Source organism: Desulfovibrio sp. TomC (assembly GCF_000801335.2).
Taxonomy (GTDB): domain Bacteria; phylum Desulfobacterota; class Desulfovibrionia; order Desulfovibrionales; family Desulfovibrionaceae; genus Solidesulfovibrio.
On record NZ_JSEH01000001.1, the window covers coordinates 1 to 54,693 of the forward strand.

Consider the following 54,693-nt stretch of genomic DNA (forward strand, 5'->3'; position numbering starts at 1 on the left):
ATGATCCCCCCGGACCCCTCAACGGGAGAAGTTTTTAAGGGGTGCTTGGGGCGGGCTGCTCAGTTCAATCGGCTCGCCACAACGTCTGCACCGGGGTAAAGGCCGCATCCAGCTCCGGGCTTATTTCCACAGCCACTTCGCCGTCCTGGCGAGAAATCCGCACATGGCTCTCTCCGTCCAACCCAGCCTCCCGGGCGGCCTCATGCCAGCGGTCCACGTCGGCCGCCACGATGGCCTCGAAATCCGCTTCCGTCTGGAGCGGCGCGATAAAGCTTGAAACCGTCACCCACGCACTGGTCACAATACTTCTCCTTGCTGTTTCTTCCAGCCCGGTCTGAGCCGGCGTGGACTCCCAGGCAGGGGGGGCACGCCCGGCAGCCCCAGGACATGTTTATTGGGCTCTGTTAAAGGGCAGGCCCGGCGGCGGCAGAAGCCGGCAACCGCCTGTCGTGTCGTCAGCTTGCTTCTTCGGCAGGTGGTGCAGGACACCTCATTGCGGATTCCTGTCGCCAAGGATGCAGGCCATGGCGAAATCGTTCCAGGCCGGAGTATGGGGCTCAAGCCGGCCGTCGCCCCGGATATGCACCACCCTGGCTCCTCGGGCAAGCAACTCTGGTGCGATGCGCCCGGCCCGGTGGCAGCGTCTGGGGTCTTCCTCGGCGCACAGCAGAACCAGCCGCCAGGCTTGACGCCAGCAGTCCATGACCCGGTCGATACCCCGGGAAAACGAGACGGCGGCGGCAATGGGCTCCCCCCGGCCCAGCCCGCCAAGCTCCCGCCCCAGATACAGGTAGGAAACGCCCCACAACCCGAGGGATGCAGCCAGCGCGTCCTTGGAAAACTGCGGCATATAGCGGGAAACCGGGTGGGAGCGCACGTCGATGACCATATTGACGCCTTGGCGGGCCAGCAGGCTTAAAAACGTGGCCCGTTCATGGCCGCTGTGCCCGATGGTATAGATGGGCGGCCGGGAAAGTGGCCCCGACTGCATCAGGCCTCTCCGGCCAGCTCCCGGAACCGGAAGCAGTCGCGCAGGTGGTCGTTGACGAGTCCGGCGGCCTGCAGGAAGGCGTACACGATGGTGGGGCCGACAAAGCCGAAGCCCCGGGCCTTGAGGTCGCGGCTGACGGTTTCGGCCAGCGGCGTGACCGCCGGAACCTGCCCGATGGCGTCCCAGCCGCCGACCACGGGCGTTCCGTCCACAAAGCGCCACAGATAGGCGTCAAAGGAGCCAAAGGCGTCTTTGACGGCCAGAAAGGCCTGGGCATTTTTGACCGAGGCCGCAACTTTGGCCCGGTTGCGGATAATGCGGGCGTCAGCGACCAGTTCGGCCATTTTGGCGTCGTCATAGGCGGCCACGCAGGCCGGATCAAAGCCGTCGTAGGCAAGGCGGTAGCCCTCGCGGCGCTTGAGCACTGTGAGCCACGACAATCCGGCCTGCGCCCCTTCAAGGAGGAGCAGTTCAAAAAGCGCCCGGTCGTCATGGAGCGGTACGCCCCATTCCTCATCATGATAGCGCATATAGAGCGGCAACTCGCCGCACCACGGACACCGAGGCTTTTCACTCTCCATGCCCATCCCCATCTCCCCCTGTCAGGAGTATCCGGGAGAGGGTCCCCCCTCCCGGACGTCAAAGTATTGATGGCTCCCGTCAAGCGTGAGCACCCACTGTCAGGGCCTCGGTCCCTTTCCGTCTTTTTTTGCGTAACTTCCGCCCGTCGACTTGGCAGTGTCCCCGGTTCAATCAGACGAAACTCCAGGTGGGTTTCCAAAGGGCACTGCCCTTTGGCCGCCGGAGGCATTCTTAACAAATACAATTACACCTACAACCCCAACTCGCCCCACAGAGCGTCGATGCGGGCCTTGGTGGTCTCGTCCATGGCGAGCGAATCCGGCCAGCCGCGCATGTGGCCTTCCTCCGGCCCCTTCTTGGTGGCGTCGATGCCCATCTTGCCGCCGAAGCAGGGCATGGGCGCGGCATGGTCCAGGGCGTCGAGCGGTCCGTCCACGATGATGACGTCGCGCCGGGGGTCGACGTTATTGCCGACGCGCCACAGCACCTCGGCCGTGTTTTGCACGTTGACCCCGGCATCCACCACCACGATGATCTTGGTGAACATCATCTGGCCCAGGCCCCAGATAGCGTACATGATCTTGCGCGTCTGGCCCGGGTAGCGCTTGTCAATGGAGACAAAACAGAAGTTGTGGAACACGCCTTCGACCGGCAGGCTCAGGTCCACGATTTCCGGCAACTGCTTTTTGATAAGCGGCAAAAACAGGCGTTCAGTGGCCTTGCCCATGTAGGTGTCTTCCATGGGCGGCGGGCCGACCAGGGTGGCCGGATAGACGGCGTCCTTGCGGTGGGTGATGGCGGTCACGTGAAAGACCGGGTAATCGTCGGCCAGGGAATAATAGCCGGTGTGGTCGCCAAAGGGGCCTTCGCGGCGGCGCTCGCCCGGCTCGACATACCCTTCCAGGACGAACTGGCTGTTAGCCGGCACCTGTAAATCCACGGTCTTGCACTGCACCAGCTCCACGGCCTTCTGGCGCAGGAACCCGGCGAACAGAAATTCATCGATGTCGTCGGGCAGCGGGGCGGTGGCGGCATAGGTGCAGGCCGGGTCAGGGCCGATGGCCACGGCCACGGGCAGGCGTTCGCCACGCTTTTCGGCCAGATAGTAGTGGGCGGCGCTGCCTTTGTGGCGATGCCAGTGCATGCCGGTGGTGTTTTTATCAAAGACCTGCATCCGGTACATGCCGACGTTGCGTTTGCCGGACTCCGGGTCTTTGGTCACCACCACGGGGAAGGTGATAAACGGTCCGGCGTCGCCGGGCCAGGTGGTCAGCACCGGCAGGATGGACAGATCCACGTCGTCGCCGGTCAGGACCACATCCTGGCAAGGGGCGCTGTCCACTGTTTTGGGAAAAATACCGGCCATCTTGGCCAGTTTCGGCAACAGCTTGAGCTTTTCGATGAGCCCGTGGGGCTTTTCCATCTCCAGGATGTCGTCGATGCGTTGGCCCAGGGCGTCCAGGTCGGCGCACTCCAGGGCCAGATGGATGCGGTCAAAGGACCCGAAGGCGTTGGTCACTACCGGAAACCGCGATCCTTTGGGATTTTCAAAGAAAAGGGCCGGTCCCACGGCCTTGGAGACGCGGTCGGTGACCTCGGCGATCTCCAGATACGGGTCAAGCGTCGGCTTGATGCGTTTGAGTTCGCCTTTCTTCTCCAGAAGCCGCAAAAATTCCTGCAAATCCTTGTACGCCATGAGGGAACGCTCCGGGTGTGGTCGATCCGGCCAAGAGCGCCGGTCCCCATATTTATACCCGAAGCCGCAGCCCCGTAAAGGGCCGGGCCGCGCCGGCCAAAATCCTGGCCCAGAATCCCGAGGCCGCCTCGGCCGGGAGCCCGCCGGCAAAGAGGCAGACCGGGGCCAGCTCCCGTCGGCCAAATCGCACCTGGGCAAGCGTAGCGATAACGGCATCGGCCATGCCTGGATTTTCCAGCATGAGGCGATAGCCGGCTTTGGAGCCGTCCAGGGTCAGCACTGCGGCAATGCGCCCGGCGTTTGGCAACCGGCCAAATAGGCGAAGGGACCAAGTTTTGCTGCCGGTGCGCAGGGTCAGGACTTCAGACTGGCTAAGGCCCGGATACATCCAGGGCGTGTACAGTGGCCGGCCCTGGGTCCGGGGAATGACCAGTCCGGCGAGGCGGACCAGCTCCCGGACCCGGGCCAGAGCCTGCCCGGCCTCGGCGTCGTTCTGGCAAAAGGCTGTAAAGCGCGTCCGGGCCAGGGTCAGGTCCAGGACCGGGCCGGAGGCAGGGCCGGCAAGGGGGCCGGCTGACGCGCCGGCAGGTGCGGCGGGAGTTGTCCCGTCAGGGACGCCGGCCGGCTGACAGGTAAATGCCGCATCAGACACGCCGGCAACCTGTCCGGAAGAAAGGTTGGGAGAAGCCTCGGGTTGAAAGACGAAGAGGGGCGCATCGGCTGGCGGCAAGCGATGGAGCAGGGCTTCGAATTTTGACCGGGCCTCGGTCAGGGCGGCCAGCAACAACACCGGATCGTCGGCCGCCGACGGCGGCGGGGTGATGTCGCGCAGGATGAGATCTGGGTCCAGGCCTTCGATGCGAAAGACCAGTTCCCGGCCCGGGACAGGCTCGTGGTCCAAGGCGGCCAGCAGTTTGTGCCCGGCCACCACCACCCAAAACAGTCCGCGCGGCCCTGGCGAGACGAGCCGGCCGCGAACGATTTGCCCCACCCGCCGGCCGCGCCGGAAAGCCTGGGGATCGGAGCGGTCCTTGCCGCCGTCTGAAGGCTGGCCGCTGCCGCCGTATCCGCCTGTGACCCGCATAAGGCCTCCCTTGCCGGCGACGACGCTCGCGTTGCATTTGGGACTGCCGGACAGGGTAAGCCCTGCAGCAGCGAGGGGTATCGTAACGCGGAACGGGCTATTTTAACAATTTAAACAAAAAAGTGGACGGCCACACTCCATGGCTTCTTCTTGTTTTTTGGCGCTCCTTGCGCTTGTCGCTGCGGTAACGCACCCTGTCAAATCCAACCTCCCATAGATGGGATTCCAAAGGGTGTCAGTCTCTTTGGCCGCCGGAGCATCTTCACGCTATTTTCGCCCTACCATCTACCGGCCGGTCAGCTCGAAATAGTCGGTGAGGTCGATGCCGGGAAAGACGTGGACCACGGGCGTACAGGTTCCCTGGCGGATGATGTGGAGTTGGCAGGGCACGACGTTGCCTGGAGCGATGCCGTATTTGGCGATGAATTTCGGCCCGGGCGGCATACTGTTGATCAGGGTCAGGGTAAAAAGCTTGTCGGGCGTATAGAGTGGTTCGCCGACGATGGGGGCATCGGGGGTGAACCGGTAGGTGACGGTCAGGGGCGGATAGGGGGTGGGAATGCCTTCGGTCGGCGAGGCCGGCTGCCAGGGGGCCACGGAAATGATGGCGGCGGCGCCGGGAAAGACGTCGTAGCGGCAGGGTCCGCCGCGCAGCGGGGATTCGGCAGCAATCCCCAAGGTTGGCAACAGGCAGGCGGCCAAGGCGCAGACCAGTATGATGCGGATGGCAATGGAGCACATGGGGAGCCTCCTTGGAGTGGTGGTGACGGCTATTTGGCCAGGAGGCGCAGGTACAAATCCCCGCGCATGGGGCCGATACGCCGGCCCATGCCTTTGAGCCGGATGGGGCGTCCCACGACGAAATCCGGGGGCAGGGTCACTTCCACCATGGTAGGTTTGGCGTTGCCCAGGCCATGGCGGATGCCCACGCGGATGCGCGTTCCTGGGAGCAGGCTGCTGCTTGGCAGGCGGACGGTCTGTTCATCGTCGAGCTGTTTTCTAAAGTAGTCCTTGAGAGATCCAATGAATCCCTTGGACATATCGAGAGATACAGCTTTATCGCCCCAGCTGAACGAGACGTTGCGCGCCCCTTTGGCCGCCACCTTCTGCTGTCGCTTCGGACCATTTTTCACCTGCCGGTAGATGTCTTCGAAGACCTGCCGGGCAAAGGGGTCCTTGAGCAGATCCTGGAGCACCTCCTCGCGGCGGAAATAGAACCCGGCGTCGGCATTATCCTTGGAGGCCTTGTTATAGGCCTGCTTGGCTTTTTGCTGGGTGTGGGCCGCGCCGGGTTCGGGACCCGGAGGAGGTGGCGGCGGGCCGGGGCGGCTGGTCCGGGCCTTGGCCTGCTCGTCAGGACCCTGGGGCTGCCTGGGGCCGGTGGTCCGGGATTGCTCTCCCTCCGCCGGACCGGGGCCGCGGTCGTCCCGGTCGGCAAGATAATGGCGCAGGAGGAGATAGGCTTCGTTTAACCGCTGGAACTTGCGTTTGGCGGCGGGATCATCAGGATGCAGGTCCGGGTGGAGCTTGAAGGCGAGCTTACGATAGGCGGATTTGACGGCCTCAATGCCGTCGCCGGGAGAGACCCCGAGCAGCGAGCGCGCCTGGTCAAGACGCATCGAATCCGGGCCGGCCATGCTCCGCTTCCTCTGGGGTGTCCGGAATACAGTCGATCACCAGGGCCTCGGGCACGTCCTCGCCCCGGGAGCGGCACAATTTATGGGCCATGAGGTAGTCCCGGCCCTGGCGGGCAAATTCGGCGTGCGAGGCCTGCTGATTGATGCCGGGACAATCTTCGGCTGCCATGGCGTGGCTGTCGGCGTCAATAATATTGCCGCGAAAATACGGCCAAGCCCGACAGACGTCGGGGCGGGCCTGATGCACCATGCAGCCAGCAGCGTAAAAGATGCAGGAGTCGTCCGTGCCGGTCACCAGTCGATGCCGGCCGCCGACATGCTCGGTAAAGCGTTCGAGCAGCGCGTTGCGGTCAAGTTTCAGATGGCTGCCCAGGCGTTCGAGATCAAAAGCGGACAGAACAATGCCGCCCACTCCTTCACAGCAGTGGCCGCAGCGTTGACAGGTAAAAGCAATGACAGACGGCATTTCCACACCCTATCCCCAAAGACGACGGTATTCAACCATGATGCAACGATCTTCCACCACGCAGACTCCGGCCGGGGCCAGGACTTGACGGGCCTCGGGACTGGCAATGCCGGACTGCATCCAAAAGCAGGCCGGCAGTCGGGGAAGGGCCAGCACTTCAGCGGCATGGGCCGGGCAGCTGGCCGGGGCGCGAAACAGGTTGACGATGTCGATGGGTTCGTCAATATCCGCCAGGGTCTTGCGGGCGGCAATGCCCCAGACCGTGGTCCGGGCCGGATGCACGGGCAGGACGCGGAAACCGGCGTCGATCATGAAACGGCCAACCATGTCGACCTCGGTGCCGGGGCGGTCTTTGGCCCCGACCAGGGCAATGGTTTTGCCTGGGACAAGCAGTTCTTTCAGCGTGGCGTCAGCGTAGAGCATAGTTCCCGGGTGGTTTTCGTTTGCGGCAAAAAAGTGTATCGCCGTGGCGGCATCCCTGCCTGGAGGTCAATAGCACAATGCCAGATCGCGCCATACGCCGTTTGCGGGTGGATGAGGCCCGCGCCCTGTGGGAGGTCGAGGACGTTTTTTCCCTGGGGAAAAAGGCCCACGCCGCCCGACTCGCCCTGCATCCCGAACCGGTGGTCACCTATATCGTTGACCGCAATATCAATTATACCAATGTCTGCGCCTGCGGCTGTCGGTTCTGCGCCTTTTTCAAGGCCCCGGGACAGCCCGGCGGCTATGTGCTCGCCCCGCAGGAACTGGCCGCCAAGGTGGCCGAGACCGTGGAGCTCGGCGGTTATCAGATCCTGCTCCAGGGCGGGATGCACCCGGATCTGCATCTCGATTTTTATACCGGGATGCTCTCGACGCTGCGGGCCGGCTTTCCGGGCGTGGCCGTACACGGGTTTTCCCCGCCGGAGATTGTCTTCCTGGCCAAAATGGAAGGGCTGTCCATAGCCGAGGTCCTGACCGAACTCAAGGCTTCCGGACTGGCCTCGTTGCCCGGCGGCGGCGCGGAAATTCTGTCCGACCCCATCCGCAGCCATGTCTCGCCCAACAAGTGCCCGGCCGACGAGTGGATCGAGGTCATGGCCACGGCCCACGCCTTGGGGCTTCGCAGCACGGCCACCATGGTCATCGGCCTGGGGGAGACCATCGAACACCGCCTGGAGCATCTCTCCCGATTGCGCGATCTCCAGGATAAGACCGGGGGATTTACTGCCTTCATTCCCTGGACTTTTCAACCCGGCAATACGGCGCTTCGCGTGCCCGAGGCCTCGTCCTGGGAGTATCTGCGGATGCTGGCCCTGTCGCGGCTGTTTCTGGACAATATTCCCAATATCCAGGCCTCCTGGGTCACCCAGGGGCCGATGGTGGGGCAGATGGCGCTTTATTTTGGGGCCAACGACTTCGGCTCGACCATGATCGAAGAAAACGTGGTGGCCGCTGCCGGCGTGCGTTTTTCCATGGAAGAGGACGAATTGCGTCGGCTGGTGGTCAAAGCCGGATTTGAGCCGGTCCGGCGCAATATGGACTATTCCCGGCGCGAGGCCTGAACCCGTTTGGCCGGCCGGGCGCTTAGGGCCACGCCGACAAGGGTTGTCGCGCCTCCGAGCCATTGCCCCGGGGTCAGGGTCTCGTCGAGGAGAACGCGCGACAGCAGGCAGGTGACCACCGGGATGAGATTGATAAAGGCAGCCGCCTTGGCTGCCGGGGCGCGGCTGACGCCATAGTTGTACAGCCCGTAGGCCACGAAGGTGACCCCGAGTCCCAGAAAGACGATGGCCAGAACCGGCCCGAGGGTCAGGCGTTCAGGGAACGGCGCAATGACCAGGGCCGGCGAGAAAAAAAGCATGCCCATAAAGCTCTGGGCCGCCGTAAGGTAGAGCGGCTTGTGGCGCACGGCCAGACGCTTGCAGGTGATGATGTACCCAACAGCACAGCACATGGCCACAAACTCCAGGAAATTCCCCAGGATGGGGCGCGGTGCGGCCGGGGTGTCCTCGCCCGTGACACTCATGACGGCCACGCCGGCCACGGCCAGGAGCAGGCCGGCCATGGTCCGTTGTTCAAGTTTTTCTTTAAGAAACAGGGCAGCGGCCACGGCCGTCATCACCGGCAACAGGGCCGTGATCATTCCCGCCTGGGAGGCCTGCGTATAGGTCAGAGCCTGGGATTCGAAAATGAAATACAGGCATGGCTCGCAAAAAGCCATGAAGGCGATCCATTTCCAGTCGCCCCGACCGGCGGCCAGCCCGCCCATGCGCCGCCACAGCAGTCCGAAGACCACCGAGGCCACGGCCATGCGGGAAAAAACAACCAGCAGCGGCGAGACTTCGCGCATGGCGATCTTCATGGCGATAAACGAGCTGCCCCATAAAATGGTCGCCCCGACAAGGGCGAAAAAGGCTGCCCAGGACATCTCGCGGCTGCTGCTTGGCATGGTCGAATTTCCTTTCCGGAGGACGGGTTGGCTCGGCTTTGGCACTGTCGGCAAAGTCGGCCGTGCCGCCCTTGGACGGCCGCTATGCCTGCCGCGGCCAGAGAAAGCAACCTCAACCGGAGTACCCCATGTTTGAAGCTCTCGAACGTCTGCCCGAGTCGGAAATGCGCAGTCGCCAGGAATCCGTACGCGCCCTGTTGGCCAAGACTGCCCCCGAAGCCGGCGGATTGCTCGTCTTTTCACGGCTGGCGCTCTATTATCTGACCGGTTCCTGGGCCAACGGCATCCTGTGGCTGCCGCTTACCGGCGAACCGGTGCTGTTGTGCCGCAAGGGGCGGGAGCGGGCGGCCCTGGAATCGCCCTTGCCGACCATTGTGGGTTTTCGTTCCTTTAGCGATATTGTCCCCCTTTGCCGCGAGGCCGGCAGTGCGCTCACGCCCACCTGCGCCGCCGAGCAGGCCGGGTTGCCCTGGAATCTGGCCTCGCTGCTTACATCCCGGCTGCCGGACACCGTCTTTACGTCCGGCGACGCCGCCCTGGCCATGGCCCAGGCCTATAAGTCGGAGTGGGAACTGGCCAAGATGCGGTTGTGTGGCGCGCGCCATGCCCGGGGGCTGGCCGAGCTTGTGCCGCAGCGTATCCGGCCGGGCCTGACCGAGCGGGAGATCGCCCGGCAGTGCTGGGACGCCTTTTTCGAGCTTGGGCATCAGGGCCAGTTGCGCATGGGCAGTTATGGAGAGGAAATCTTCCTCGGCCACATCGCGGTCGGGGATTCGGCCAACTACCCAAGTGTGTTCAACGGCCCGGTCGGCCTTCGCGGCGAACATCCGGCCCTGCCGTTTTCCGGCTACGCCGGCACGGTCTGGAAAAAGGGGCAGGTGCTGACCATCGACAACGGTTTCTCTCTGGAAGGCTACAGCACGGACAAGACGCAGGTCTATTTCGCCGGCAAGGCAGCCGATTTGCCCGATGCCGCCAGACGCGGCCATGAGCTGTGCGTGGCCGTGCAGCAGGCCGTGGCCACGCGGTTGGTTCCCGGCGCAATTCCCTCCGAACTCTACGCCCTGGCCCTGTCCATGGCCGAAGCGGCCGGCCTGTCCGAAGGCTTCATGGGGCTGGGCGACAATCAGGTCCGCTTTCTGGGCCACGGCATCGGACTGGCCATCGACGGTTGGCCGGTCCTGGCCAAGGGCTTTGACGTCCCGCTGGCCGCCGGCATGACGCTGGCCCTGGAGCCCAAGTACGGCATCCCGGAGGTCGGCATGGTGGGCGTGGAAAACACCTTTGAGGTGACGGCCGAGGGTGGCAGGTGTCTGACAGGTCAGGACTACGACATTATCTGTATTGAATAGGGGATGCGTTTAGTCGGCCGGCTCGCCGGCCTCGTCGAGCAAGACGGCCCGGACTGGCGAGGCTTCGGCGTCGGCCATGGCCAGGGGCAGACAGACCAGCCGGTAGCGTCCTGGCCGGGCCGTGGCGAGGGTAAGTCCCTCCAGGATGAGAATGCCGGCGGCCAGCAGCAGCTGATGGACCGGGTAGGCTGGATCGTCGAGGGGTTCGATGCTCATGGCGTCGATGCCAACGAGTCCGATGTTGCGGGCTACGAGTTCTCGGGCCAGTTCCGGGGTGGCGGCGGCGAAGTCGCCAGGGAAATCCGGGCCGGCAAAGCAGCGCAAGCGGGAATTGACGGTTTTAAACAGCACGGCCTCGCCCGCAGCGACGGCCGCGCCGGCCAGCACGTCCGGGCCAAGGCGCATGGTCTCGCCGCAGTCGATGACCACGGCCGGCAGGAAAAAGGCGGCAACCGGGTAGTCGCCGACCCGTTTGCCGCCGGGCAGGAAATGGGCCGGAAAATCGATGTGGGCGGCGCTGTGGGCGCTGAAGCGCAAAGCCGCCGCCTCGCACCCGTCGGTTGCCTGGGACAAAAACAGACGGCGGACAAAAGGCGGGTCCCCGGGCACGGCCGGCGTTTCCGGAGACAGGGGCAGGGAAATGTCGATGACCGGGGAGGGCTTCTTCATGGGGCGCTCCGTGGGCAGGGGGCCGGGTGCGCCGGGCTCCTGTTTCGGCTGGTGGTCCGTCCTTCGGCGTCGCCCATAAAAAAACGCCCCCGCACAGGGCGGGGGCGTTTTCAAAGGCGGCGTCCTGCGTACCCGTGGTTATTTCGCGGCCACGTGGCAGCCATTGTTGGAGCAGGGGGCCACGGAAAGGGGCTTCTGGCCCTTTTCCTTGCGGACCACATTGGCCTTCATGTGGCAGCCCAGGCAGCTGTTCTCGGCATTCTTGTCGTGGAAGGCGCGGAAGTAAGACGTCGCTTCCTGGCGATCCTTCAGATTGTCGTGGCAGCCTTCTTCGGCGCAGCCCTGAACTTCACCCTTGCCGTCCCACATGTGGTGGCAGGTGACGCAGGCTACGGACGCATGTTGCCCATGGGAAAACTTGACCGGGGCAAAACTGGTTTTGAGCACCCCGGACGGGCGCTTGAACGTGAGTTCGAGGGGGTAGCACAGCGTGGACTTGGCTTCCACGATTTTGCTAAACTTGCCGCCCTCGCAAAAAGCCGCCGTGGCCATGGCCAAGCTGCATACCATAACAATCAACCCGGAAAGCATGACCTTGGAACGCATCCAACTCCCTCCTTGAGCTCCAGAAAACGGTGAAAGTGACCTTGCCGCTGCGAATCCACAGGCGGCTCCTCAGGCTACTGCCCCGCCGCCGTAATTCAGTAGAAAAGCGTAAAATTTCACAAGCCGGAAGTCAATAGTCTTTTGACAAAAAGCGTTGTCGCTCAAAAGACGGGCAGCCAGCCTGTGTGCGCCTTTCCAAGTGCATCAGGCGGTTATTCGTCTTCGTCGGCGCAGTCGAGACGCTCGGAAGCTTCCAGGGCGTCCATAAGTTCAAGGCTCAGGCGAATAAAGTCGGAGGCCGTGAGAATGCCGACCAATTTGCCGCACTCGACCACGGGCAGGCAGCCGTATTTCTGGGTGAGCAGCACTTCGGCCGCCTGGCGCAGGGGCAACTCCGGGGTGGCCATGGCCACGTCGGAGCGCATGACCTCGCTTAAAGGAATGCCGGCATAGATGTCTTCCTGGGTCTGGGCGTCAATGTCGGCCAGGCGGGACACGGAAGCGGCCAGCAGGTCGCGATGGGTGAGCAGGCCCACAAACGCGCCGGCAGCGTCGACAATGGGCAGATGGCGGATGCGGGCGTCTTCCATGGTCTGCTTGGCGACAAGCAGGCTGTCGTCAAGGCGAAGCGCAATGAGGTCTTCGGTCATCAGGTCGCGGGTGGTCAGCATGGGAGCCTCCTTTTGTCCCCCAAAGTTCCCATTGGGCCGGTTGACCTGTCAAGGCGCAAGGCGTTGACTTGAAGCGAAAATTCTGTTTTCCAGGTAGGATCGAGCAAGCGTGCAGGACTTTTTGAGAACTTGCCGCAAAGGGCGCAGATGAACGGATCGGGGCAGAAGACGGATTTGCGGCGCAGTCGCGAACGCATGGTCCGCGACCAGATCGAGGCCCGGGGAGTAAGCCATCCCGACGTACTGCGGGCCATGCGCAAGGTGCCCCGGCATCTGTTCGTGGAAGAGGCGCTCATTCCCCAGGCCTACGAGGACCATCCGCTGCCCATCGGCCATGGCCAGACTATTTCCCAGCCGTATGTCGTAGCCTGGATGACGGAGCTGCTTGGAGTGGCCCCGGGGCACAAGGTCCTGGAGATCGGGACTGGTTCCGGCTATCAGGCCGCTGTGCTGGCCGAACTCGGGGCGGACGTGTTCACGGTTGAGCGGGTCAAACCGCTCTACGAACTGGCCCGGGCCCGATTGGATGCCTTGCGCTACCGCCGGGTGCGCCTTAAACTCGACGACGGGACACTGGGCTGGCCAGAGGAGGCCCCTTTTGACCGCATCCTGGTTGCGGCCGGCGGTCCCAGGATTCCTGCTCCGCTGGTGGGACAGTTGTCCGAAACAGGGCGTATGGTCATCCCCGTGGGCGCCTCCCGGCGCAGCCAGACGCTGTGTCTGGTCCGTCGGGAAAACGGTCGCGTCATTGTGCGCGAACTCGGCGGGGTCATGTTTGTTGACCTTGTCGGCGCCCATGGCTGGTAGGCCCAAAGGAACAGGCTTTTATTATGGCGCAATCCGATTCCTGCCGCACCTGTCCAGGCCGGGGAGCGACTCCCGAAGCGGCCCGCAAACCCGATGTTCGCGATGCGCGCATCGGGGAGACGCTTGAGCGCATTCGCTACAAACTTGTGGTCATGAGCGGCAAAGGCGGGGTGGGAAAAAGCTCGGTGGCCGTCAATGTGGCCTGTGCGCTGGCCGCTGACGGAGCCAGGGTTGGGCTGCTTGACGTCGATCTGCATGGCCCGAGCGTGCCGCGCATGCTGGGGCTGACCGGGGCTATGGGAGCCGGGGCCGAGGCGGCCATCGCGCCGAAGCGGTTTGGCGACAACCTGCTTGTGGTCTCCATGCAATCGCTTCTTTCCGACCCGGATTCGGCCGTCCTGTGGCGCGGACCCATGAAAACCACCGCCATTCGCCAGTTCATCGCCGATGTGGACTGGGGCGAACTCGACTACCTGGTCATCGATTCGCCGCCGGGCACCGGGGACGAACACCTGACGGTCCTTAAAACCGTACCCGACGCCCTGTGCCTGCTCGTCACCACGCCCCAGGAAATATCCCTGGCCGATGTGCGCAAGACCATCAATTTCCTGCAATACGCCAATGCCAATATTCTCGGCGTGGTGGAAAACATGAGTGGCCTGGCCTGTCCGTACTGTCATAAAGAGATCGCGTTGTTTAAAAAGGGCGGCGGCGAAGCCATGGCCCGGGACTACGGCCTGGATTTCCTGGGCGCGGTGCCGCTTGATCCGGCCACCGTGGTGGCTGGCGATCTGGGCCGACCGGTGGTGCTTCTTGAAGGCGAAAGTCCGGCCCGCAAGGCCTTCTTGGCTTTGGCCAAGGCCGTGGCCCTGGCCTGCAGCACAAGCCTTGAGGCCGCGGCCTATCCTCGGCCCTAACCCGGCCTGCCGGTTGCCGTGATCTGGGGATAAGGCTTTGACGCCAGCCCGGTATTGCTTTAATTGCCTGCCTGCGCCAGGAAACCTCCGAAAGGCTTAGCCACGCATGTTCAATCTCGCCAACAACCTGACCCTCGCCCGTATCGGGGCTGTGCCGATCCTCGTGATCCTGCTCTATTTTCCGGGAAGGGGGGCTTGTTTTGCCGCCATGTTGGTCTTCATGGCCGCTGCAGTGACCGACATTGTGGACGGCGTGGTGGCCAGACGCCAGAACCTTGTCACCACATTGGGCAAATTCCTTGACCCCCTGGCCGACAAGCTGCTTATCAGCGCAGCCCTGATTATGCTCACGCATTTGGGTTGGGTGGAAGCCTGGGTGGCGGTCGTCATTATCTGCCGGGAAATCGCCGTGACCGGGCTCCGGGCCGTGGCTATTGATTACGGCGTGGTGATTGCGGCCGACCGTTTCGGCAAGCTCAAGACCATTTTGCAGATGATGGCCCTTTGCCCGCTTTTGCTGCACTACCCCATTCAGGGCTTTGATCCCGCGCCGCTTGGCAGCGCGCTTTTGTACCTGGCCCTGGTTTTGACCCTTGTATCCGGCGTCAATTACTTTTATGGATTCGGCAAGAAAGTGATGTGGTCGGACAAAGCGGCCCGGTAACCGGGGACATGCTGCGACCGACTCCAGGTAACCTCTTTTACGACAAGGCGATATGAAAGCCAAAAACATCTCAAAGCTGGCCAGACGCCGGGTACGCCCCGCCCGACCGGGACTGGGCAAGGGCGCGTGGGCCGGTCAACGACTCGACGACAACCTCGCCGCCCGCATAGAGAACTGCCTGCACACCATTTTGGAACTGGAACCGGATCTGGAGCGACTCCAGTTCGGACACTATCTGTTGCGCGATTTCAAAGTCCTCAAGATGTTCCTGTCCCATGTCGAAGACATTGAGGTGGAGGAGCAAGACGTGCTGCGAATCGAGGCCGCTACGGAGAATTTCCTCCGGGAATTGCGGGAGCCTCTGGCTCAGTCCGATTCCAAACGCCCGAAGAAATACGTCGTGCAATGACATGATATGGCGACGGTTCCTGCTGACGGCACTTATTTTTTTCAATGTTTTTCTGCTCTATAACCTGATATGGAGCGATAACGGAATCTTTGCCTATCTCGAACTCAAATCCCGCCACGAGCAGCTCAAGCAGCGTCTGGAATCTGTCAACGACCGTTCTCTGGACCTCAGCCAGGAGATCCGCTGGCTTAAAACGGATCAGGCCTTTACCGAAAAGATGGCCCGGGCCCAGATGAACTATCTCAAGGAAAACGAGATTCTCTACCAGTTTCCAAAAGACCCTCCAGCCGCCAAGGAGCCGGACCGGGACAAGGAAGGGAAGCGGGCCGATGCTCAGTAAAATCGAAGTATACCGGGAAGTCCTGGAGATCGAACCGAATTCCAAGGCCTTTTTCCCGCTCGCCCGCCAGCTTGCGACTGAGGGGCGTCATGACGAAGCTGTTGCCGTCCTGTGCCGGGGCATTGGGTTTCACCCCGACCATCTGGAAGCCAAATTTCTGCTTATCGAACTGCTCACCCGCCAGGGCAGGGAGGAGCAGGCCGGGGAGATCTTTGCCGATGTCGGGTCCATGCTCGCCCGGTATCCTTCGGTGTGGCTTCTGTGGTCAAAAACCGCTGCGACCCGTTCCAAAGACCCTGCGTTGGCCATGCTCTTTTTGTCCCATTATTTCCAGGACCAGACCCTGACCTGGGCCGACGTCATGGAACGGGGGCTCAAAAGCCTTAGCCAGACCGAGAGCCCGTCTGAATGCAACGAGGCAGACGAAGCGCTTGCGGATGCGCCGGCAGCGCCAGCTGCTCCGGCGGCGATGCCCGTAGAACACGTTGAAAGACCGATTCTGGCTGCGCCTGTCGTTCCCCTGGCTGCGCCGGGAGTTCCGTCAGAAGAGCCGGAAGAACCCGAGACGCCCATTCCCGCCCGAAGCGAACACAGGGAACCGGCCGACGGGCCTGAATTGCGCGGCGCCAGGGAAATACTGGCCCTAGCCGACATCCTCGACGCAGCGGAAGCGCCGGGAGAACGCAATCGCAGCCGGCCGGCCAAATCCCGGGAACAGGCTGTTCGAACCAAAACCATGGCTGCCGTGCTGGCCGGGCAGGGTGATACCGCCGGAGCCCTGGAAATCTATGAAGATCTCCTGGCCGTTGCCCCGAACGGTCCCGAACGCGAGGAATTGGTCGAATTGAAGGCAGCTTTGTCGCCTGACGCAGCCCCCGACCCGCAAGCAACAACCGCCGCGCATAACACACCCCTGGCGCATGGGGCCGTCGCTCCCGGACCCAAGGGATCCGCCAAGCTGGCAAGCTTTCTCGAAGCCCTGGCCGGACGCCTGGAAGCCCGGGCCGGATCGTGACCTCCCAGACGGCGACGTCTGGAAGATTTCTCCCACCAATCAGGAACAGCAAGAGGATACGGCCTTGAAACGTACTGCCATCGCGGCCATGACCGCCTTATTGTGCCTTGTTACGCTCACCGGCTGCGGCACCATGAAAACCAAGTGGCGCGAAACCCGCAAGCTCTACCGCGAATACATCAACACCGACCCCACCATCGACTTCAGCGACCAGGGCATTACCGACAAGGGGCTGCAACGCCTGGCGGCCTTGTTCATGCCCGTGGATGAGCGTCTGCTGGCCATGTTGCGGGTCCTTGGCAGCCAGGACACCCCCCCGGAGCAGGAATGGGCACAGCAACTGCTGACCAATCACAACTGGCTCTCCGGCGTGGTCGTGGTGGATACCACAGGCGTCACTGTGGGACAGGTGCCGGCGGTGCCCATGCGTCCCCTGGATGTCGCCCCTCTGCTTGAGCAGTCGGAGCGCTACAAGGTGCGCAAGATGGGCGCCCGGGTCGTGACCGACGAAATGGGCACCGTGGTCCTGGTGGCAGCACCCTTTTTCAAGGAAAACGAGTGGGCCGGCCTTGTGGTTGCCTACTTTGATCCGCGAAATCTCGTCCGCTTTTCCTCCGATCCCGGGGCGCTGGTCGTTGTCTCCACCGATGGGTTGGTGTGGCCCGGCGCCAGTGGACAAGGAGAAGCGTTGGCTGCGCTCAAGTGGTCGGATATGCTCAAGGAATCTGTCCAGGGCGACATCAATGCCGCTGGCGGCCAGTATGTCTGGCAGGCGCGCTACCTCGGCCAGCTTGAATTGGTTTACCTGACTGATGCCCGGGAAGTGCGGACCCAGAAGCCGGAACCCAAAAAAGAAGCCGCTCCTGGGCCCAAATCCGATGTCAAGATTCCGTCCACTGAGCCGCTTCCGATGCCGGCTGACCCGACGGCCAATCCCTGAGTATGCGATGATCCCATGGCCGGCGGTTTCGGCCGCCGGCTTTTTTTGTTTCCAACCCCGGAAAATCTTGTGGGAATTTGTTGCTGATTGTACGATAGTCCAAGGCCGCAGGCCTAGGAGCCGCACGCCCGGCGTGCCCACGCCTTGACGGCGGGAGGAGAAACGCTATGCCGCAGATTACCGTCATCGAACACCTGCTGTTGCACCAGAAAGAGTCCCCCATGGCCACCGGCCGGTTCACCCGGCTGCTCAATGATCTCATCTTGGCCGCCAAGATCATCTCCCGGGAGGTCCGCAAGGCCGGTCTGGTCGATGTCCTGGGTTTTACCGGCGAGATCAATGTCCAGGGTGAAGAGGTGCAAAAGCTTGATGAGTACGCCAACAAGGTGCTCATCCACCGAATGGAGCGGTCCGGGGTCCTGTGCGCCATCGCTTCCGAAGAAAACGCCGACCTCGTAACCATCCCCGATCAGTTCCCCAAAGGCGACTACTTCCTTATTTTCGACCCCCTGGACGGGTCGTCGAACATCGACGCCAACGTCAATGTCGGCACCATATTTTCCATTTACCGCGTCCCTGACGGCTGTTCCGGCGACAACCTGTGCGAGCTGCTCATGGCCGGAGCCAAGCAGGTGGCAGCCGGCTATTTCCTCTACGGCACTTCCACCATGATGGTGTATACCACCGGCAAGGGCGTGCACGGTTTCACCTTGGACCCGAGTGTCGGGGAATTCCTGCTGTCCCACCCGGACATCCGCACTCCGGACACCGGTAAAATCTATTCGGTCAACGAAGCCTATTGGTCCTACTGGGATGCGCCGACCCGGGAAATCGTCAATGCCTTCAAGGGCACGGACAACCCCCGCGGCAAGCCCTATGGCGGCCGTTATATCGGTTCGCTGGTGGCGGACTTTCACCGCAACCTGCTTTACGGCGGCATCTTCCTCTATCCGGCCGACCGGCGCGACCCCACCAAACCCACGGGCAAGCTGCGGCTTTTGTGCGAAGCCAATCCCCTGGCCTTTGTCATCACCCAGGCCGGCGGCGCGGCCACGGACGGCGAACGCGACATCCTGTCCATCGAACCGACGGAACTGCATCAGCGGGTGCCGCTTTTTATCGGCAGCAAAAATGATGTGGCCAAGGTGATGGAAGTCTACGGCCGCGCACACAAGTCCTGATCCGGCATGTTGTGTCTTGGCATTGAGACGTCGTGCGACGAGACGGCTGTCGCCCTTTGCGACGACGGCCGTCCGATCCTGGAAAAGCTGGCTTCCCAGGCCGGGCTGCACGCGGTGTACGGCGGCGTTGTGCCGGAGTTGGCCTCGCGTGAGCATCTGCGCCGCATGGGACCGCTGTTGCAGGCGCTTTGGGCTGAATCCGGACGGTCTATAGCCGACGTGGACGCCGTGGCCGTGGCCCGGGGGCCGGGGCTGCTCGGCAGCTTGCTCGTGGGCCTGGCTGCGGCCAAGGGCCTGTGTCTGGGGGCGGGCAAGCCGCTTATTGGCGTGGATCATCTCCATGCCCACCTCATGGCCGCCACTCTGGGCCGCGAAGTCGCGTATCCGGCTCTGGGGTTGTTGGTTTCCGGGGGGCACACGCAGATCGTGCGCCTGGACTCCCCCTTGGAAATGACCGTCCTTGGCCGAACCATTGACGACGCGGCTGGCGAGGCCTTTGACAAAGCTGCCAAGTCGCTCAATCTTCCCTATCCGGGCGGCGTCTTTATCGACGTGCTCGGCCAGGGCGTCACACCGGACCGCAGTTTGTTTCCCCGTCCTTATCTGGAAAACGACCACCTTGATTTCAGCTTCAGCGGCCTCAAGACCGCCGTGGCCACCTATGTCGCCGCCCACCCCGAACTGCGCGTGACGGCCATGCCCGTCTCCGGCGGTCCCATCGACCCCGATGCTTGGCCCCAGGCCCTTCGGGTGGTGTGCGCCTCAATTAATTACGCCATTGCCGACACGCTGCGGGTCAAACTGGAGCGAGCGCTTACCACCCAGTCCGTGCGCCCGGCCTCGATCCTGGCTGCTGGCGGGGTTGCGGCGAATGGCCCCATCCGGACCATGCTGGCCGATCTGGCCGCCCGGCGACGGCTGCCGCTCTATCTGCCCGAGCCGGGCCTTTGCGCCGACAATGCCACCATGATTGCGGCCACGGGCTGTCTGCTGGGGCGAAATGGGCTGACGCATGACCTGACCCTGGCCCCCATCCCCCGGGGGCGCAAAGTGCCCTGGGATTACCACGCCGGCGCACCGCTTGGGCCGGGATCGGTTGACAGCCGGTCCTTGCCGCAATAGGTTTAAACGATTACGGACCCTGTTCACAGGGAACACGCGGTCGGCCATGACCGCCTGCCAAACGGATAAAAACCCGACCGCCGCGGTGGTCGGCCAAGCCCATGAAAGGAGAGCATCCATGGCCATCCAACTGAGCGACGCGAACTTCGAAGCCGAAGCCCTGCAGTGCGACCTGCCCGTCCTGGTGGATTTCTGGGCTCCCTGGTGCGGACCTTGCCGCGCCATGGGACCCGTCATTGATGAACTGGCCAACGAATATACCGGCCAGGTCAAGGTGGCCAAGATGAACGTGGATGAGAACCCCAGCACGCCGAGCAAGTACGGCATCCGCGCCATCCCCACCCTGATCCTTTTCAAGGGCGGCGAAGTCGTGGAGCAGATCACCGGTGCTGTTTCCAAGAGCAGCATCAAGGAAATGCTTACCCAGAAGGCGCTCTAATCCATGAAACGTTTCGACGCTGTCGTGATCGGGGGCGGTCCGGCTGGCATAACGGCCGCCCTGTATCTGGCCCGGTCCGACGTGTCCGTGGCTTTGGTGGAAAAGCTCTCGCCTGGCGGGCAGATGCTTATGACGCATCTGATCGAGAACTACCCCGGCTTTCCGGACGGGATTGAGGGCTGGAAATTGTCCGACGCCATGGCCGCCCATCTCGGGCACTATGCCATTGATCGGATCAATGACGAAGTCACGTCTATTGAATCCGCCGCCGGGCTCCACCACATCCATGTGGGCGGGGAAGTCGTCGAGGCCAAGGCCGTGATCCTGTGTACTGGCGCGCGTTACAAACGTGTGGGCATCCCCGGCGAAAAGGAATTTGCCGGGCGGGGCGTTTCCTACTGTGCTTTGTGCGACGGGAACTTCTTTCGGGACCAGACCGTGGCCGTCATCGGCGGCGGCAACTCGGCCCTGGAGGAGTCTCTCTACTTGGCCCGACTGGTCAAAAAGCTCTACCTTATCCACCGTCGTGACGATTTCCGTGGTCAGAAATGCTATCAGGACCGCTGTTCCACCAATTCGTCCATCGAGATACTGCGCTCGACGGTCGTGTGTTCCATCTCCGGCGATGACGGCGTGACCGGTATTGAGGTGCGCGACGTCAAATCCGGCGATTGCCGCACCATTCCGGTTGACGGCGTCTTCGTGTTTGTGGGCTTTGAGCCGCAGGGCGATTTTTATCCCAAGGCGCTCGCCCGCGATGATCAGGGGTTCATCCTGGCTGATGCGGAGATGCGTACGAATATCGACGGCCTCTTTGCCGCCGGCGATATTCGTTCAAAGTCCTGCCGCCAAGTGGCCACTGCCGTCGGCGACGGCGCCGTGGCTGCGCATGCCGCTTACACCTATATCAGTTCGCGGTTTCCCCAAGACTGACGGCCAAACCCGTTCGACCGGGCTGCGAGGGCAGCGGGGCGGACGGGTTCGGCTTTTTTCCGTTGTGCCCGTCTGGGCCATTTGGTAAGAGGACGCGCATCGAGACGCCGGGACCTGTCGCCAGTCAAGGGCGACGTCCCGTTCGCCGCATGGCGCCCGGCCAGGACCGGGCCATATCCGGGAATATACCATGAATGTGATGTTGCGCCGTTTCCTGCCTTTGAGCTGCCTGCTGCTGTTTCTTGGCGGTTGCGCCGGCTTGGTCGATTACTACTTCCTGCCGCCGCCGGAGGACACTGCCCAGGAGCTCTACGAGGCTGGCCGGCAGTCCATGTCGGAGAAAGAGTACTACGGGGCTATCAACTTCTTTATGAAGCTTAAGGATCGCTACCCGTTTAGCCCCTACACCCCAATGGGCACCGTGGCTCTGGCCGACGCCTACTTCCTCACCGAAGAATACGGGATGGCTGCTGAAACATATAAAGAATTCGAGTCGGTCCATCCGAGAAGCGAAGAAATTCCGTACGTCCTCTATCAGATCGGCGTCTCCAATTTCAAGCGTTCCGAGTCCATCGACATGCCGCAAAGCAACCTCCAGGAAGCCATCCAGTACTTCTATCTCCTGGAACAGACCTTCCCGGACACAGAATACGGTAAGGAAGCGGCTGATTACATCCGTCGATGCCGCAAACGTCTGGCTGAGCATGAACTGTTTGTCGCGGACTTCTACTGGCGTACCAGCCAGTATGGTGCGGCCTGGAAACGCTACATGTATGCCGTGGAGAACTTCAAGGAACTTGAGGAAGTTTTCGATTACGCCAAGCTGCGTTCCGAACTGTCCTACCTTGAATACCAGAAGACCCTGACCGAGAATGAACGCCAGGCCATCGAAGGCAGCTGGCGGCACTGGGCCAAACGCTGGTTGTAACGAGCTGTCCCGGAACGCCACGGCGTTTCGGGACAATCCGGCGGCAAAACGGGGCGGCTGGCCGCCCCGTTTGCGTTTGCCACAAGGCGAAGCCATGAACCCTTCCTTTGCGCTTGCTGCGGGACAGTGGCCCGAGGCCATGGAACAGGGCCGGGTCGCCGACGAGGTCTTCGCCGCTGCCTATGCCCGAACCGGCGATGGCCGACGGGCCTGGATCAAGACCGGGCTGGCCGCCGTCTATGCCGCCGTGGGCGGTCCAAGGCCGGTTTTGACCCAACGCCGCGACAGCCTGGGCCATGATCTGCTCCTGACCACCGAGGACCTTCCCCTGGATTTCGTCGTCGTCGTCTGCGGTCGGGATTTTCTGTCGCCGGCGCGTTTGGCGGCAGCTGTTGTGCCGGTCCTGTGCGCCAGGGTGCCTGATGTGGCCGTGGTGCGCCTGGGCGCGTCCTGGCCCGGGCCGCTGCTCACCGCCCTGGAGCTGTGCGGCGTGGAAATGGCCTGCCGTCTGCCTGTCCGCGTGCTGCCGGGCCTTTTGTCCGAGTTGCCGGCCAAGGGCAGGGGAGCGGTGGTGGTCCTGGGCGAGACGGCCCTGCCCCCCCGGCTGCCTTTGTCTCTTGCCGTCCATTCGGCCCGCATTGCCGGCCGGGCCGGGGTCTTTGGCCCGGGAGAGACCGACTTCGACATTGCTGCCCTGACCTTTGCCCATCCCGACATGGCCTTTGTCCGACACGACGCCCCCTGTCCCGATCTGCCGGCCTGGACGTCCGGACAGGGTGGACTGGCGGACGCGGCCGGCTGCGGCTATGATGCCCTGTATGTCGCGCCACAGCCCGATTTGTCCGATCTTGCCGCCGCTCCGCTGGTCCTTGGCCCCGGCCGGGAAACCTTCTGGCTGTGGCCGCAATTGCCGTGTGAAGCCTTTCGCATCCATCGCCTGGGAGCCGCTGTTGCCCCGTCGCGCCCGGATATCGCCTGATTGTTTTTGCCCGACGCACCCTGCCAACCCACCGGAGCGAGCATGAGCGCCAAAAAGGGCACCAAGAAGAGCCGTCTGGCCAGCCTGCGCAACATCGGCATCATTGCCCACATCGACGCCGGCAAGACCACACTGACCGAGCGTATTCTCTTTTTCTCAGGCCGCATCCACCGCATGGGTGAAGTCCATGACGGCACCGCCACCATGGATTTCATGCCCGAGGAACAGGAACGCGGCATCACCATCACCTCGGCCTGCACCACCTGCTCCTGGAAAGACCACCAGATCAATATCATCGACACCCCGGGCCATGTGGATTTCACCATCGAGGTGGAACGCTCGCTGCGGGTGCTTGACGGCGCGGTGGGGGTGTTTTGCGCCGTGGCCGGCGTTGAGCCGCAATCCGAGACGGTCTGGCGGCAATCCGTGGATTACGGCGTGCCCAAGCTGGCAGTCGTCAACAAACTCGACCGTCCCGGGGCCGATTTCGAGGCGGTGTTGGCCGCCATGCGTGAAAAATTACGAGCAAATCCCGTGGCCGTGTCCATTCCTGTTGCCCAGGGGCCGGAACTGGCCGGCCTCATTGATCTCGTCACCCTGGAGCGGCTTGATTTCGAGCCCGGCGGCGGGGATATGACCCGGAGGCCGCTTTCGGCTGCCGAGACCGAATTGGCCGGTCCCTGGCGGGAAAAACTGGTCGAGGCGGCCTGCGACTACGACGAGACCGTGCTGGAAGCCTATCTTTCCGGCCACCCCATAGCCCCTGGGCTGCTCGTTGGCGCTCTGCGCACCGGGACCATCGCCCATGGGCTGGTGCCGGTCTTGGCCGCCTCGGCCCTTAAAAATGTCGGCATCCAGCCGATCCTCGACGGCGTGCTGGCCTATTTGCCAAGCCCCCTTGACCGGGAGGGGGCCGTTGGCGTCGATCCCGAAACCAAGGCCGCCGTCGCCTTTCCCCCGGACGTCAGTGCGCCGCTGGCGGCCCTGGTCTTCAAGGTCAGCATGGAGACCGGTCGGCGGCAGGTATTCGCCCGGGTCTATTCCGGCCGCATCGAAGCCGGCAAGGATGTCTATAACGCCACCCGGGGCGAGATTGAACGCCCGGCCCGGCTCTTTCATCTCCATGCTGGCCACCGCGAAAAGGCCGAGATTGCCGATCCGGGCGAGATTGTAGCCATTGCCGGTATGCGCCATGCCGCCACCGGCGACACATTATGCGCCCGGGAAACCCCGATCTTGCTGGAAACCATTGCCGGTTACAAACCGGTGATCAGTCTGGCCCTGGAGCCGCGAAACGCTGAGGAAACCGAGCGCCTCGGGGAAGTCTTGGCCAAACTGACCGAGGAAGATCCCACCCTCACCCTGACACACGACCCGGATACCGGCCAGATGATTCTCTCCGGCATGGGGGAACTGCATCTTGACGTGGTACTGGAGCGGGCGCGCCGGGAATACGGCGTCTCGCCCCGGGCCGGCAAGCCGCAGGTTGTCTATCAGGAGACGGTGACGATCGAAGCGGCCGGCGAGGGCGAGTTTGAGCGGGAACTGGGCGAGCGCTTGCACCATGGCCGGGTGACGCTTGCGGTTTCGCCGTTGCCCCGTGAGGCCGGGCGCGACATCGTTTTCGAGATTGACCGTCAGACTTATCCGCCGACCTGGAGCGCGGCCATGGCCGAAGGGCTGGAAGACGGCCTGCAAAGCGGCCCGCTCTCCGGCCATCCGGTGCAGGACGTGCGGGTGCGGGTGACAGGGATCTTCCCGGTCGAAGGCAAGACGACTGACGTCGGCTGCCGCATGGCTGCCAGCCAGGCGCTCAAGGCGGCCCTCAGCGCCGCCCGTCCTGCCCTCCTGGAACCCATCATGGAGCTGGAAGTCGGCGTGCCCGACGCCTTTATCGGCGACGCCATCGGTCTCCTTGGTTCCAAGGGGGCCAAGATCGAAAACATGGTGGACCGGGGCGGCCACAAGACGGTCACGGCCCTGGCGCCGTTGCGCCAGATGTTTGGCTTTTCCACGGAACTGCGTTCGGCCACCCAGGGACGGGCCGGGATGACCATGCGCTTTTTAAAATTCGACCTGCTGCAATAGCCACGCGAGAGTCCATGTCCACACGTTCCCTGGTTGTTCCTGAAATTTCCAAGCGTTTCGACGTATTGCGAACGCTTCTTGTCGTATTCGTCATCGGCATCCACGCCGAAAAAGGTCTGCAGGCGTATTACACGGAGATTCCGGATCTATTGCGGATCTATCTGGATTTTTTTCCCCACAACATCTTTCGATTGTCCGTGCCGCTCTTTTTTTCCATTTCCGGGTATCTTTTTTTTCTGACCTACAAGCCCGATGTCCATTCCTATGGCCGGATGATCCTCAAAAAGACCCGCACTATTTTGTTGCCGTATCTGTTTTTTAACGCCATCAGCCTGCTGCTCATTGTCGTGTTTAACAAGGTTCCGTATATTGGCGACATCCATATGGTGGAAAAAGACGGTATCCTCAAGCTGTTGCTTGGGATTTATCGCTATCCTGTCGTCTACACCTTGTGGTTCCTTCGGGATCTCTACGTCTATTTTCTCCTGGCTCCGGTATTTTATGTCTTTTCCAAGGAAATTCCGCTTCTTGGACTGGCGGCATGCTGGGCGGTCTGGATGTTTATGCCCCAGGCCGGCATTCCCATTGAGCTAAGCGGGCTGCTCTTTTTCTATGGCGGCTGCGTGTTGTCCCAAAGCAAGGTTAATCTTGATGGAGCTCGGTGGCTGACGCTGCCTGTGGCCGTTGTGTATTTGATTTTCCTGTTCGTCACTGCCCATTTTGAATTTTACTACGGGGCGACGTCCTATTACCATTTACTGTATCGCCACAGCATGATTTTCGGAACCATCACCCTCTGGCTCCTGTCGGCTTATTGCCCTCTTCGTGACAACTCGTTGCTGCTTCGGCTCGCCGCAACCTCCTTTTTCGTGTATCTCACCCATGAGCCGGTTCTTTCCTATCTGATCTACGGGACCCGGTTTCTTTTCAAACCCTCCGGCAGTCTGGTCGGCATCGCCTATATGCTGCTTCTGGTGCTCGTCACCTACAGCCTGTGCCACGGTCTGGCCCGGCTGCTGGAGCGCCGATTGCCGCGCCTGTATGCCCTGGCTGTCGGGGCCAGATAGGAGCCTTATGCGTATTATCGGCGGCCGGTTTGGCGGACGCAGTATCAAAGTGATCGACGCCCCGGGGCTGCGCCCGGCCACCGGGCGGGTGCGGGAAGCGCTTTTTTCCATGCTGACGGCCCGGGGCGTGGTATTTGCCGGCGCCCAGGTCCTTGACTGCTATGCCGGGGCCGGGAGTGTAGGCATTGAAGCCCTTTCCCGGGGAGCCGAAGCGGCCGTCTTTATCGAACGCAGTCCGGCTGTGGCCAAGGTGCTCAGGGAGAATCTGCGAGGCCTGGGCTTAGACCCCCGCGTCGCCCGGATCATGGAGGCTGATGTGGTCAAGGCGCTGCCCCGACTGGGCAGGCGACGCTTCGACCTCGTGGCCATTGATCCGCCCTATGGCCAGGGACTCTTGCCGCCGACTCTGGCCAACCTTGCCTCTCTGGGCCTCGTGGCCGATGGCGGCGTGGTCGTAGCCGAAATCGAAGCCGGCGTGGAACTGCCCCCTGATGCCGTTCCGCCGTCCTTTCTCTGCCTGATCGACCGAACCTACGGTCAAACGAGGATTATCGTATGGACACTGGCAAGCCCTGCACAGCCATCTATCCCGGAACCTTCGATCCCCTGACCAACGGCCATGTTTCCCTGGTGCGGCGGGCGGCCAAGGTGTTTGGCACCGTGGTCGTGGCCGTGGCTGGAGATTCCCACAAAACGCCGCTTTTTTCCCTGGAAGAGCGCATTGCCATTGCCGAGGAGGTCTTTGCCAATGACCACCGGGTGCTGGTCGAGGGCTTTCGGGGCCTGCTGGTCAATTACGTCAAAGCGCGTCAGGCCAACGTGATTTTGCGTGGGATGCGGGCGGTGTCTGATTTTGAATTCGAGTTCCAGATGGCGCTCATGAACCGCAAACTCGACCGAACCATCGAGACCGTGTTCATCATGACCGACTATAAATGGCTCTACATCAGTTCCACCATTGTCAAGGAAGTGGCCAAGCATGGCGGCGATATCCGGGGCATGGTGCCGGACCGGGTGCGTGAGCGGATGCTGGCTCGCTACGGCCTGGAACAGGCGTCCCCAAACGGCAGGGAAGGCTGAGCGTGGCCAAAACGTCGGTCGTGTGCCTGCTTGGAGCCACAGGGACGGGGAAAACCGCGGCCGCCATCGCCCTGGCCTGCGCTCTCGGGGGCGAAGTGGTCAATGTGGATTCACGTCAGGTCTATGCCGGTATCCCGGTGCTGACCGCCCAGCCCACGCCGCAAGAACAGGCCGCCTGCCCGCATCGTCTCTACGGCGACACGCCGCTTGACGTTCCGGTGGCTGCCGGGGATTTTGCCGTACGGGCCAGAGCCGCTGCCGCCGCCATCAGCGCCCGGGGGCGTCTGCCTCTTTTTGTCGGGGGCACGGGACTCTATTTCCGGGCCATTCTCGGCGGGCTGGCCCCCATTCCGATGACCCCTGCCGCAGTGCGGGCCGGTGTCCTGGCCGATTGGGAACGCCTGGGACCGGCCGCCATGCACGCCCGGTTGACGGCGGCCGACCCAGACTATGCCGCCCGCATCGCCCCGGCCGATCGCCAGCGGGTCACCAGGGCTTTGGAAGTCTTCGCGGCCACGGGACGGGCCTTTTCCGACTGGCACCGGCAGGGTGATCCCGCTGCCCCGGACTATGCTGCCGTCATGATTGGTCTGTCCGTCCCCATGGAAGAACTGCTGCCCAGGCTGGCCCGGCGCATTGAGAGCATGGCCGCCGGTGGAGCCGTTGAGGAAGTGCGGCAGGCGCTCGCCCGCTATCCGTCCGACGTTCCGGGACTGACCGGCATTGGCGGCCCGGAAATTGCCGCCCATCTGGCTGGCAGATGCAATCTCAAAGAGGCCAAGGAGGCCTGGCTCTCCAATACCCGGGCCTATGCCAAGCGTCAGATGACCTGGTTTCGCAAGGATGCGGCCATCACCTGGTTTGCCCCGGACAACCATATAGGCATCCTCGCGGCTGTACAGCGCAGTCTTTCGGAGCAAACCGCATGAATCGCCGTCAGGCATTGGCCTTTTTGGCCGCAGCCGGCCTTGTCGCCTGCCGGCCGGGCGTCGCCTTCGCAGATACTGCCGACGAACTGGCCGGCACGGCGCAGGCTGAACTGATCGGCGGCAATGCCGCCAAGGCCCTGCCCCTGCTCCTGGAAGCCGAGGACAAGGACCCGCGCAATGATCGGGTCCAGGCCTTGCTTGGCCGGGCCTACTACCAGCAGGGCGACGCCCGGGCAGCCTTGTCCCATTTCACCCTGGCCGTTCGCCTCAACCCCGAGGATACGTTGTCGCGGATGTTGGCCGAGACAATCAGCCAGTTTCCGCTGCCGGGCAAGGGCAGCCCGGGCCGCGAGGCGTCTGCGCCGCGTCCCCGGCCATCGGCTCTGGCCCGGGAAGCCCAGGCTGAACGTGCGGCGCTTCTGAACCGCACCGGCCGGTCGGCGCGCCAGGGCCCGGCCAGACTGCTCCTCGACCCCGGACATGGCGGCACGGACAGCGGCGCGAGCGTCGGGGGGCTTCGCGAAGCCGACGTGACCCTGGATATTGCCCTGCGTCTGGCTCGGTTGCTGGCTGCGTCCAAGAACGACGTGATCCTCCAGCTCACCCGGACCTCCGACGTCTTTCTGCCGGGCTGGGCCAGGGCCGGATTGGTAGGATTTTACGACGCAGACCTGCTTGTCTCCCTGCACGCTACCCGCGTGGTCGAACCGACAGCCGCCGGCGTCATTGTCTATGCCTACGACCGCCAACCTTCCGATGCTTTGGCTGCCCTGGTTGCCCGGGCTGAGAATGCCGCCCAGGAGGCGGGCGCATCCTGGACGGCGCGGGGAGGAGAGGGGGTGTTCGTGTCGGCTGTACGCGCGGCTGTCGGTTCTGACAGGCGCGGACGAAGCCGGGAGCTGGCGACGGCCCTGGCCCGGGCCATGCCCGGCAGCGCGCCTTTGCCGATACGGGGAGCGGCGGCCGGACCGTTCGGATTGCTTGGCGCGGTGGAAGCGCCAGGGGTATTGGTCGAAACAGGATTTCTCTCCCACCCCGACGACGCAGCTGCCCTGGCCAATGCGGACAAGCGACAAGCCATGGCCCAGGGGCTGACCGAGGCTCTGCTGGCCGTCACCCGGACGCTGTAGGCCGCTCATGGACGTCTGGCATAAAAAAAGCCCCGGAGGGACATCCCCCGGGGCTTTCAACGGCAGTTTACAGCCGGCTAGTTCTTGTCCGTCGTGTCGTCTTTGGCCTTGCCCGGCGTCACGTCGATCTCGTCGGGTTCACTGGTGGCCTTCTTGAAATTCTTGATGGCTTTCCCCATGCCGGCTCCGATCTCGGGCAGCTTGTTGGCTCCGAAAATGATAAGCACAATGACCAGGATAATGAGAAGCTCCGGAAATCCTATTCCAAACATGCTGCGCCTCCGCAAGTGGGTTGGCCAAGGCTTTACACGCGGCCTGCCGGCAGGTCAAGAAAGGCCGGCCGACATGGAAAATTCGTCATGCCCGCCCGTTTGACCCGACTGTCCGGGGAGGGCTGTCCCCATTGCCTGAGAGGACGGTGCCTGTATGAAGAGCATCTGAATCCCGGTCTTTGCCAGGACTACTGCTGCGCCGTGGTACGGCGGTTGTGCCGGGCTTTCGATGATTTCGTGCTGCGGGCTGACAACCTGAGTCTTAGTGACGAGCAGGCCGAGGCGTTATGGCAGGCCCGGTTTCCAGCCACCTTGGCCAAAGAAGGGAATTGTCAGGATTACCTGCCCGGTGGTACGACGTCCTTCCCGGACTGTGTCCATGCCGCAGGCGACCTGTGTTTGCAGGCCTTTCCCCCTTGTCCGGGCCGATGCCCGCGGTATCTGGCACGCCAGGGCAGGTAAACGGTTTCTATGCCAAAGGACGGTTTTCATGAACGCTTTGTCAGGCGACGCTTCAGTGTTGCTGCATTTCCCCTGCCTGACGCCGGCTGTGGCCGCGGTTGCCGTGCCCGGTGTTTTGTTTCTCGATCCCGGGTTGGCTGACGCATCCGAACCGGGCATGTTGCGTCCGGCCGGGCTGGCGCTTCCCGAGACGGAGTTGGCGGGATTTTTGCGCGAATTCGAACGACTGCGGCGGGAAACCAAAAATCCCAAGGATCTTGCGCTGCTGGCCGGAGCCTCCAAGGGGCATTATTTTGCCGACACCACCTTTGCCGTGCGCGAGGAACTGGAAGACCAGCTCCATCCCGAGCGGGTGGCCGCCCGCCAGGCCAAGGCAGCCCAGCTTTCCCTGTGTCTGGCCGCCATGATCGAACAGAGCGTGGCCGAATTGGCTGAGGCCGGGGGCCTCGACGACCGCTTCCGCCTGGGGCTGGCCGAAAGCCTGGGAATCGAAGCCGACCTGGATGACGATGACGACACCCTGGCGCTGACTGCGGCCTTGTCGGCTGCCGGAACAATGCCCACTGCCGCCGCGTTTGCCGATGAGTTTCGGCCGCCCTGGCAGCAGCTCCTGTCGCCGTTTTGGGCTCTGGCCCCGCAAGGAGCCGGTCTTTTTATTGCTGATCCCGATATCGCGGCCACGCTTTTTGACGCCGATCTGGGGTTGGACGCTGCCTCGGGCCAGACCCTGGCTGCTTGGTTCCCGGATGGCCCCCCGAACATGGCGCTGTCGGTTGCCACGGTGACGGGGTGGCGGCTTCTGGGCAAGACCCGGCCCGATGCCCAGGCTCCCTGGCTGGATACGCCCCGGCCGATTGTTGTCGTCAACCCGATAAGCCCCGTGCAGGCCTAAGGAGGCGTTTTTCGGTGTACGTGTGCAATCCGACTTCTCCGCCGCAGTTCCTTTCCCGGCTAACCGGCGTGATTTTCGACTGCGACGGCGTCCTGGTCGATTCCAGAGACGCCAACCGCATGTATTACAACCTGATCCGCGAAGGTCTGGGGATGCTCCCCATCACCCCGGATGAGGAGGAGTATGTCCATATGCATTCGGTCACCGAATGCCTGGTCCGCATCATCCCGGCCGACCGCCTGGAAGAGGCTGAGATCGTTCGGAGAAATCTCAATTACGAGGATATCTTCCCGTACATTTTTCTGGAAGACGGACTGGTCGAACTGCTTGATGTCCTGGCCGGGCAGGGCATTCGCATGGCCGTGCACACCAACCGGACCTCGACGGTGGAACTCTTGCTGGCGCACTTTGAAATCGACCGGTATTTTTCGCCGGTCATAAGCGCCGGAAGCCTTAAACGGCCCAAACCTGATCCTGAGGGCGTCTATCGTATTTTGGACGCCTGGAATCTGTCCAAGGACACTGTGGCTTATATCGGCGACTCGGCTCTGGATGAGCGTTCAGCGGCGGCAGCTGGAATTCCTTTCTGGTCGTATAAAAATCCAGCCCTGGCTGCGGCCATGTTCGTGCCGGACTTTGACAGCCTGCGTGCCTGTCTGGCCGGGAAGAGGGCCGGTTCACCTGGCGTTGACGGCAAGGAACCGGAATTGTCTTGATTAATGGCCTGCTCTGTGCCATTTTTCAGGTAAAGCGCGTTGGTTTTTGATTACTGATCGCAAGGAATACGCATGGATATCATTGGCTATTTTTTTGTTGCTCTGGCCAGGGTGCTCGACATCGTTTTCAGCCTCTATTTCTGGGTCATCCTCATCTCTGCCTTGCTGTCCTGGGTGCGTCCCGACCCGTACAACCCTGTGGTCCGCTTTCTTCGCGCTGTTACCGATCCGGTCTTTTACCGGGTTCGGCGCTGGTTTCCGTTTCTCACGATTGGCGGCATCGACCTGTCGCCCATTGTCGTGATCCTGGCGTTGCAGTTTCTCCAGTGGTTTCTTGTGCCCACCCTCATGCGCCTTGGCGGCGTGGGTATGGGGCGCATGTAGGGTGGCGGCGGTGACGGCCGATACCCGGACAGTTGCCCGTAACTGCTGCGGGACGGCTGGTCTAGCCGTCTGCGGTTCGGATGCGTGAGCCGTGACCCTGGATAAAATTGATCTGCTTGACCGGAAATTCTCGCACAGCCTCCTCGGCTATCGCCGTGATGCCGTAGATCGTCTTGTGGCCGAGGCGGCGGATTCCATCGGCCGTCTGGCCGAAGAGAAAATGGCCCTGACCCGGGCCAACGACTGCCTGACCCGGGAGATTGCCGAATACCGGAGCCGGGAAGCCACTCTTCGCGATACGTTGCTGACAACGCAGCAGATCGTGGAGGATTTGAAAATAAAGGCCCGCCAGGAAGCCGAGCGCATTCTGGACGAGGCTCGCGATCAGGCGGCGGCCATGCTGGCCGAAGCCAAGGGGCAGGCTGCCGCCCTGGCCCGGGACATCGACGTTCTGGCTGCCCGCAAGGCGGCCCTGGTCGCCCGATTCCGCGACATGCTCTTGGCCTCTCTGGACATCCTCGACGCTCAGGCGCAATCGGCGTCGGGCCAGGATGCCGAAGCCCTCGACTTGGATGCGACAACGGCTGGGGAGGAGGGAGGCATGTTTGCCGATGCCGCCGCATCGCCGCCGCCCCCAAGCGTAGCGGATGGCCCCGATGACCCTGATGTCCCTGAGGCGTTTGACCCCTTTGCCCTGTTGAAGCGGTAGGTGGGCCGAATGGCACGGAAAGAGGCAGGGCGGGCAGGCAACCGGGCCAGCGGCCAGGAGCAGGCGGGCCAAGGCGTACAGCCGGACGGGACGTTGCCGATTTTCGTCCTCGCCACCGGCCCCGGAGCCTGGACGTTGCGGGTGGCGGTGACCCCGGGCGGGGCCAAGGATGCCCTGGCTGGATTGGTCGAAGACCGGCTGCGGATACGGCTTCGGGCCAAAGCCGTGGAAGGCCAGGCCAATGCCGCCCTGACGGATTTTCTGGCGGTCTGCCTGGGACTCAAATCCCGGCAGGTGCGCATTGTATCCGGGGAAAAATCCCGGAAGAAAACGATTCGTATAGAAGCAGAGTCCGAACCCGACTGGTCCGCAGTGGCCATGATGGGTTGAGACTAGAACCGTCAACAAGGAGTCTGTGCCATGGATCAACGCGATCTGGATCTCGTCGCCAAGTACGGTGAAGCGGACCCGGAACTCAAAAGCCTCTATGAAGAGCATGTCGCGTTTGAGAAGATTTTGGACAAGATGGAGTCGAAGCCTTTCCTGACTCCCGCTGAAGACACGGAGCTTAAGGAGATCAAGAAAAAGAAGCTGTCCGGCAAGACTCGCATCGAGAATCTTCTGATGAAATATCGCAAGGCGGAGGACCAATAACATGGAACTCACCGGGGCCCAAATCCTCCTGGAATCCCTGCGCCGCGAAGGCGTGGAAGTCGTTTTCGGCTTTCCAGGCGGTGCGGTCATAGACATTTACGACCAGTTGCCGAACTACCCCCTGCGCCATGTGCTGGTACGCCATGAACAGGGCGCCATCCACGCTGCGGATGGTTACGCCCGGGCCACGGGCAAGGTAGGCGTATGCCTGGTGACCTCGGGCCCCGGAGCGACCAATACCGTAACCGGCATTGCCACGGCCTATATGGATTCCGTGCCGGTCGTCATCATCACCGGACAGGTGCCGACGCCGCTTATCGGCAACGACGCCTTTCAGGAAGTGGACATCGTCGGCATTACGCGCTCGTGCACCAAGCATAATTACTTGGTCAAAGATGTGCGCGATCTGTCCCGAGTCATTAAAGAGGCCTTCTACCTCGCTTCCACGGGTCGGCCCGGTCCGGTGCTGATCGACTTGCCAAAAGATGTCCAGACCCAGCTTACGGAATACAAGTACCCGAAAACCATCAAGATGCGCAGCTACAATCCCACCTATGCCCCCAATCCCAAGCAGGTGGCCAAGGTAGCGGCTGTGGTGCGTCGGGCCAAGAAACCCATTATTTACGCCGGCGGCGGCGTCATCGCCTCCGAGGCCAGCGCCGATTTGGCGTGGCTGGCCCGCTCGTTTAATATGCCAGTCACGGCCACTCTCATGGCCCTTGGCTGCTTTCCGGCCGAAGACCCGCTCTGGCTCGGGATGCTCGGGATGCACGGCACCTATGCCGCCAACATGGCCATCAGCAATGCCGACCTGATTCTGGCCATTGGCAGCCGCTTCGACGACCGGGTGACCGGCAAGATCAGCGAGTTCGCCAAGAACGCCAAGATCGTGCACATCGACATCGACCCCACCTCGATCCAGAAAAACGTGCCCGTAGACATCCCGGTGGTGGCCGACTGCAAGAGCTTTCTGACCGCTCTGCGTCAGACCCTGGAGCCGACCCTGGAGGCGGAGCCAGCAGCCGGGCTCGAGGCCTGGAACAGCAAGGTGGCCGCCTGGAAAGTGGAAAAACCGCTGTCGTACAACCAGGAAGGCACGGTCATAAAGCCCCAGTTCGTGGTCGAGACCATTTCCCGGCTGACCAAGGGCGAGGCCATCATCACCACCGAGGTCGGCCAGAACCAGATGTGGGCGGCCCAGTTCTATGCCTTTAATCGCCCCCGGTCGTTTATCAGTTCCGGCGGCCTTGGCACCATGGGTTTCGGTTTTCCGGCGGCCATCGGCGCCCAGATGGCCTGTCCCGACCGACTGGTCATTGACGTGGCTGGCGACGGCTCCATCCAGATGTGCATTCAGGAGCTGGCCACGGCCGTATGCTACAATCTGCCGGTCAAAATCGTTATCCTAAACAACGGCTATCTCGGTATGGTCCGGCAGTGGCAGGAGCTTTTCTACAAGAAGAACTACTGTGCCACCTGCCTGGATGTGGCCCCGGATTTCGTCAAACTGGCCGAGGCGTACGGCGCGGCCGGCTTCCGGGTGACCGATCCGGCCAAGGTGGAATCGGTGCTGGCCGAAGCCTTTGCCCTGCCGCGCCCGGTCATTGTGGATGTCGTGGTGGACCGCGAGGAAAATGTCGCGCCTATGGTCCCGGCCGGCAAGTCCATAACCGAAATGATCCTCGTCTAGGAGCACCCCATGCGCCACATTCTTTCCATCCTCGTTGAGAACGAACCCGGGGTGCTGGCCAGGGTGGCCGGCCTGTTTAGCGGCCGCGGCTATAATATTGAAACCCTCAATGTCGCCCCGACCCTGACCGAAGGCCTGTCCATGATGACCATCACCACCGTCGGCGACGAGGCCATCATCGAACAGATCGTCAAGCAGCTGCGAAAGCTCGTCACCACGCTTAAGGTCGTGGACCTCACGGATGTGAAGTCCGTGGAGCGCGAGATGATGCTGCTGCGGGTGGACGCCGAAGGCAGCAAACGGGCCGAGGTGCTCCGCATCGTCGATATCTTCCGCTGCAAGGTGGTGGACGTGAGCCCGGATGAACTCGTGCTCGAAGTCACTGGCACCCAGGACAAGCTTAACGCCCTGGTGAGCCTCTTGCAACGTTATGGCATCAAGGAAGCCGCCCGCACCGGCGCAGTGGCCATGCGGCGTGGAATGCAGGAATAGCGGCGTTTTCTTCTCCGCCGCCTGTAAAAGACATCGAGCGTGCCACATACTGGCACGATAAAGGAGCTATGATGAAAATCTATTACGACCAGGACGCCGACCTTTCCCTTTTGGCTGACAAGACCGTGGCCATCCTCGGCTATGGCAGCCAGGGCCATGCCCACGCCCAGAACCTGCGGGATTCCGGCGTCAAAGTCGTCATCGGCCAGCGTCCCGGCGGCCCCAACTGGGAGCTTGCCAAGGAAAACGGATTTACGCCCATGAGCGCGGCCGAGGCTGCCGCTGCGGCCGACGTCATCATGATTCTGGTCCCGGACCAGCATCAGAAGGCCGTCTACGAAAAAGACGTGCTGCCGAGCCTGACTGCCGGCAAGATGCTTCTTTTCGCCCATGGCTTCAACATCCACTACCAGCAGATTGTGCCGCCGGCCAATGTCGACGTGGCTATGATCGCCCCCAAGGGGCCGGGCCATCTGGTCCGCCGGGTTTACACAGAGGGCGCGGGCGTTCCCTGCCTGATCGCCGTGCATCAAAATGCCACTGGCAAGGCCATGGAAATGGGCCTGGCCTACGCCAAGGGCGTGGGCGGCACCCGGGGCGGCGTGTTGACCACCACCTTCAAGGAAGAAACCGAGACCGACCTCTTCGGTGAGCAGGCCGTTTTGTGCGGCGGCGCGGCGGAACTGGTCAAGGCCGGTTTCGAGACCCTGTGCGAGGCCGGCTACCAGCCCGAGATCGCCTATTTCGAATGCCTCCATGAACTCAAACTCATCGTGGACCTCATGTACGAGGGCGGTCTGTCGCGGATGCGCTATTCCATCAGCGACACCGCTGAATACGGCGATTACGTGAGCGGTCCCCGGGTCGTCACTGACGAAACCCGGGCCGAAATGCGCAAGATCCTCAAAGAGATCCAGGACGGCACTTTTGCCCGCGATTTCATTGTGGAAAACATGTCCGGCCGGGCGCACTTCCTGTCCATGCGCCGCATCAACGCCGAGCACCCCATTGAAAAAGTCGGCGCCAAGCTGCGTGAGATGATGAGCTGGCTCAAAAAATAGCTGCCGCTCTGCGGCCGGCCCCGGACGGGGTCGGCCGCTTTTGCAAGGAGACGCCCATGCCCATACGTATTTTCGGGATAGGGTGGCGATGCCCCGGAGTCGTCGCCGTCCTGGCGTTTTGGCTGGCGCTGACGGCTCTTATCCAGCCGGTTGCGGCCGCAGCGGACCAGTCCCAGGAGTTCCCGCTCGAACAAGCCGCCGATCCTACCTCGGGACAATTGGCCCTGGCTGCAAATGGCGATCCCATTGCCCAATGCGATGTCGGCATCGCCTACTTAAACGGCCGCCACGTGGCCCAGGATTATCGTCTCGGCCTCAATTGGCTGACCAAATCTTCCGATGCCGGCTTTGCCTACGCCCGATTCGTTTTGGCCGACGTCTACAACCGGGGTTTCGCCGGCGTGCCGGTCAACGACGAACTTGCCTATTATTACGCGACGTTGGCCGCTGCTTCTTCCTCCTTGCCCGACAAGGTCCGGGATCGGGCCGTCAAGCTGCGCGACGCCAGCGTCAAACGCCTGACCACGGCCCAAATCACGGGATTACAGGCCAAAGCCGCCATGGCTCCCCTTGACGCGGCGGTGGGCAATTAACCCGACTGCGGGGCTGACCAGGAAATGTCTCACCCCCCTGGTGCGACGACGCCCTCATGAAGGTCAGGACGATCCCGATTGCCGCCCTCCTTTGGGACGTCCACCCAGAGCCCAGTGCGGGTATGGAGGCGACTGATGGGCCTTGGACGCGAGGCAACGAAACGAGCCATGGGCACCGGTCAGGCGGCAGTCCATTCATTGCAGTGTCCTGGGCGGCTAACGACAGGCCTTGTGACCTTCATCCTGGTTGTTGGCCTCTGTCTTGTCGCGACGGTACCGGGTCTGGCGGCCAAAGCCGACACCAAGACCTTCAATGCCTATTACGCCAGCCAAAGCGCCAAAATTTACGACCACCTCCTCAAAGTTGCGGATTATTACACCTCCCTGACCAAGGAGGGGAATAGCGAGCGCGTCAAGGACGTGCTGGCCCTTCGAGCCTCGCTTGCAGCCTGCTGGGAACTGGTGCTCAATGCCGGCGACATGGTCTATATCTACGATACGTTGGACCCTGGTTGCAGCGGCGCCCTGACCCAGCTTGCGGCCATGATCAAAACAGGCCTTGGCACCGTGGCCGGCAAACTTGACAAGGAACTCCAGTGGATGCGGCTGGTGGAAAAAAATGTTGCCGATTTGCCGGTTTCCGTGGAACTTTCCCAGTCTTTTCGCGACATAGAGGCCATGGCGGCCTATTTTCGCACCGCCGCACAGACCTTTGAACCGTCCGCTGCCGGCGAGACCCGGCAGTCGGTTCACAAATAGGTCTGTTGTGCCTGCGTTGTCCGATTGGATCGGTTTTGCCGCTGGCCTGTGCACCACGGCAGCCTTTGCGCCTCAGGTCGTAAAGACCATGCGCAGCCGATCCACCAGCGATATTTCACTTGGTATGTACGCCCTCATGGTCGTGGGCATCACGCTGTGGCTCATCCACGGCCTTGCAGTCGGTTCCGCCCCGGTTGTGGCGGCCAATGCCGTGACCCTGATACTGGTCGGGATTATGCTGGTCATGAAGTTCCGATATAAATAAATCGCGCCAATGCGGCGCAGGAGGTTGTCATGCGTGCCTTGATGCTTTGCCTGTTGCTTGCCTTGGTATGCCTGCAATTCGGCTGTGGCCGGCATACCTATTATGTCCAGACCATGGATGGAAAAACATTTTATGCGGAACCGCCTTTGGTGGTGGATGCCGACAAGGGCGTCTACTACATGTTGGTCAAAGGCCAGCGCCGCACGGTGCCCATGGATCAAATTTACCTCATCGACGACTCAGCCCGGATATGCTACCAGAATGGTCTGACCGACACGTTTAACTGCTACGATAATCTTTACTACTTCTAGTGAAGCGGATGCATGACGAGCGACAACTTGCGGTGTGCAGCCTTGCAGCTCTTGGAGCGCAAACCGCCCCCTGGGCTGGTTGTCCCGGCCGGGATGGTGGTCCCCGGATCGCTGCCTCTGCTCATTGAGACCCTGGCCTGCCCGGGTTCGCCTGTCGCGCCGGAGGCTCTGGCCAGTCTTTGTCTCAAATATTTTTATGCCTACGTCCATTCCGAGCAACTGGACGCCGATGTCTCCCTGGAAGGATTGACCGAACTTGCCGGGCAGTTCGTCCGGCGGCGGGGCGGTTGCGCCCAGTTGGCCGGCAAGAGCGAATTGCGACGTTTCCTGCTCCATCATGGTTTTGCCTTGCAAATGCTCGTTGACCTGCCAAAGACGGTGCATCTCCTGGCTGCCTTGCTGGAGCGAAAGCTTCCGGTCGCCGAGGCCTTTTTGGGCCTGGATATCGGCGCTGGAACGGGTATCTTGCTTGTGGGACAGTATCTTCTGGCCCGCCGGGCCGGGTACGACTCCCCGATCCTGATCGGCTTTGAGTGCCAACCGCATGTGGCCAGGCGGGCCGACTCCTTGGCGTCCGCCTTGGGCATTGGCCGGGTGCGCCAGGCTGACGCCACCCGCAAGGAAGCGTACGTCGATCTTCCCGACGGTCCTGTGGCCTGCGTCACCAACGAGACCCTTCCCTCGGCCGGCCGCCGGCTTTACAAGGAACCGTTTCCGGTCATATGCGAAGCCCTTTTTGCCGCTTTGGGGCCACGATTGGCCAATGCGGTCTTCTTGCCCGAGGCGGTCTGGGCCTCCGACCGCCCGGGGCGGTCCTGGCTGCATCTGACTCCGCACAATGCCTTTGCCGGGGATGGGCAACGGCCCGACAAACCACTGCGCCTGGCCTTTATGCGCGATGTGGAACTGGCCGGGGAGCGCATCCCGGTCGATCGGGTCGGGGAAGGGCTGGCGGAACTGGTTGCCCCGCCCTGGCGCGAGAGCCTTTGCCGACGCTGGTAGTTTACAAAGGCAGTTCGTAATGCAGCGCGCCGTCAAGCGGAGTGAGGCAGTAGGGCTCGATGCGGTGAAACCCCAGCTTCTTATAGAGGGCATTGGCAGCGGTCATGGTTTCCAGCGTGTCCAGGCGGATGGCGCAAAAACCGCGTTCCCTGGCGCCGGCCACGGCGGTTTCGGCCAGCGCCCGACCCAGGCCGTGGCCGGCATGGGCCGGGCGCACGTAGAGTCGTTTCATCTCGCACAGACCATTCTCCAGGGGGCGCAAGGCCACGCAACCGGCCGCCATGTCGCCGACCCAGGCCAGCCACAGCCCGCCCATGGGCGGAGCATATCGACCGGGCAGTTCAGCCAATTCCTGGTCAAAATTCTGGAAGCACAGGGAAAACCCCAGGCCCTTGGAATATTCTTCAAAGAGGATACGCACCACGGCCATGTCCGTAGCCGGGACGATTCCCGGGATCTGTCGTGAAAGCCCATGTGCCGGCGTCTGATTCATGATGATTGGCCTGCTCTCGTGTATGGAGACGCGCTCGGGCGAACCGTGCCGCACCCGGCCGGGGGATGCCGTTGCGAGTCTGTTTTGGCTGTGACTCCTAGCAGTCTTTTGACTGATCCCCAAGTAAAAAGGGTGAATTTTGCCAGGATTTTCCTTTTTCGCTGCCAAGGCCCGGGGACCCCTCCGGCCCCGGCAGCTTCCCGTCCTGGGCTTTGGACAAAAAACGTTATGTCCGGAATTTCGACTGGGCCTGACCGGCCGGATGCGCTAGCACCTCGGTATGTACTGGACAACTGCTTCCTGTGTCCCCTCGACGCTGGATCTGGCCCCTGCCGTCCGGGCCTTTCTTGCGCCAGGCGACCGGATCATCGATTTGGGCTGCGGGCCCGGCCGCACCCTGAACGCATTGCGCCAGGCCGGTCTTGGCCGTTGCCATGTCGGGGCAGACGTCAATCCGCCAAGTCTGCTCTTGGCGGCCTGCGCCGGATTTCCTGTCGTGCAGGCCGATTTGGCCGCCATGCCCGTGGCCGATGCCGCCTTTGACGCTGGCATCCTGCAAGCGGTGCTGACGACCATACCCACTCCCGGCGAACGTCTGGCCGTATTGCGGGAAGCCCGGCGCATCGTGACCCGGGTGTTGTGCCTCGGGGATTTTTTGCAGAATTGGGAGCTGCCGTATTACCGGACCCGTTACGAGACCGGGCTGGCCGAAACCGGTGAATGTGGCAGTTTTGTGGTCCGCGAAGGCGCGGTCGAGCTGTATCAGGCCCATCATTTCACCATGGATGAACTGGGAGACCTGCTTGGCCGGGCCGGGTTCTCGGTGGTCCAGGCGGCCTATCCAACAGTGCGTACCCGCTCGGGCAATCTGGTCCGGGGCGTGTCCCTGGCCGCCCTGACGCTTTGACTTTTCAGGCCGCAAGGTCTACCAGCAATTTTTTGTGTTGCGCATACCTCTGGAGGTTTCGATGAGCGTTGCTGCCGAGATGGAGGGCATGGCCCGACGGGCCAGGGAAGCCTCCCGGGCTCTGGCTGCCGCCTCTGGTGCGGCCAAGGACGCCTTTTTATCGGCCCTGGCCGGGCTGTTGGAAACCCGGCGGGACGAAGTGCTGGCCGCCAATGCCGCAGATCTTGCCAAGGCCCAGGCCGCCGGCCTCGATGCGCCGCGTCTGGACCGCCTGACCCTGACCCCGGCCGTCATGGACGCCATGGCCAAGGCCTGCCGGGAAGTCATCGGCCTGCCTGATCCGGTCGGCGCCATCGAGTCCATGCGCCCCCGGCCCAATGGCCTGCTTGTCGGGCGGATGCGTGTGCCGCTCGGCGTTATCTGCATGATCTACGAATCCCGGCCAAACGTGACTATTGATGCGTCCATTCTGTGCCTCAAAGCCGGCAACGCCGTCATCTTGAAAGGCGGTTCCGAAGCCCTGGCTTCCAACCTGGCCCTGGCCGGGCTGCTGCGTCAGGCCCTGGCCGAGGCCGGCCTGCCTGAGGATGCGGCCCAACTTGTGCCGACAACCGACCGGGCTGCCGTGGCTGCTTTGTGCAAGCTTGACGAACTGATCGACGTCATGATCCCGCGCGGCGGCGAAGGGCTTATCCGGGCCGTCGTCTCCCAGGCCACCATGCCGGTGCTCAAGCATTACAAGGGCGTATGCCACGCTTATGTTGACGCCGGAGCCAACGAGGGGCAGGCCGAAACCGTGGTCGTCAATGCCAAGGCCCAACGGCCGGGCGTGTGCAACGCCTTGGAATGTTTGCTCGTCCACGTTGCCGCTGCCCCGACGTTTCTCCCAAGGGTAGGGCAGGCCCTGCGCCGGGCCGGGGTAGCCATGCGGGCCTGCCCGCGGGCCCTGCCGCTTCTGGGGGAGGGGGCTGTCGCTGCTTCGTCGGAAGATTTCGGCCATGAATTCCACGATCTCATTTTGGCCGTCAAAGTGGTGGATTCCATGGGAGAAGCCCTGGATCACATCCACCGCTATGGTTCGGGCCACACCGAGGTCATCCTCACCGAGGACCATGGCCGGGCCATGGACTTTCTGCGCCGGGCCGACGCCTCCATGGTCGGCATCAACTGTTCCACGCGTTTTAACGACGGCGGTGAACTGGGCCTGGGAGCCGAGATCGGCATCTCCACCTCCAAACTCCATGCCTACGGTCCCATGGGACTGGTGGAACTGACCAGCGCCAAATTCGTGGTGCTCGGCCAGGGACAAGTGCGCGGCTGACAGCGTGTTGCTGGGCATGTCCGGGCCTTTGACAGGCATTTTCGGCGGGACGTTTAATCCCGTCCATATCGCCCACGTGCGCGCCGCCATTGAAGTCGCCGAAGCTCTGGGGCTTGCCGGCGTCGAGCTGCTGCCGGCCGCCAGGCCACCGCATAAGGCCAGCGGGGCCTTGCTCGATTTTCCCTTGCGCCTAGCCTTGTGCCGGGCCGCCGTGGCCGGGCTGCCCGGGTTCTCCGTCAACCCCCTGGAGGGCGACCGCCCGGGACCGTCGTACACCTGCGACACCCTGGCCGCTTTGATGGCCAGTCGTCCGGGGGAACAGTTTTGTTTCATTCTCGGCATGGGCGATCTCATGTGCCTGCCTTCCTGGAAAAACGGCCTCGCCCTGGGGCAGTTGGCGCATCTGGCCGTTCATTCCCGGGCCGGGCAGGGCCTTGCCGATTTTTGCGCCTTTCTGGCCGACCACGCCGAGGCAATGGGAGCGTCTCCCACAACTGATCCGACGATCTGGACCTTGCCGGCCGACCGATACATACGTTACGTGCCGGTGCCGCGGCTCGACATCAGCGCCTCGGACATCCGGGAACGCTGGTGCCGCGGCAGACGCATCGACGGGCTGGTGAGCCAGTCCGTCCTGGCCGAACTCCTAACTCATGCGGACGCGCTCAATGCCGGCTGGGGCCGGCCCAACTCAGCGTGATCCCCGGACGTTTCCCTTGCAAAGCCGATTCACTTTCTTTCGTCGTACAATCTCGTGTCTGGCTGCCGTCCTGATGTTGACCATGCTGGCCCTGCCGACGCTTGACCGTGTTCTCCAGTTTGCCCCCAAGGGGATGCTGGCCGAATCGGATATGTCGCCGTTGCCGGAGGTGACCGCCAATCCGGCGTCCTGGGGGCGTTGGTTTAACTCCCTGCGGCACGGCTACCTCGACCATCGCTACAATCTGCGTAGCCAGCTTATTACCTGGAACAGCTACATGGACATCTTTGTCCTGGCCTCCACCATGCCGTCGTCGAAGGTGATGGCCGGCAAGGATCATTGGCTGTTTCTGGCCCAGGATGGAGCCTTCCGCAACGTCATCGAAGATGCCCGTTCCCCAGACGATCTGCCGGCAGTCTCAGTGGATATCTTAGTCAATGAGCTTGATCGCCGCCAGAAATGGCTTGAGGCCAGGGGTATTCGCTACCTGGTCATACTGACGCCCAACAAGAATTCCGTGTATCCGGAAATGTTGCCCGAATCCTTGCGCCCAAAACGTCTGTACAGCCACCGAGACCAGTTCGTAAAGGCTGTTCAATCCAGAACAAATGTCGATATCGTTGACGTTACTTCTGCTCTTGTTGAAGAAAAAAAGAATGATAAAGTCTTTTACATGACGGATAGCCATTGGAATGCGCACGGCGCATTTGCCGCTTACCGGCGCATTATGGATCATCTCGTGCGCGACTTTCCGGCCATTACCCCTCTTGACCACAATCAATTCCAGGTAGAACAGTATGCTTGGTTGCCGGGTGATCTCGCATTCATGATGGGGCTTTCCGATTATCTTAAGGAAGACCGGATCCTCTTTTTTAACAAGGAATGGTACAAAGCCCGTGGCACAACCTATGAAGGGCCTACGGACCCGGAATATTTCGAAGTTCCCCAATACTCGGTAACCGGCAATGCCAAGTTGCCCAATGCAGTGATTTTTCACGATTCCTTCTGGCTTGAACTCTTGCCGTTTATGGCCGAGTCCTTTGACAAAGCCCTTTACGTCTGGCTCAAACCCCAGACTGAATCGCATTTGCGCTTGTTTGACGCCGCCCTGATTGAGCGGGAAAAGCCTGATCTGGTCATCGATGAATTTACCGAGCGCTATATTCTTCCGCCCCTGCACGGGGGCTTCAAGCTTAAAAACGACACCAAGGCTGGGTCGGATTGATGCCCCCTGGCCGCTTTACAAGCGTCTGAAAATCCGTATAGAGAAACAACCACAGCAGTATTTCGCGGCCTAAGGCCACGAGGAGTCTTGTCCTTTCCCATGGAACACGATCCAGCCCCTTCCTCCCCGGACGACAATTTTTTCGCTTCTCTGAGCCCGGCTCCGTCCATTTTGTTTTCAGGGGCCGATAGCCAATGCTGACCTTGATCGTTGCCGTGGCTCTGGCGGTCATCCTGTCGGCGTTTTGTTCGATGAGCGAGGCGGCGCTGTACTCCGTGCCCTGGAGCTGGATCGAACGGCTGCGCAAGGATGGCCGGGCCTCCGGAGAGCTGCTCTATAGCCTGCGCTCCAATATCGAAAAGCCCATCACCGCCATCCTGACCCTCAACACCATCGCCAATACCGCCGGGGCAGCCGTGGCCGGCGCAGCCGCCTCCACGGTTTTCGGTTCCGATGACGTCTGGCTTTTTACTGCCGCCTTTACCGTAGTGATCCTGGCCCTTGGCGAGATCTTGCCCAAAACCGTGGGGGTCGCCTATTGCCGCCCGGTGTCTGTGCTGATCGCTGCGCCAATGAAATACATGATTCTGGCCTTGCTCCCCATCATCTGGGCCGGGGGGCTGCTGGCCAGACTGGTGGCCGGCAAACGCCGGGACCCCATGTCGTCGGAAGAGGATTTGCGGGCCGTGGTCAGCCTGACCCGGCGCGAGGGCATCATAAAACCGCTGGAAGAGCTTTCCATCAAAAACATCCTCTCCCTGGACCGCAAGGCCGCCAGCGACGCCATGACGCCGCGCACGGTGGTGTTTTCCCTGCCGGCCCAGATGACCGTGGCTGAGACCCACGCCCAGGGCAAAGGCGTGTGGCCCCACAGCCGCATCCCGGTCTACGACGCCGACGACCCGGAAAATATCGTTGGCATCGTCTATCGCCGCGAAGTCCTCGAAACCCTGGCCAACGACCATGACGACGTGCGCCTGTCCGATCTTATGAAACCGGTGCGCTTTGTTTTGGACACCATGACCCTGGACCGGGTCTTGGTTAAATTTCTGGAATCGCGTATGCATCTCTTCGTAGTGCTTGACGAGTACGGGGGCGTCTCCGGCGTCATCACCCTGGAAGATGTCCTGGAAGAGATTTTGGGCAAAGAAATCATTGACGAAACCGACCAGGTCGCCGACATGCGCGAACTGGCCCGGACCCGGCGCGAGGACCTCCTGCGCCAGCGTGCCCGGGACGACGCGCCCACGACCTAATCTTCAACCGAATCGGGTTTTGCCATGGCGAAAAAAAATAATACCCCTATGTATCTCGTGGCTTTGGCCCTGTTCCTCGGTGGCCTCGGCTATTTGTTGTATTCGGGACTTGGCGAGAATACCTCCTATTTCCTCAATGTGTCCGAGGCTCTGGCCATGCCGCCCAAAGAGCTTTCCAAGGCCCGCCTGTTTGGCACCGTGGCCGAGGCCGACTTGGCCCGCCCCGAAGATGACCTTGGCGTCAGTTTTAATCTCATCGACAAGGATCAGGTCACCAAGACCATCCGCGTCGATTTCCGGGGCGTGGTTCCCGATACCTTCAAGCCGGGCGTCGAGGTCATCGTGGAAGGGGGGGTCAATCCCGCCTCCGGCGTGTTCGCTGCGAGTACTCTTATGACCAAGTGCCCGTCGAAGTATCAGAAGGAAAACCGCGGCTAATCCATCGGTTCCATACTGGGCGTTTGGCTCTGGTCGGAAAGCCTAGCCGACCGGTGCCACCTGTTGCTTCCGTGCAACAGAGAAGCGGCGTCCCTACCCTGAATCAACTGCTACGAAACCGTTAGGAAGCCCCTTGCACTCGCTGCGACGCATTGCTGACAGACAAGCATTGTAGCGTGAAGGTTGGGCTGCACCATAGGAGTCCTGATGCACGTTACGGCATATTTTTCCCTGCTTGCCGCCATGATGCTGTGCCTTGCCGGATCTGTTACGGCGATGTTCGGCTTGTGGCGACGGGAATACGGACGGCTGGCCCTTATCGAGAAAGGGCATCTGTTGGCCACAGCCGCCGTGGTTTTGTCTTCGGCCATCCTGGTTGTGGCCCTGTGGCGTCGGGATTTTTCTTTCGTCTATGTGGCGGAATACACGGATACGCTCCTGCCGCTGTTTTACGCTTTGACGGCCTTCTGGGCCGGACAGGCCGGGTCGCTGCTCTTCTGGATGCTGGTGTTGGCCTTGTTTGGCGTGTGTTTCGCTCTCTCGCCGGCCTACAAAAGCCTGAGCGTCCCCACCCGCCACGCCTATTGGATGTTTTTTCTGGCTATTGAAGCCTTTTTCCTTCTGCTTCTGACCGGACCCACCAATCCGTTTCTGGAGGCGGTGCCACCGGTGCCCCAGGGCCGCGGACTCAATCCGTTGCTGCGAAATCCCGGCATGATCTTCCATCCGCCGCTGCTTTTCCTCGGCTATGCCGGATTTGCCATCCCGGCCTGTCTGGCCTTGGCCGCCTGGCTGGTGGGCGAGCAGGCGTCGTTTGCCGTGGCCGCCCGCAACACCACCATCCTGTCCTGGATCTTCCTGTCCGCCGGCATCATCCTTGGCGGCTGGTGGTCCTACATGGAACTGGGCTGGGGCGGCTACTGGGCCTGGGACCCGGTGGAAAACGCTTCGCTTATTCCGTGGTTGGTGAGCACGGCCTTTCTGCACACCTCCATTGTCGAGCGCCGGACCAAGGCCCTGGCCAAGACCAATGTGGCCCTGGCTGTGGTCACCTTCGTCTCCTGCATCCTGGGCACCTACCTTGTGCGCAGCGGGGTGGTCGAATCGCTGCACGCCTTTGGCGAGGGCGGCGTTGGCGGACCGCTGCTCCTGTTCATGCTGTTTTCCCTGGTTATCCTGGCCGCCGTACTGGTGGCCGGCGCGCCGTTTTTTGTTGATCGCGTCAAGCCCCTGGCCGGGCTGATGAGCGTGCCGGGCTTTCTGGTCATTTTGGCCTGGCTCATGCTTGCCCTGTCTGCCGTCGTATTCCTGGGCACGCTGTGGCCGGTCATCAGCAAACTGTGGAGCGCCAATCCGGTCGGTCTGGATGCCGGCTTCTACAACCGGGTGTGCCTGCCGCTGTTCGCCCTGGCTACGGCGCTGGTTGCCTTCTGTCCGCTCCTGTCCTGGAGCGAGGGCGTGCGCGACAAGGCCGGTCTGGGCGTGGCCGTGGGCGCGTTTGTCGGCGGCGGCGTCATCCTCTACGGCCTGGGCATCCGCCTGCCTGTGCCGCTTTTTGCCTCTGCCGCCTCCATCGCGGCCATGGCCACGGTGGCCTATGTTTTCCTCCGCCAGCGCCACGCCCGAAGCCGGGCCGGTGCCCTGGGCGCATACAGTGTCCACCTTGGGTTGGCCCTGGTCACCCTGGGCATCGCCTTTTCCGGTCCCTACCAGCTCAGCCAGGAAGCCGTGCTCATGCCCGGGCGCACCATGGAAATCGGCGGCTTTACGCTGACTTATAAGGACCTCGAACTGGAACGAAACGAAGCCGTGTCCATCAGCCGGGCCGTCATCGACGTCAGCCGCAGCGGCAAGCCCGTTGGCGTTTTGACTCCGGAACGGCGCATCTACACCGGCTTTGAGCAGCCCTTTGCCGAAGTCTCCACCATCCCGAGCTTTGGCGACGAACTCTATGCCACGCTCATAAGCTCCACCGACAAAAAGGCGGCCAGCCTCAAGGTCAGCGTCAATCCGCTGGTCAACTGGGTCTGGATCGGCGGCACCCTTATGTGTCTGGCTCCGTTCCTGAGTCTTCGCCGCCTGCGGGCCAAGGCAGAGTAGGGCGGGGGTATGGCCGAGGCAGTCTTGACGCTTCGCCGGGTGAGCCGTTTTTACGGCGAACGGGCGGTCCTTCGAAACATCGACGTGGCCTTGCTGCCTGGGCAGGCCCTGCTGGTGGTCGGTCCCAACGGCGCCGGCAAATCGACCCTGCTGCGGCTGGTGGCCGGGCTCTTGCCGCCAAGCGAGGGTGACATCGAAACCGGCTTGGCCCCTGGAGAGATCGGCTACCTCGGCCACAAAACGCTCATTTACCCAAAACTGACGGCCCGGGCCAATCTGGCCTTTTGGCAGGCCATGTTCGGCCTGCCCCGCGACGACGGCCCCATCGAGGCGGTCCTGGCCCGGGTGGGGCTCTCCCGGTTTGCCGACGAGGAAGCCGGGGTCTTTTCCCGGGGCATGTCCCAACGCCTGAGTCTGGCCCGGGTCTTTCTGACCGGACCGCGCCTGTTGCTGCTGGACGAACCGGCCTCGGGACTTGATCCGGGATCGGCCGAAATGCTTCGCCGGGAGATTCGGGCAGCAGCCGATGCCGGGGCTTCGGTGGTCTGGGTCAGCCACAATGTGGTCGCCGATCTGCCGGTGTGCGACCGGGTGCTGCTCCTTCGCGGCCACCGGGTAGCCTATGACGGCGCAGCCGGTGATTTCGATGTTTTGGGGCTGGCCGGGGAGACCGCGTGTTAGGCGCGGCCTTGGCCATCGCCAGGAAGGACCTGCGTCTGGCCTTGTCCGGAGCCCAGGGACTGGTCCAGACCGTGCTGTTGGGACTGTTGCTCATCTTTATCATGAGCCTGTCGCGCGAACCCGGGGAGATGTCGCCGCCGCTGGCTGCTGCCGCCATCTTTTGGCTGGCCACGGCCTTTGGTCAGGTGCTCGTGTTCAATTTCCTCTATGGCCTGGAAGAGGCCGAAGGGGCGCGCCTGGGCTTGCTCTTGTCGCCGGCGCCGACCCAGGCCGTGTGGCTGGGCAAGGCGGTTGCCGGCTGGGTGTTGCTTTTTTGCTGCCAGATGGTATTCGCCCCGGCAGCCGTGGCCTTCCTGGGCCAGTCCGTGGCCGGATCCTTTGGCATGGGTCTTGTCGTTGTGGCTGCTGTGGACTGGGGGCTGTGCGCCCTGGGATCGCTTCTGGGCGCGCTTTCCGTTGGCCGCTCATCGCGCGAATCGCTTTTGACCGTGATCCTTTTCCCGCTGCTCATCCCGGCCCTTTTGGCCGGCATCCGGTTGCTGGAGACGGTGATCTCGGGACGGGGAATGGAATCCGTCGGGGCCTGGACCGGAACCGTGGTGGCGTTTGACGCCGTATTCACCGCTGCCGCCCTGGTCCTTTTTCCCTTTCTTTATACCGGCGAGGAATAGGCATCCCATGATCCGCATATGCGCCCTGGCCGCTGTGGCCCTTTCGATCCTGGCCCAGTACGCCATCTGGTTTTACGCCCCGGTGGAACAGACCATGGGCGAGGTCCAGAAGATTTTTTATACCCACATGCCCATGGCTTGGTGGTCGCTCGTGAGTTTTTTTGTCGTGTTTGTCGCTTCCATCCTTTATCTGGCCAAACGCCGGGACGCCTATGCCCGACTGGCCGGGGCGGCTGCCGAACTCGGCGTCTTGATGTCCGGTCTGGCCCTGGCCACGGGCATGTGCTGGGCCAAGCCCATCTGGGGCGTCTGGTGGACCTGGGACCCCCGGCTGACCACCACCCTGGTCATGTGGTTCGTGTACGCAGCCTATCTGCTTCTGCGAGCCTCTGACGTCGGCGGACAGCGCAAGGACACAGTGCTGGCCGTCCTTGGCGTGGTGGCCTTTCTTGATGTGCCCTTGGTCTTTATCTCGGCTCGCTACTGGAGAAGCATCCACCCGGCCGTCCTTGGCTCCCAGGGCGGCGGCATGGAACCCGAAATGTGGCTGGCCATGGCGGCCAACCTCGTGGCCATGGGCCTTTTGTGGCTGGCTTTGCTTCTTGTCCGCACCAAACAACTCGCCGCCGGCGCGGCTGTCACAGCCCTTTTGCGCCACGGCTCCACAAGGAATTAAGTCATGGGGAAGGAAGTCTATCTGTTTGCGGCCAACGTCCTGGTCTGGGTGGGCATCGGCTGCTACGTGGCTTTTTTGGCAACCTCCCAAACGCGTCTGGAACGGCGTCTCAAACGCCTGGAGATTTTAAATGACGACAACTAAAGAGAGCCAAGGCCCGAACGCCTCGGGCCGTATGGTCCTTGCTTTTCTGGCCTTTTCCCTGGTTATCATCTTTGCCGCCTCGTTTATCTACCGCATGGAACGTCCGTCGCTTGAAGTGCAGCAGAAAAAAGGGCAGGGCGGGATGCCCCAGGGCATGGATTCGGCCATGAACGGTCCCATGCGCGAAGTGATGGAACTGATGCAGAAATTGCAGGAAAACCCGGATGATCCGGGCCTGCAAATGGCCATGGCCGAGCGTTTCATGTCCATGGGATCGTTTGAACGAGCCAAGGCCTTTTTGGACAAATTGGTCAAGGTCCGCCCGGACGATCCGGATGTGCTTAACGCTTTGGGCGTAGTCCGGTATAACATGAATGATCTGGAAGGGGCCAAGGCCGCCTTCGAGGCCATCCTGGCCAAGGATGCCGAGGATTACCGGGCGCGGTTTAATCTGGGACTTTTGTACAAATATGCCCTGGGAGACCCGCAAAAGGCCAAAGAAGCCCTTTCGGCCGTCATTGCTTCGCCGAAAACCGATCCTGAGACCCGAAAGACCGCCCAGACCGAACTTGAAGCGAAACCGGGTTCGTAAGCGAGATTGCTTTTCATGTCGTTTTAGTGAATGTTGCCGCGTAACGCGACCGTACCCAATCCGGGTCGGCGACGCCGTCGCCCGGAAACCGTGCCCCGATAGTCCCTTGCAACCATAACGGGAGGAAGACTCGATGTTTGGCAGGAAATTGACCCGGTCAACCCTGTTCGCTGCCGCCCTGGCCCTTGGCCTTGCCGCCGGCCCGGCTGCTGCTGCCGACACCATCAAGATTGCTGTGCCTTCGCCGTTTACCGGCAGCGCTGCCGGGTATGGTGAAAACGTCAAGGCCGGCGTCATGCTCAAGCTCGAAGAGATCAATGCCGCCGGCGGCATAAACGGCAAGAAGCTCGAAGCCGTCTACCTCGATGAGCAGTGCGAACCCCGTGAGGCCGCCACGGTTTCCTCCTCCATCGTCAATGATCCCGATATTGTCGGCATCGTCGGCCACCTGTGCTCTTCGGCCCACCTGGCCGGCCTGCCCGCCTACGTGCGCGAAGGCATCGCCGCCATCACGCCCACGGCCACCAACATCACCATCTCTTCCAAAAGCAAGGACGATGCCGGCAAGGCCTGGTCGTTTAGAAACGTCTACCGCGACGATTTCCAGGGCAAGTTCCTGGCTGATTACACCGACAAGGTGCTGGGGCTTAAAAAGGTCGCCGTGTTCTACGAGAACAACGACTACGGCATCGGCCTGAAAGACGCCTTTATCAAGGAAGCCAAGACCCTGGGACTGACCATCGTCGGCGAGGAAGCCTACAAGAAGGGTGATCAGGACTACACGCCCCAGCTGACCAAGATCAAGGGCGCGGCTCCCGAGGCCATGTTCATTGCCGGTTACTATCCCGAAGGCGCGCTGATTGCCGACCAGTCCAAAAAGATCGGCCTCAACATCCCCAAGATGGGTGCTGACGGCTTTGACAACGCCGACTACGTCAAACTTGGCGGCGCGGCGGTGGAAAACACCTACCTGACTGCTCCCTTCCTGGTCGAGACTGCCGGCGCCGACGCCAAAAAGTTCATCGACGCCTTCAAGGCCAAGTATAACCGCGACGTCGACTGGATGAGCGCCAATGCCTACGATGCTACCGGCATCATGGCCGAAGCCATTGCCAAAGCCGGGGCCGACCGGACCAAGATCCGCGACTATCTGGCCGGCCTGAGCAGCCCCGAAAAGGGCTATAAGGGCGTCACCGGCGTGAACTACTTTGACGCCAACGGCGACTGCTTGAAGCCCGCCTATGTCAAAGTGGTCAAGGACGGCAAGTTCGTCCCCGCCCCCAAGCAGATGAACTAGGCGGCCGTTACCGGAACACCGAGCGCGAACAGGCTGGACACCCTCCAGCCTGTTCGCGCTTGAAAGCCCAACCACTTCACGTCAAACCGCCTCGGAGCAGACGTTGCTCGAACAACAGCTCGTTAATGGGTTCACTCTGGGCCTTATATACGCACTCATAGCCGTGGGTTACACCATGGTTTACGGCGTCATTGAGCTTATCAATTTCGCTCACGGCGAAATCTATATGCTTGGGGCTTTTCTGACCCTGTCGTTTATTTCCCTGGGACTGCCGTTGCCTGTTGCCGTCCTGTTGGCCATGCTGGCTGCCGCCGCCATCGGCGTGCTGCTCGACATCGTCGCCTACCGGCCGCTTCGCGAAGCCCCCCGATTGGCCGCGCTCATTACCGCCATCGGCATGTCCATCTTTTTGCAAAACCTGGCCATGATCATCTGGGGCAGCCGGCCGCTGCCTTTTCCCAAACAGGCCATTCCCGCCTTTTTCAATGAACCGGCCCTGACCTTTTCCGATGTGACCATCTCCTGGATGCAGGTGATCATTTATGCCGTGGCTGTCGCCCTCATGGTGGGGCTTAACCTGATCATCACCAAAACCCGCGTGGGCACCGCCATGCGCGCCCTGGCCCAGAACCAGACGGCTGCCGCGCTTATGGGCATCAACGTCAACCGGGTCATCACCTTCACCTTTGCCCTGGGTTCGGCCATGGGAGCCATGGCCGGCATCATGGTGTCCATGTATTACAACACCATGTATCCCACCATGGGCTATCTGGCCGGGGTCAAGGCCTTTGCCGCCGCTGTACTCGGCGGCATCGGCTCAGTGCCCGGGGCCATGCTTGGCGGCGTGGTGCTCGGCATCGCCGAGACCCTCGGCGCGGGCTATATCTCCTCGCCCTACCGCGACGGGGTGGCCTACGCGGTCATGATCCTGGTCATCATCTTCCGTCCCTCGGGCCTGCTCGGCCGGGCCGTGACGGACAAGGCGTAGCAACCGGCGGCCGGTTCGACCGGCGGCCTCGAACAGATCGGAAGACACATGCGCGGCGCTGCAAACACACTGAAATACCTGCTTCTGGCGGCGGCCCTGGCCTATCCCCTGATGCCTTTCCGGGATATCTATGTCCTGCACGTCCTGGTCCTGATCATGGTTTACATGGTCCTGGCCATGGGGCTTAATATTCTCCCCGGATTCTGCGGCCTGCTCGATCTCGGGTTCGTCGGCTTCTACGGCATCGGGGCCTACACGGCCGGACTCCTCACAGTCCAATACAACATGTCTTTTTGGCTGATCGTCCCCTTGGCGGTTATAAACGGGGCGCTTTTCGGGATGCTTCTTGGCGCGCCCACGCTTCGACTGGTGGGGGACTATTTTGCCATTGTCACCTTCGGTTTTTCCGAGCTGGTGGTGCTTTTTCTTACCAATGAAATCTGGTTGACCCGGGGCCCGCTGGGCATCCCCGGCATCGCCCCCATCTCCCTGGACGTCACCTGGCTGGCCGCGCTCTTGGGCATTGACGAGCGCTGGCGCTACGTCTTTCGCGGCGAAATGCCATACTATTATCTGGCCATGGTCATGGTGTCCCTGGTCTATCTGGTCATGCGCCGGGTGGAGGATTCACGTCTGGGCCGGGCCTGGCTGGCCATCCGGGAAGACCCCATGGCCGCAGCCTCCTGCGGGGTGAATCTTTTCGCCTACAAGGTCATTGCCTTTGCCGTGTCCACCGGGATCGGCGCTCTGGCCGGAGCCTTCCTGGCCCGCTGGACCCAGTTTTTGTCGCCGGATATGTTCAAATTCTGGGAATCGTTCCTGGTCCTTTGCATGGTGGTGCTTGGCGGACTGGGCAACATCAAGGGGGCCTTGGTCGGCTCGGTCATCCTGATTGCTCTGGGCGAGGTGCTGCGGGTCATTCTGCCCAAGCTCGGACTGCCGGCTGAAACCCGCTTTCTGGTCTATGGCCTGATCATGGTGCTCATCATGCGTTTCCGACCCAACGGCATTTTCACCCAGGTGGCGGAATCGACCATGCAAAGCCAACTGATAAAGGATCTGCGCGCCCGGCTGGATGCGCGTCGGACGGCGTAATATGGATGCGATACTTACTGTAGACAGCGTCAGCAAGCGCTTCGGCGGCCTCATGGCCTTAAGCGACGTCTCGTTTGCCGTGGAGCGTGGGGCGATTACCGGCCTTATTGGTCCCAACGGCGCAGGCAAGACCACGATGTTTAACTGTGTGGCCGGCATTTACACCCCGACCGACGGCCGCATCCTCTTTGCCGGCGACACCGGGGAGCGCAACGTGGCCGGCAACAAGCCTGAACGCATGACTGCCCTGGGCGTGGCCCGGACGTTTCAGAATATCCGGCTTTTTTCTTCGCTGACCGTGCTCGACAACGTGCGCATCGCCCGCCACTGCCGCACCGCGGCCAATTTTTTTGGCGCGGTCCTGCGGACCAAGTCCCAGCGGGCCGAAGAGCAGCGGATTATAGACGCGGCCATGGACAACCTTGATTTCGTGGGGCTTGGCCAAGCCGCTCTGTCTGCGGCGTCAAGTCTGTCCTATGGCGATCAGCGCCGTCTGGAAATCGCCCGGGCGCTGGCCACGGACCCCAAGCTCCTGCTGCTCGACGAGCCCGCCGCCGGCATGAACCCCAGGGAGACCGAAGCCCTGGTCGATCTTATCCACGCCATCCTCGGGCGCAGCGTGACTGTTGTGCTGATCGAACACGACATGAAGCTCGTCATGCGTATCTGCAAGCGGTTGGTGGTCCTTGACCAC

The 54,693-nt window shown here is 62.0% G+C and carries 66 protein-coding genes (1 of these 66 only partly in view); 51 read left to right on the forward strand and 15 right to left on the reverse strand.

Features of this window, described 5'->3' with window-relative positions; genetic code table 11:
* Nucleotides 1–64: 64 nt before the first annotated feature.
* The 9 genes from NY78_RS00005 to NY78_RS00045 form a co-directional block, all read right to left on the reverse strand.
* Entirely contained in the window at nt 65–301 is a 237-nt protein-coding gene (locus tag NY78_RS00005) for a hypothetical protein (protein WP_043630257.1), read from the reverse strand.
* 189 nt (nt 302–490) lie between these two features.
* Nucleotides 491–991 (reverse strand): DUF488 domain-containing protein, encoded by a 501-nt coding sequence (locus tag NY78_RS00010; RefSeq protein WP_043630259.1) that lies wholly within the window; start codon nt 989–991, stop codon nt 491–493.
* Complete coding sequence (locus tag NY78_RS00015; protein ID WP_043630260.1) at nt 991–1,578, reverse strand: DNA-3-methyladenine glycosylase I; 588 nt, start codon at nt 1,576–1,578, stop codon at nt 991–993. Before NY78_RS00015 ends, NY78_RS00010 begins: the two co-directional genes overlap by 1 nt.
* Before the next feature lie 245 nt (nt 1,579–1,823).
* The gene (locus NY78_RS00020; protein ID WP_043630262.1) at nt 1,824–3,269 is read right to left on the reverse strand and encodes a menaquinone biosynthesis decarboxylase; all 1,446 of its coding nucleotides are present in this window, start codon (nt 3,267–3,269) and stop codon (nt 1,824–1,826) included.
* A 52-nt stretch (nt 3,270–3,321) separates the two neighbouring features.
* Nucleotides 3,322–4,353, reverse strand: coding sequence for a hypothetical protein (locus NY78_RS25360; RefSeq protein WP_043630264.1), 1,032 nt, complete (start codon nt 4,351–4,353; stop codon nt 3,322–3,324).
* 285 nt (nt 4,354–4,638) lie between these two features.
* Nucleotides 4,639–5,094 (reverse strand): hypothetical protein, encoded by a 456-nt coding sequence (locus tag NY78_RS00030; protein WP_043630268.1) that lies wholly within the window; start codon nt 5,092–5,094, stop codon nt 4,639–4,641.
* Nucleotides 5,095–5,123: 29 nt separating this feature from the next.
* Nucleotides 5,124–5,990 carry a J domain-containing protein gene (locus NY78_RS00035; RefSeq protein WP_053062098.1) on the reverse strand — a complete coding sequence of 289 codons (867 nt, stop codon included), beginning with the start codon at nt 5,988–5,990 and terminating at the stop codon, nt 5,124–5,126.
* Complete coding sequence (locus tag NY78_RS00040) at nt 5,962–6,456, reverse strand: YkgJ family cysteine cluster protein (protein WP_043630269.1); 495 nt, start codon at nt 6,454–6,456, stop codon at nt 5,962–5,964. Before NY78_RS00040 ends, NY78_RS00035 begins: the two co-directional genes overlap by 29 nt.
* A 9-nt stretch (nt 6,457–6,465) precedes the next feature.
* Nucleotides 6,466–6,879: a CoA-binding protein gene (locus tag NY78_RS00045; protein ID WP_043630272.1), complete on the reverse strand. Its 414-nt coding sequence runs from the start codon at nt 6,877–6,879 to the stop codon at nt 6,466–6,468.
* Nucleotides 6,880–6,956: 77 nt separating this feature from the next.
* Between NY78_RS00045 and mqnC the strand changes: the two genes are divergently transcribed.
* Nucleotides 6,957–8,000 carry a cyclic dehypoxanthinyl futalosine synthase gene (gene mqnC, locus NY78_RS00050; RefSeq protein WP_043630274.1) on the forward strand — a complete coding sequence of 348 codons (1,044 nt, stop codon included), beginning with the start codon at nt 6,957–6,959 and terminating at the stop codon, nt 7,998–8,000.
* Here mqnC and NY78_RS00055 read toward each other — a convergent pair.
* A complete protein-coding gene (locus NY78_RS00055; protein ID WP_047959953.1) occupies nt 7,979–8,887 on the reverse strand; it encodes a DMT family transporter in 909 nt (302 codons plus the stop codon). The two genes, mqnC and NY78_RS00055, sit on opposite strands and share 22 nt — an antisense overlap.
* Nucleotides 8,888–9,015: 128 nt before the next feature.
* Here NY78_RS00055 and NY78_RS00060 point away from each other — a divergent pair, with 128 nt between their 5' ends.
* A complete protein-coding gene (locus NY78_RS00060) occupies nt 9,016–10,239 on the forward strand; it encodes a M24 family metallopeptidase (protein ID WP_043630277.1) in 1,224 nt (407 codons plus the stop codon).
* Between the two features lie 9 nt (nt 10,240–10,248).
* Here NY78_RS00060 and NY78_RS00065 read toward each other — a convergent pair whose 3' ends face one another.
* The 3 genes from NY78_RS00065 to NY78_RS00075 all read right to left on the reverse strand — a co-directional run bounded on the left by NY78_RS00065 (nt 10,249) and on the right by NY78_RS00075 (nt 12,185).
* Nucleotides 10,249–10,908, reverse strand: coding sequence for a cyclase family protein (locus NY78_RS00065; protein WP_043630279.1), 660 nt, complete (start codon nt 10,906–10,908; stop codon nt 10,249–10,251).
* 138 nt (nt 10,909–11,046) lie between these two features.
* Entirely contained in the window at nt 11,047–11,514 is a 468-nt protein-coding gene (locus NY78_RS00070; protein WP_043630282.1) for a cytochrome c3 family protein, read from the reverse strand.
* Nucleotides 11,515–11,726: 212 nt separating this feature from the next.
* On the reverse strand, nt 11,727–12,185 hold the full coding sequence (locus tag NY78_RS00075; protein WP_043630284.1) for a CBS domain-containing protein: 459 nt from the start codon (nt 12,183–12,185) through the stop codon (nt 11,727–11,729).
* 147 nt (nt 12,186–12,332) lie between these two features.
* Here NY78_RS00075 and NY78_RS00080 point away from each other — a divergent pair, with 147 nt between their 5' ends.
* The 19 genes from NY78_RS00080 to NY78_RS00170 all read left to right on the forward strand — a co-directional run bounded on the left by NY78_RS00080 (nt 12,333) and on the right by NY78_RS00170 (nt 29,153).
* Nucleotides 12,333–12,992, forward strand: a complete 660-nt coding sequence (locus NY78_RS00080) for a protein-L-isoaspartate(D-aspartate) O-methyltransferase (protein ID WP_043630287.1) — start codon at nt 12,333–12,335, stop codon at nt 12,990–12,992.
* Nucleotides 12,993–13,015: 23 nt separating this feature from the next.
* Complete coding sequence (locus NY78_RS00085) at nt 13,016–13,909, forward strand: Mrp/NBP35 family ATP-binding protein (RefSeq protein ID WP_043630290.1); 894 nt, start codon at nt 13,016–13,018, stop codon at nt 13,907–13,909.
* A gap of 106 nt (nt 13,910–14,015) precedes the next feature.
* Entirely contained in the window at nt 14,016–14,573 is a 558-nt protein-coding gene (pgsA, locus tag NY78_RS00090) for a CDP-diacylglycerol--glycerol-3-phosphate 3-phosphatidyltransferase (RefSeq protein ID WP_043630292.1), read from the forward strand.
* A gap of 52 nt (nt 14,574–14,625) precedes the next feature.
* On the forward strand, nt 14,626–14,982 hold the full coding sequence (locus tag NY78_RS00095; protein WP_043630294.1) for a hypothetical protein: 357 nt from the start codon (nt 14,626–14,628) through the stop codon (nt 14,980–14,982).
* A gap of 1 nt (nt 14,983) precedes the next feature.
* Entirely contained in the window at nt 14,984–15,322 is a 339-nt protein-coding gene (locus NY78_RS00100) for an FtsB family cell division protein (protein WP_043630297.1), read from the forward strand.
* Nucleotides 15,312–16,337, forward strand: coding sequence for a tetratricopeptide repeat protein (locus NY78_RS00105; protein ID WP_043630299.1), 1,026 nt, complete (start codon nt 15,312–15,314; stop codon nt 16,335–16,337). Before NY78_RS00100 ends, NY78_RS00105 begins: the two co-directional genes overlap by 11 nt.
* Before the next feature lie 64 nt (nt 16,338–16,401).
* Nucleotides 16,402–17,277, forward strand: coding sequence for a hypothetical protein (locus NY78_RS00110; RefSeq protein WP_043630302.1), 876 nt, complete (start codon nt 16,402–16,404; stop codon nt 17,275–17,277).
* 167 nt (nt 17,278–17,444) lie between these two features.
* On the forward strand, nt 17,445–18,458 hold the full coding sequence (gene fbp, locus NY78_RS00115; RefSeq protein WP_043630303.1) for a class 1 fructose-bisphosphatase: 1,014 nt from the start codon (nt 17,445–17,447) through the stop codon (nt 18,456–18,458).
* A 6-nt stretch (nt 18,459–18,464) separates the two neighbouring features.
* A complete protein-coding gene (gene tsaD / locus NY78_RS00120) occupies nt 18,465–19,580 on the forward strand; it encodes a tRNA (adenosine(37)-N6)-threonylcarbamoyltransferase complex transferase subunit TsaD (protein WP_043630305.1) in 1,116 nt (371 codons plus the stop codon).
* Between the two features lie 118 nt (nt 19,581–19,698).
* Complete coding sequence (gene trxA / locus NY78_RS00125; RefSeq protein WP_005990356.1) at nt 19,699–20,019, forward strand: thioredoxin; 321 nt, start codon at nt 19,699–19,701, stop codon at nt 20,017–20,019.
* A 3-nt stretch (nt 20,020–20,022) separates the two neighbouring features.
* Nucleotides 20,023–20,952, forward strand: a complete 930-nt coding sequence (trxB, locus tag NY78_RS00130) for a thioredoxin-disulfide reductase (RefSeq protein WP_043630308.1) — start codon at nt 20,023–20,025, stop codon at nt 20,950–20,952.
* Nucleotides 20,953–21,142: 190 nt separating this feature from the next.
* On the forward strand, nt 21,143–21,880 hold the full coding sequence (locus tag NY78_RS00135) for an outer membrane protein assembly factor BamD (RefSeq protein WP_043630310.1): 738 nt from the start codon (nt 21,143–21,145) through the stop codon (nt 21,878–21,880).
* Nucleotides 21,881–21,974: 94 nt separating this feature from the next.
* A complete protein-coding gene (locus NY78_RS00140) occupies nt 21,975–22,859 on the forward strand; it encodes a hypothetical protein (RefSeq protein WP_043630312.1) in 885 nt (294 codons plus the stop codon).
* 42 nt (nt 22,860–22,901) lie between these two features.
* A complete protein-coding gene (gene fusA, locus NY78_RS00145; RefSeq protein WP_043630315.1) occupies nt 22,902–24,947 on the forward strand; it encodes an elongation factor G in 2,046 nt (681 codons plus the stop codon).
* Nucleotides 24,948–24,961: 14 nt separating this feature from the next.
* The gene (locus NY78_RS00150) at nt 24,962–26,014 is read left to right on the forward strand and encodes an acyltransferase family protein (protein ID WP_043630317.1); all 1,053 of its coding nucleotides are present in this window, start codon (nt 24,962–24,964) and stop codon (nt 26,012–26,014) included.
* 7 nt (nt 26,015–26,021) lie between these two features.
* A complete protein-coding gene (gene rsmD / locus NY78_RS00155; RefSeq protein WP_043630319.1) occupies nt 26,022–26,624 on the forward strand; it encodes a 16S rRNA (guanine(966)-N(2))-methyltransferase RsmD in 603 nt (200 codons plus the stop codon).
* Nucleotides 26,570–27,094 carry a pantetheine-phosphate adenylyltransferase gene (gene coaD, locus NY78_RS00160; protein ID WP_043630320.1) on the forward strand — a complete coding sequence of 175 codons (525 nt, stop codon included), beginning with the start codon at nt 26,570–26,572 and terminating at the stop codon, nt 27,092–27,094. Before rsmD ends, coaD begins: the two co-directional genes overlap by 55 nt.
* Nucleotides 27,095–27,096: 2 nt before the next feature.
* A complete protein-coding gene (gene miaA / locus NY78_RS00165) occupies nt 27,097–28,023 on the forward strand; it encodes a tRNA (adenosine(37)-N6)-dimethylallyltransferase MiaA (protein ID WP_043630322.1) in 927 nt (308 codons plus the stop codon).
* Complete coding sequence (locus NY78_RS00170) at nt 28,020–29,153, forward strand: N-acetylmuramoyl-L-alanine amidase (RefSeq protein WP_043630324.1); 1,134 nt, start codon at nt 28,020–28,022, stop codon at nt 29,151–29,153. The genes miaA and NY78_RS00170 overlap by 4 nt, the downstream gene beginning before the upstream one ends.
* A 77-nt stretch (nt 29,154–29,230) precedes the next feature.
* Here NY78_RS00170 and NY78_RS00175 read toward each other — a convergent pair whose 3' ends face one another.
* Nucleotides 29,231–29,425, reverse strand: a complete 195-nt coding sequence (locus NY78_RS00175; RefSeq protein WP_043630325.1) for a twin-arginine translocase TatA/TatE family subunit — start codon at nt 29,423–29,425, stop codon at nt 29,231–29,233.
* A gap of 490 nt (nt 29,426–29,915) precedes the next feature.
* On the opposite strand from NY78_RS00175, the gene NY78_RS00180 reads away from it, so the two are divergent.
* The 14 genes from NY78_RS00180 to NY78_RS00245 all read left to right on the forward strand — a co-directional run bounded on the left by NY78_RS00180 (nt 29,916) and on the right by NY78_RS00245 (nt 39,415).
* A complete protein-coding gene (locus NY78_RS00180) occupies nt 29,916–30,779 on the forward strand; it encodes a hypothetical protein (RefSeq protein WP_043630328.1) in 864 nt (287 codons plus the stop codon).
* 14 nt (nt 30,780–30,793) lie between these two features.
* Entirely contained in the window at nt 30,794–31,495 is a 702-nt protein-coding gene (locus NY78_RS00185; RefSeq protein ID WP_047959954.1) for an HAD family hydrolase, read from the forward strand.
* A gap of 72 nt (nt 31,496–31,567) precedes the next feature.
* Complete coding sequence (locus NY78_RS00190; protein WP_043630329.1) at nt 31,568–31,879, forward strand: YggT family protein; 312 nt, start codon at nt 31,568–31,570, stop codon at nt 31,877–31,879.
* A gap of 91 nt (nt 31,880–31,970) precedes the next feature.
* Nucleotides 31,971–32,588 carry a DivIVA domain-containing protein gene (locus NY78_RS00195; RefSeq protein WP_082139831.1) on the forward strand — a complete coding sequence of 206 codons (618 nt, stop codon included), beginning with the start codon at nt 31,971–31,973 and terminating at the stop codon, nt 32,586–32,588.
* Between the two features lie 9 nt (nt 32,589–32,597).
* A complete protein-coding gene (locus NY78_RS00200) occupies nt 32,598–32,978 on the forward strand; it encodes a DUF167 domain-containing protein (protein ID WP_053062099.1) in 381 nt (126 codons plus the stop codon).
* Between the two features lie 30 nt (nt 32,979–33,008).
* Nucleotides 33,009–33,242: a DUF465 domain-containing protein gene (locus NY78_RS00205; RefSeq protein ID WP_043630331.1), complete on the forward strand. Its 234-nt coding sequence runs from the start codon at nt 33,009–33,011 to the stop codon at nt 33,240–33,242.
* 1 nt (nt 33,243) lies between these two features.
* Nucleotides 33,244–34,932 carry a biosynthetic-type acetolactate synthase large subunit gene (gene ilvB, locus NY78_RS00210; RefSeq protein ID WP_043630333.1) on the forward strand — a complete coding sequence of 563 codons (1,689 nt, stop codon included), beginning with the start codon at nt 33,244–33,246 and terminating at the stop codon, nt 34,930–34,932.
* A 9-nt stretch (nt 34,933–34,941) separates the two neighbouring features.
* Nucleotides 34,942–35,424: an acetolactate synthase small subunit gene (ilvN, locus tag NY78_RS00215; RefSeq protein ID WP_043630335.1), complete on the forward strand. Its 483-nt coding sequence runs from the start codon at nt 34,942–34,944 to the stop codon at nt 35,422–35,424.
* A 32-nt stretch (nt 35,425–35,456) separates the two neighbouring features.
* Nucleotides 35,457–36,485, forward strand: coding sequence for a ketol-acid reductoisomerase (gene ilvC / locus NY78_RS00220; protein ID WP_331428898.1), 1,029 nt, complete (start codon nt 35,457–35,459; stop codon nt 36,483–36,485).
* A 56-nt stretch (nt 36,486–36,541) separates the two neighbouring features.
* Nucleotides 36,542–37,078, forward strand: a complete 537-nt coding sequence (locus NY78_RS00225; RefSeq protein WP_043630343.1) for an SEL1-like repeat protein — start codon at nt 36,542–36,544, stop codon at nt 37,076–37,078.
* Between the two features lie 231 nt (nt 37,079–37,309).
* Nucleotides 37,310–37,837 carry a hypothetical protein gene (locus NY78_RS00230; RefSeq protein WP_231583657.1) on the forward strand — a complete coding sequence of 176 codons (528 nt, stop codon included), beginning with the start codon at nt 37,310–37,312 and terminating at the stop codon, nt 37,835–37,837.
* Between the two features lie 7 nt (nt 37,838–37,844).
* On the forward strand, nt 37,845–38,102 hold the full coding sequence (locus tag NY78_RS00235) for a SemiSWEET transporter (protein ID WP_043630345.1): 258 nt from the start codon (nt 37,845–37,847) through the stop codon (nt 38,100–38,102).
* Between the two features lie 29 nt (nt 38,103–38,131).
* On the forward strand, nt 38,132–38,413 hold the full coding sequence (locus NY78_RS00240) for a hypothetical protein (RefSeq protein ID WP_043630348.1): 282 nt from the start codon (nt 38,132–38,134) through the stop codon (nt 38,411–38,413).
* Nucleotides 38,414–38,425: 12 nt separating this feature from the next.
* A complete protein-coding gene (locus NY78_RS00245) occupies nt 38,426–39,415 on the forward strand; it encodes a class I SAM-dependent methyltransferase (RefSeq protein WP_043630350.1) in 990 nt (329 codons plus the stop codon).
* Nucleotide 39,416: 1 nt separating this feature from the next.
* Here NY78_RS00245 and NY78_RS00250 read toward each other — a convergent pair whose 3' ends face one another.
* Nucleotides 39,417–39,908 carry a GNAT family N-acetyltransferase gene (locus NY78_RS00250; RefSeq protein WP_043630352.1) on the reverse strand — a complete coding sequence of 164 codons (492 nt, stop codon included), beginning with the start codon at nt 39,906–39,908 and terminating at the stop codon, nt 39,417–39,419.
* 280 nt (nt 39,909–40,188) lie between these two features.
* On the opposite strand from NY78_RS00250, the gene NY78_RS00255 reads away from it, so the two are divergent.
* The 16 genes from NY78_RS00255 to NY78_RS00325 form a co-directional block, all read left to right on the forward strand.
* Nucleotides 40,189–40,815, forward strand: coding sequence for a class I SAM-dependent methyltransferase (locus NY78_RS00255; protein ID WP_043630355.1), 627 nt, complete (start codon nt 40,189–40,191; stop codon nt 40,813–40,815).
* A 61-nt stretch (nt 40,816–40,876) separates the two neighbouring features.
* Nucleotides 40,877–42,136 carry a glutamate-5-semialdehyde dehydrogenase gene (locus tag NY78_RS00260; RefSeq protein WP_043630356.1) on the forward strand — a complete coding sequence of 420 codons (1,260 nt, stop codon included), beginning with the start codon at nt 40,877–40,879 and terminating at the stop codon, nt 42,134–42,136.
* Between the two features lie 16 nt (nt 42,137–42,152).
* Nucleotides 42,153–42,836, forward strand: a complete 684-nt coding sequence (nadD, locus tag NY78_RS00265) for a nicotinate (nicotinamide) nucleotide adenylyltransferase (protein WP_043630359.1) — start codon at nt 42,153–42,155, stop codon at nt 42,834–42,836.
* Nucleotides 42,837–42,909: 73 nt separating this feature from the next.
* Nucleotides 42,910–44,061 (forward strand): alginate O-acetyltransferase AlgX-related protein, encoded by a 1,152-nt coding sequence (locus tag NY78_RS00270; RefSeq protein ID WP_231583659.1) that lies wholly within the window; start codon nt 42,910–42,912, stop codon nt 44,059–44,061.
* Between the two features lie 194 nt (nt 44,062–44,255).
* Nucleotides 44,256–45,317 carry a hemolysin family protein gene (locus tag NY78_RS00275; RefSeq protein ID WP_043630364.1) on the forward strand — a complete coding sequence of 354 codons (1,062 nt, stop codon included), beginning with the start codon at nt 44,256–44,258 and terminating at the stop codon, nt 45,315–45,317.
* 24 nt (nt 45,318–45,341) lie between these two features.
* The gene (locus tag NY78_RS00280) at nt 45,342–45,755 is read left to right on the forward strand and encodes a cytochrome c maturation protein CcmE (protein ID WP_043630365.1); all 414 of its coding nucleotides are present in this window, start codon (nt 45,342–45,344) and stop codon (nt 45,753–45,755) included.
* Between the two features lie 207 nt (nt 45,756–45,962).
* Nucleotides 45,963–47,855, forward strand: a complete 1,893-nt coding sequence (locus NY78_RS00285) for a heme lyase CcmF/NrfE family subunit (protein ID WP_043630367.1) — start codon at nt 45,963–45,965, stop codon at nt 47,853–47,855.
* A gap of 9 nt (nt 47,856–47,864) precedes the next feature.
* Complete coding sequence (gene ccmA, locus NY78_RS00290) at nt 47,865–48,536, forward strand: heme ABC exporter ATP-binding protein CcmA (RefSeq protein WP_043630369.1); 672 nt, start codon at nt 47,865–47,867, stop codon at nt 48,534–48,536.
* Nucleotides 48,530–49,207: a heme exporter protein CcmB gene (locus NY78_RS00295; RefSeq protein ID WP_043630371.1), complete on the forward strand. Its 678-nt coding sequence runs from the start codon at nt 48,530–48,532 to the stop codon at nt 49,205–49,207. Before ccmA ends, NY78_RS00295 begins: the two co-directional genes overlap by 7 nt.
* Before the next feature lie 7 nt (nt 49,208–49,214).
* Nucleotides 49,215–49,883 (forward strand): cytochrome c biogenesis protein, encoded by a 669-nt coding sequence (locus NY78_RS00300; protein WP_043630374.1) that lies wholly within the window; start codon nt 49,215–49,217, stop codon nt 49,881–49,883.
* 3 nt (nt 49,884–49,886) lie between these two features.
* The gene (locus NY78_RS23395) at nt 49,887–50,027 is read left to right on the forward strand and encodes a CcmD family protein (protein WP_082139832.1); all 141 of its coding nucleotides are present in this window, start codon (nt 49,887–49,889) and stop codon (nt 50,025–50,027) included.
* The gene (locus tag NY78_RS00305; protein ID WP_043630375.1) at nt 50,014–50,619 is read left to right on the forward strand and encodes a tetratricopeptide repeat protein; all 606 of its coding nucleotides are present in this window, start codon (nt 50,014–50,016) and stop codon (nt 50,617–50,619) included. The genes NY78_RS23395 and NY78_RS00305 overlap by 14 nt, the downstream gene beginning before the upstream one ends.
* A gap of 133 nt (nt 50,620–50,752) precedes the next feature.
* Nucleotides 50,753–51,916 (forward strand): ABC transporter substrate-binding protein, encoded by a 1,164-nt coding sequence (locus tag NY78_RS00310; protein WP_043630377.1) that lies wholly within the window; start codon nt 50,753–50,755, stop codon nt 51,914–51,916.
* 103 nt (nt 51,917–52,019) lie between these two features.
* Complete coding sequence (locus tag NY78_RS00315) at nt 52,020–52,904, forward strand: branched-chain amino acid ABC transporter permease (protein ID WP_043630379.1); 885 nt, start codon at nt 52,020–52,022, stop codon at nt 52,902–52,904.
* Nucleotides 52,905–52,952: 48 nt separating this feature from the next.
* Nucleotides 52,953–53,999 carry a branched-chain amino acid ABC transporter permease gene (locus NY78_RS00320; RefSeq protein ID WP_043630382.1) on the forward strand — a complete coding sequence of 349 codons (1,047 nt, stop codon included), beginning with the start codon at nt 52,953–52,955 and terminating at the stop codon, nt 53,997–53,999.
* A 1-nt stretch (nt 54,000) separates the two neighbouring features.
* Nucleotides 54,001–54,693, forward strand: the 5' portion of a protein-coding gene (locus NY78_RS00325; protein ID WP_043630384.1) for an ABC transporter ATP-binding protein. The gene runs 93 nt beyond the window's last position; 693 of the gene's 786 nt are visible here — the first part of the coding sequence; its start codon is at nt 54,001–54,003; its stop codon lies beyond the right edge, outside the window.

Coding starts and splice junctions, on each gene's coding strand:
- NY78_RS00080 (WP_043630287.1), top strand. CDS start 12,333: ATGAACGGATCGGGGCAGAAGACGGATTTGCGGCGCAGTCGCGAACGC.
- NY78_RS00285 (WP_043630367.1), top strand. CDS start 45,963: ATGCACGTTACGGCATATTTTTCCCTGCTTGCCGCCATGATGCTGTGC.
- trxB (WP_043630308.1), top strand. CDS start 20,023: ATGAAACGTTTCGACGCTGTCGTGATCGGGGGCGGTCCGGCTGGCATA.
- NY78_RS00255 (WP_043630355.1), top strand. CDS start 40,189: ATGTACTGGACAACTGCTTCCTGTGTCCCCTCGACGCTGGATCTGGCC.
- NY78_RS00320 (WP_043630382.1), top strand. CDS start 52,953: ATGCGCGGCGCTGCAAACACACTGAAATACCTGCTTCTGGCGGCGGCC.
- trxA (WP_005990356.1), top strand. CDS start 19,699: ATGGCCATCCAACTGAGCGACGCGAACTTCGAAGCCGAAGCCCTGCAG.
- fusA (WP_043630315.1), top strand. CDS start 22,902: ATGAGCGCCAAAAAGGGCACCAAGAAGAGCCGTCTGGCCAGCCTGCGC.
- mqnC (WP_043630274.1), top strand. CDS start 6,957: ATGCCAGATCGCGCCATACGCCGTTTGCGGGTGGATGAGGCCCGCGCC.
- NY78_RS00280 (WP_043630365.1), top strand. CDS start 45,342: ATGGCGAAAAAAAATAATACCCCTATGTATCTCGTGGCTTTGGCCCTG.
- NY78_RS00140 (WP_043630312.1), top strand. CDS start 21,975: ATGAACCCTTCCTTTGCGCTTGCTGCGGGACAGTGGCCCGAGGCCATG.
- NY78_RS00095 (WP_043630294.1), top strand. CDS start 14,626: ATGAAAGCCAAAAACATCTCAAAGCTGGCCAGACGCCGGGTACGCCCC.
- NY78_RS00305 (WP_043630375.1), top strand. CDS start 50,014: ATGACGACAACTAAAGAGAGCCAAGGCCCGAACGCCTCGGGCCGTATG.
- NY78_RS00175 (WP_043630325.1), bottom strand. CDS start 29,425: ATGTTTGGAATAGGATTTCCGGAGCTTCTCATTATCCTGGTCATTGTG.
- NY78_RS00040 (WP_043630269.1), bottom strand. CDS start 6,456: ATGCCGTCTGTCATTGCTTTTACCTGTCAACGCTGCGGCCACTGCTGT.
- NY78_RS00020 (WP_043630262.1), bottom strand. CDS start 3,269: ATGGCGTACAAGGATTTGCAGGAATTTTTGCGGCTTCTGGAGAAGAAA.
- NY78_RS00085 (WP_043630290.1), top strand. CDS start 13,016: ATGGCGCAATCCGATTCCTGCCGCACCTGTCCAGGCCGGGGAGCGACT.
- tsaD (WP_043630305.1), top strand. CDS start 18,465: ATGTTGTGTCTTGGCATTGAGACGTCGTGCGACGAGACGGCTGTCGCC.
- NY78_RS00270 (WP_231583659.1), top strand. CDS start 42,910: ATGTTGACCATGCTGGCCCTGCCGACGCTTGACCGTGTTCTCCAGTTT.
- NY78_RS00150 (WP_043630317.1), top strand. CDS start 24,962: ATGTCCACACGTTCCCTGGTTGTTCCTGAAATTTCCAAGCGTTTCGAC.
- NY78_RS00225 (WP_043630343.1), top strand. CDS start 36,542: ATGCCCATACGTATTTTCGGGATAGGGTGGCGATGCCCCGGAGTCGTC.
- NY78_RS00135 (WP_043630310.1), top strand. CDS start 21,143: ATGAATGTGATGTTGCGCCGTTTCCTGCCTTTGAGCTGCCTGCTGCTG.
- NY78_RS00170 (WP_043630324.1), top strand. CDS start 28,020: ATGAATCGCCGTCAGGCATTGGCCTTTTTGGCCGCAGCCGGCCTTGTC.
- NY78_RS00065 (WP_043630279.1), bottom strand. CDS start 10,908: ATGAAGAAGCCCTCCCCGGTCATCGACATTTCCCTGCCCCTGTCTCCG.
- nadD (WP_043630359.1), top strand. CDS start 42,153: ATGTCCGGGCCTTTGACAGGCATTTTCGGCGGGACGTTTAATCCCGTC.
- NY78_RS00030 (WP_043630268.1), bottom strand. CDS start 5,094: ATGTGCTCCATTGCCATCCGCATCATACTGGTCTGCGCCTTGGCCGCC.
- fbp (WP_043630303.1), top strand. CDS start 17,445: ATGCCGCAGATTACCGTCATCGAACACCTGCTGTTGCACCAGAAAGAG.
- NY78_RS00205 (WP_043630331.1), top strand. CDS start 33,009: ATGGATCAACGCGATCTGGATCTCGTCGCCAAGTACGGTGAAGCGGAC.
- coaD (WP_043630320.1), top strand. CDS start 26,570: ATGGACACTGGCAAGCCCTGCACAGCCATCTATCCCGGAACCTTCGAT.
- pgsA (WP_043630292.1), top strand. CDS start 14,016: ATGTTCAATCTCGCCAACAACCTGACCCTCGCCCGTATCGGGGCTGTG.
- NY78_RS00310 (WP_043630377.1), top strand. CDS start 50,753: ATGTTTGGCAGGAAATTGACCCGGTCAACCCTGTTCGCTGCCGCCCTG.
- NY78_RS00010 (WP_043630259.1), bottom strand. CDS start 991: ATGCAGTCGGGGCCACTTTCCCGGCCGCCCATCTATACCATCGGGCAC.
- NY78_RS00100 (WP_043630297.1), top strand. CDS start 14,984: ATGATATGGCGACGGTTCCTGCTGACGGCACTTATTTTTTTCAATGTT.
- NY78_RS00190 (WP_043630329.1), top strand. CDS start 31,568: ATGGATATCATTGGCTATTTTTTTGTTGCTCTGGCCAGGGTGCTCGAC.
- NY78_RS00240 (WP_043630348.1), top strand. CDS start 38,132: ATGCGTGCCTTGATGCTTTGCCTGTTGCTTGCCTTGGTATGCCTGCAA.
- ilvN (WP_043630335.1), top strand. CDS start 34,942: ATGCGCCACATTCTTTCCATCCTCGTTGAGAACGAACCCGGGGTGCTG.
- NY78_RS00300 (WP_043630374.1), top strand. CDS start 49,215: ATGATCCGCATATGCGCCCTGGCCGCTGTGGCCCTTTCGATCCTGGCC.
- NY78_RS00070 (WP_043630282.1), bottom strand. CDS start 11,514: ATGCGTTCCAAGGTCATGCTTTCCGGGTTGATTGTTATGGTATGCAGC.
- NY78_RS00275 (WP_043630364.1), top strand. CDS start 44,256: ATGCTGACCTTGATCGTTGCCGTGGCTCTGGCGGTCATCCTGTCGGCG.
- NY78_RS00180 (WP_043630328.1), top strand. CDS start 29,916: ATGAACGCTTTGTCAGGCGACGCTTCAGTGTTGCTGCATTTCCCCTGC.
- NY78_RS00075 (WP_043630284.1), bottom strand. CDS start 12,185: ATGCTGACCACCCGCGACCTGATGACCGAAGACCTCATTGCGCTTCGC.
- NY78_RS00055 (WP_047959953.1), bottom strand. CDS start 8,887: ATGCCAAGCAGCAGCCGCGAGATGTCCTGGGCAGCCTTTTTCGCCCTT.
- NY78_RS00105 (WP_043630299.1), top strand. CDS start 15,312: ATGCTCAGTAAAATCGAAGTATACCGGGAAGTCCTGGAGATCGAACCG.
- NY78_RS00045 (WP_043630272.1), bottom strand. CDS start 6,879: ATGCTCTACGCTGACGCCACGCTGAAAGAACTGCTTGTCCCAGGCAAA.
- NY78_RS00015 (WP_043630260.1), bottom strand. CDS start 1,578: ATGGGCATGGAGAGTGAAAAGCCTCGGTGTCCGTGGTGCGGCGAGTTG.
- NY78_RS00035 (WP_053062098.1), bottom strand. CDS start 5,990: ATGGCCGGCCCGGATTCGATGCGTCTTGACCAGGCGCGCTCGCTGCTC.
- NY78_RS25360 (WP_043630264.1), bottom strand. CDS start 4,353: ATGCGGGTCACAGGCGGATACGGCGGCAGCGGCCAGCCTTCAGACGGC.
- rsmD (WP_043630319.1), top strand. CDS start 26,022: ATGCGTATTATCGGCGGCCGGTTTGGCGGACGCAGTATCAAAGTGATC.
- NY78_RS23395 (WP_082139832.1), top strand. CDS start 49,887: ATGGGGAAGGAAGTCTATCTGTTTGCGGCCAACGTCCTGGTCTGGGTG.
- ccmA (WP_043630369.1), top strand. CDS start 47,865: ATGGCCGAGGCAGTCTTGACGCTTCGCCGGGTGAGCCGTTTTTACGGC.
- NY78_RS00260 (WP_043630356.1), top strand. CDS start 40,877: ATGAGCGTTGCTGCCGAGATGGAGGGCATGGCCCGACGGGCCAGGGAA.
- NY78_RS00060 (WP_043630277.1), top strand. CDS start 9,016: ATGTTTGAAGCTCTCGAACGTCTGCCCGAGTCGGAAATGCGCAGTCGC.
- NY78_RS00200 (WP_053062099.1), top strand. CDS start 32,598: ATGGCACGGAAAGAGGCAGGGCGGGCAGGCAACCGGGCCAGCGGCCAG.
- NY78_RS00250 (WP_043630352.1), bottom strand. CDS start 39,908: ATGAATCAGACGCCGGCACATGGGCTTTCACGACAGATCCCGGGAATC.
- ilvB (WP_043630333.1), top strand. CDS start 33,244: ATGGAACTCACCGGGGCCCAAATCCTCCTGGAATCCCTGCGCCGCGAA.
- NY78_RS00245 (WP_043630350.1), top strand. CDS start 38,426: ATGACGAGCGACAACTTGCGGTGTGCAGCCTTGCAGCTCTTGGAGCGC.